This window comes from Dolichospermum lemmermannii CS-548, assembly GCF_028330815.1.
GTDB lineage: Bacteria > Cyanobacteriota > Cyanobacteriia > Cyanobacteriales > Nostocaceae > Dolichospermum > Dolichospermum lemmermannii.
On the sequence record NZ_JAQMTJ010000236.1, the window covers coordinates 1 to 46,269 of the forward strand.

Sequence of the window (46,269 nt, forward strand, 5' to 3'; positions counted from 1 at the left end):
GAGTCAGGAGTCAGGAGTCAGGAGTCAGGAGGAAGAATTAGAAGGAGAGAAGAATAGTCTCAAATTTCAGAAAGTGATAGGTTTTTAATGGTTTCAATCCTTATTCCTTGCACCTAATTCACTTTTTTAACCGGGAAACTATTAATCTATCTAGGTTTTCGGTTTATTCAGCAAGCCCTAGATATTTCCCAAAAGTACACAATGACAATGACAAAGTATAAAAATCGCCAATCTCAATTTTCCATCCCCCAACTGGATGATTTTCTGAAGTAAAGTATAAAGTTACTAAATAATTATAATCTCAGATTATTCCCCAAAATTATATAACTAGCGAGTTTTTGCTTAATTTTAAATTAAATATATAGATAAAACTTTTGAGGGAATCTTAGGTAATTAGTATTTAGTTATTATTGCAGGAATCCAGGAAACAACAATAGTTAACTTTATTACAGGAAAAATCCGATGCTTAATCATATTTCCAAATTAATGACTTCTAGCCAATTTAAATTTCCCATCGTTGGACTGATTGTTTCGGCTGGTGTTTTAGGTATTAGTTATTCTAGTCAACAACATTACAAACTCCTGTCATCAACAGCCTTAGCTACTAATTATGTAGTCCCTATTAATCAAAGTCAGATTAACTCCGATTCTTCTCTTTTATCACGACTCCAAGAAATAAAAGAGGAAAGCATTCAAAAATCACCAGTTAATATTTCTAATCAAATCTCTACTGATAAATTGACAGAAAATATCACAGCATTATCTACAAATACGAGAGAATTAGGAAAAAAAGGACAAGTCCAATTTCCAGAACAAGATGGAACTTATCTTTATGGACAATCATCTACACCAAATCAATTAGGACAAGGTTACATCCTCTTTCAAAAACAGCAAAGTAAAATTATTGGTGCTTTGTATGTTCCTCAATCTGAATTTAGTTGTTTTCAAGGAACTTTGGCTAAGTCAGGAGAATTAGCAATGACAGTGAAAAGTTCCCCTGGGGAAGTTGGTGCGATAGAAGTTTCTACAGCAAGTACAATCCCTAAAATTAGTGATGATGAATCAACAAGTTATGCTCACTCAATAAGTTTGCAAGACTATGATCAAATAAGCTCTTTGAGTGCTAATGATAGAGAAATATTGAATATGTGTAAACAGGAAGCTAACGGTATGTATAAGTAACCTATACCTCTTTTTTAATACTCAATTCCCGCTTGAGCTTTCACACCTTGATCCTTAAAAGGATGTTTAATTAATGTCATTTCGGTGACTAAATCAGCCCTTTCAATTAATGCCGGCGGTGCGCCTCTTCCCGTGAGAATTACGTGCTTGTCTGCTGGTTTTTGGGCTAAACCTGCTAATACTTCTTCAACCTGTAAATAACCCAGTTTCAGAGCAATATTAATTTCATCTAAGAGGACTAATTTAAAATCTGGGTTGTTGATAAATTCTAGTGATTTTTCCCAAGCCGCAGCAGCTTTATCCAAATCCCGATCCCGATCTTGGGTTTCCCATGTAAAGCCTTCACCCATTGCATGAAATTCCAATTGGTTTTCCCAATGACTAAAAGCGCGTTTTTCTGCTGGTTCCCATGCGCCTTTAATGAATTGAACTATGGCTACTTTATGTCCATGTCCGAGCGATCGCAAAACCATTCCCAAAGCCGCAGTAGTTTTACCCTTACCATGACCAGTATTGACGATAATTAAGCCTTTTTCCGGTATGGCTTTAGCTATGCGTTGATCTTGGACTTCTTTCCGTCGCTGCATTTTTTGACGGTATTTTTCATCAGTTTGGGATGTTGATATTACCTCATCAATTAACCGGGAAATCTCTTGATCTGCTGAATCTGGATGTAATTCTTCTGGAGTGTCGTTGTTCATAAATCCTGTTGATAAATAACTGTTAAGACTAAGAGCATGAAGTATAATTTTTCTGCTTTGATAAATTTATTAGTCATGATAGACCAGAAATCACATAAATTCTGTTAGCTACGATCTTAATAATTTAAAATTGTCAGAATTTATTTTTTCGGTAATTTTTAAACATAAGCACTAAGAAATACCAATTGATTAACCATGTCTTGGGCTGACTTGTCAGCAGCCAGTTTCAATAATCCTCGGAGTTGTTGACCAACTGAGTATTGCTGTTGTGAAGCCAAAATTATGCCAGTATGACTTTTATCCTCAGCCATAAAATCACGATGTAATCTGCAAAAGTCACCGATATTGAAACTATAAATTACTCGCTTTTGTTCTGTTGCCCATATTAGTTGTTCTTCATCGGCATAACCCAATCTCTTAACATCGGTAACTGTAACAACATCCAAATCAGCATTTCTTAATGCTTGTATAAGTGAGGTTTTTATAGTGTCTTCATCCAAATAGAAGCAAATACGATTCACGAGAGATGTCCTGTTTTATATTCTGCTTCGAGTCGCTGACATTCTTCTTGATACCGAGCAAATTCAATATCTAGTAATTCCTTATTAGCATAATAATAAGCCAACGCAGTGTAAATACCTGCAATTGTTAAATAAGGCTTATCTTCGATAATTTCTTCTGGGGTCATACCAGATTTAATCTCATTGACAATATACTGAACAGTAATGCGAGTGTCAGCAATGCGCGGACGACCACCACAAGTATCTGGTGTGCTAACAATCAAAGTGGAAATATCTGTGAGGGTTGGCATCGGTTTCTGAATTAATCCTCTAGGATAATCTTATTGTAAACCAAAAATAGCGATAGCTTTAATCATTCAAAATACTTAAAAATCAGCTTATCTAATCATCTGAATTTTATATCAGCGTGGTTATAGAGGCTTGAAGATGCTATACCAACGATAGAACTCAAATAGACTGACAAATCAGCTACAAAAGCATATAGTCCTGAAGTACCCTCAGCTGTAAATTTTTTAGTGACGTAGAAACCAGATTCAATTATGAGTACACCTGCAATACCACACTCGTTAACGCTTGAATCCAGGTTGTTAATAAGTGTATCAATATTTTTGGGTCCTTTGTAAGCAACTACATAAACTGGAATATCTGCATTTATTGCAGGTAAAAGCTCACTATTACCACAATCTTCAACTGTATAAGCATAACCCTGCTTAAAGCTGCGCTTAATATCTTTTAACTTATTTGCATTTGCTAGAACTTCACTCCATTTACTAGATAAATCTGATTTTACTTCAATAACGACTGCTACGGAGTTAGGTAGATAGAGTCGCTGTTGGTAGCCAATCAGTGGAAAACTCAGACTAAATGGTACTTCAATTACAATATCAAGCTGTCCACTTGTATTTCCTTCTCCATCTGTAATAGCACCTGAGCCAAATCTATACCATGTGGGTAAAAGCTTGGACAAATATTCACTAATAAAATATTCGCGTTCAGCACCTTTTACCTCGTTAGGAAATTCTCCTATATTTCCGCCTTGATGAAGGGCCATCAACCAGGATTGTATGGACTGCAAACGATTTTCAATAATTGGGTTCATTATACACAAACTTTTTTATAGTATTATACCAAAAATGGTTTGCAGGATTATTTCTAAAAGTGCTAAGAATATTGATATATAAAAGTTTTTGCATAGAGAAAAGTCTATTAATCATCCGTTTTTAGTATATCAAAATTTTCGTCAGCAAGCAGTTTCAACATACTTCCCGTTCTGCTTTCCGCGCCAGCAACCTATCACGCAACCCTTGGGGGTCAAATCTTGCCTCATTCATCCTGCGAATTTCCTGTGCTTGTTGCTGTCTTTGCTGTAGATACACTTCCACTTCTTGTTGATGATTGAGGTAGAAGGCAATGCTAGCATAGATATCAGCAAGTTTAAGGGATGGATAACGGTAAGCAATTTCCTCTGCTGTTGTTCCTTGTTTAAAAACAGCAATTACCGTATCGAGTGTTACACGAGTTTTGCCTATCCTAATCACACCATCAGTGGTAAATTCCAATGGTGCAGGTTCGGATGCGATTCCTTCAGAGAGACTCACTAACGCTTGTGCCATAATTAATAACAAGTTAGTTATGTTTAATAATAGCAAATATTGGTTGAGATATACCTTTGGATTTGCTCAAATAGAAATAGAAAATTGGATGACTTCCGAAGTATTATCTTCAGCATTGCCGCTAATTTATATAGCTGCATAACATTTTAGCAACTTCCGTACATTTGAATACGATAACATTGTATTCGGCATATTTACTATTCAGGATTTCCCAAAAATGTCACAAAAGCCAGGTAAGAAAATTGCACCTATTCCCATGTCTAACAATGTTAGCGTGGTTGACTTGATTGATACCTATTTTACCGCTTACAACTCAGCCCGGTTGCGGGAAGCCTGTCAACTGCTGACTAAGGAAGTGTTTCAAGAGGGTGTCACCGTAGGAGTAAGCCTTTCTGGGGCTATGACACCAGCCGGTTTTGGCGTTTCCGCCCTTGCGCCCCTCATTCGCAATGGTTTTATTGACTGGATGATTTGCACAGGTGCGAATCTTTACCATGATATGCACTATGGTTTGGGTTTTGAACTATTTGCGGGTAGTCCCTTTTTAGATGATGTCAAATTACGGGAAGAAGGAACAATCAGAATTTATGACATTATTTTTGGTTACGATGTACTGCTAGAAACGGACGCTTTTATTCGTAAAGTTCTCCAAGCTGAACCTTTCCAAAAACGCATGGGAACAGCGGAATTTCATCATTTACTGGGTAAGTGCGTGTGGGAAATCGAAAAGCAATTGGGTGTCAAAAATTCCTGTTTATTGGCGACAGCTTATGAATGTGGCGTACCTATTTATACTTCTTCTCCTGGAGATAGTTCCATTGGGATGAATGTGGCAGCTTTGGCTTTAGAAGGTTCAAAGCTGGTCATAGATCCGTCCATTGATGTCAATGAAACAGCAGCAATTGTCTATGGGGCGCGAGAAAACGACGGTACAAGTGCAGCGGTAATTATTGGTGGTGGTAGTCCTAAGAACTTTTTATTACAAACACAACCGCAACTTCACGAGGTTTTAGGATTGGAAGAACGGGGACATGATTTCTTTATTCAGTTTACTGATGCCCGTCCTGATACTGGTGGTTTGTCTGGGGCGACTCCTGCTGAAGCTGTGAGTTGGGGTAAAATTGACCCCGATGAGTTACCTAGCGCTATTGTTTGTTATACTGATAGTACAATTGCTTTGCCTTTGGTAACAGCATACACTCTCAATCAATGTCCACCACGCCCCCTGAAGCGGCTGTATGATGGACGTGAGGCTTTATTAGATACTTTGCAAAAAGATTATCTAGCAGCTAAAGATCAGCCTGTGAGTGAGAGTGGTAAGGAAAAAACGGCTACTTATCCCTGTGGTACACCTGTGAAAGGTTAGGGTTTTACTGTAATACTGTGGGCGATAGCTAATCAAGCTGAATCGCCCCTAGATTTATTCATCAAATGTCTATTTACTACTTTGCTGTTTGATTGCAAGTTTTCACTACTTCGATATCTAACTCAAATATCCGAGCAATTTGTTCTAGTTCAGAACAATATTTATTTTTCCTCTTGATTCACTAAATAATCAGGATCAAGAATTTGAGAAATACTATAGGGATTTTCACCAGGAAAAGTTGTATCAGGTAAATTAGTTTCCTGAATGGCTAAATCTATACCATCTTGATAAGCAGAAATCATTGCTTCTGATAGATAGGATTTTAGACTGGGGTTTTCTTCAAGAAGTTCTTTAATACGACGACGTTGTTCTCTAATTGTAGCTTTCCAACTATTACTACGTTTATTACTTTGATACTCCCACTTTAATAAATGTCCAATTAAAATCCCTAGTCGGTTTCTTAATTCTTGCTTTTCTCGCTTACCCAAAGATTCAATTTCCTCTATTAAATTTAAAATATCAAGTTGATTTAGTTGTCCTTGCTTTAATAGTTTTGCCTGTTCTAAAGTCCAAGCATAAAAATCTGTTTCATACAGTTGTGAGGTCATAATTTATATATCTCCTTCTATAAATTTGAGCTAATTTATATAGCTTCTCATCACTCCTACATCTAGTATAACAGTTAATTTATTTCATTGGTTTTAGCTTCATTAGCATAATAAGGAATAATTGCATCATTCTTAGGAAAGTTCTTATATACAAAATAAATCAGGAAGGGAGCAGATATAGATATCAGAAAAACTAGTTGACCTAATAATGGTTGAACCGAATTTTGATACTCTTGTAGTGAAATAAATGCAATTCTTTCGATTTCTGATTTACTAAAATAATTTATAGTTGTGAATATCATCCAGAAGGTATTATAAAAAAAGTGGCAAAATATTGGAGCTAGTAAGTTTCTTGTTTTCAAATACAAAATTGACAGAATAATACCCATCAAAGATAAGTTAATAATATCAAATCGAAAATGAATAACTGCAAATAGAAAAGAAGAAGTTAAAATTCCTGCTTTTACCCCCCATTTAATGGCCCATTTTTGTAATATTATTCCCCGGAACAGAAATTCTTCAGTTACAGGTGCTAAAAGCATAACTGAAAAGCCTGTGAATATAAGTTCCCAAATATTCGTAATATTATTATTAATATAATATTCTACATAATGTGGTAAAATGAAGGATAATACATATAAACTTAAAAAAACAAATCCTGTGGAAAAAGCGCACATAAGAACAGTAATTGAAATTATTTTCCAATTATATTTATTTTTGTAACCAATAATTTTATTAAAAATAAACTCCGTTGTTGGGAATTGTGTCAATAAAATAAATAACCAACCAACATAAATAATTATACCTATTACTGAACCAATACCAGTATTTTTAAGCAAAGTAGAAAGGCTTAAATTATTCAATAAGCTAAAAATCCCTACTATCAAAATACATAAAACTGGTAGTGAAACTGGTAGTGAAATAAACAAAGTTAATAACAACTCTGGAATATTAATTTTTTTAAATGGGTCATATGGCAAACTTTCATCCTCTAAAGAGGCGACATTTTTATTGGCAGGAATAAGTAATAAAATTGATAAGCCAAATATACCTAATAAACCTAACCATCCCCAATTAGACACATACCCTTTACTTTTAATATAAAGCCCACAACCTTTAACAAAAAATCCATATCCTACTAAAAAAAATCCTAAAATTAACAAAAATATTAATGGATTCAAAATCGGACTTAAACTCTTTAAATATTCCTCAAATATTGCCAAAAATATTGAAAGTATAATCAATGGAGCAAATTGTATAGTAAATCCTAGCAAAATTACATTGATAGCTTTTTCTTTGTTAATTGTCATAAATTATTCTCTCTAATTGCTCAAATTTTATTGATGTTATCTTTACCTTTGTAAAATTTTTACCATCAGAATCAGGACTTACTGGATTACAAGATTAATGCCGAAAAATGCTGTATTTAATCCTGTAAATCCTCAAATCCTGAGCATCCTGATTCAGACAATTTTCAGACTATTACTTCCCAAACACAGTAGTTAGAGAACGAGCAATATTTTTCGGCTGCATTGCGTCCATTGCTGCTGTCGGTTCATAACCACAATGTACCATACAATCAGCACATTTAGGATTACCACTAGCACCGCCATATTGACTCCAATCAGTCTTATCCAACAACTCCTGAAAGGTTGCATAGTAACCTTCATTCAACAAATAACAAGGTTTTTGCCAACCGAGAACACTGTAACTAGGACTACCCCAAGGAGTGCATTCATAGTCTTTCTCACCAATGAGAAAATCTAAGAATAGAGGGTTGTGATTGAAGTTCCAATTCTTCTTTCCAGATGTGTAAGGTGAGAGAATTTCTCTAAATAAAGCGCGGGTTTGTTCTTTTTGCAGAAAATGATCTTGATCTGGCGCCCATTCGTAACTGTAACCAGGAGAAATCATCATCCCGTCAGTACCCAATGTTTCCAGAAAATCGAAGAATCCCTGCATTTCTTGGATATCGCAACCCGCAAAAATGGTTGTGTTGGTAGCGACACGAAAACCCTTAGCTTTAGCCGCGCGAATCGCTTGGATAGCAGTATCAAAAACGCCTTTTCTGTCTACACATTTATCATGCCATTCCCGCATTCCATCTAAATGGACACTAAAAGTTAGATAAGGAGAAGGCTTAAACTTATCAAGACTCTTTTCTAGTAATAAACCATTAGTACACAGGTAAATATATTTCTTGCGTTTAATTAAACCCTCAACAATTTCACCTATTTGGGGATGTAGTAAAGGTTCTCCACCGGGAATAGAAACCACTGGTGCGCCACATTCTTCCGCTGCCGTAAAACACTGTTCTGGGGTAAGATTTTGCTTGAGTATTTCTACAGGATGCTGGATTTTACCGCAACCAGTACAAGCTAAATTACACCGAAACAGCGGTTCTAACATCAAGACCAGGGGAAAGCGTTTCCGTCCTAATAACCGTTGTGTAACTAAATACTTGCCAATATCTATTGCTTGTTGTAAATTAATTGCCATTTAATCGTTCTCCTCTTTTAATTACACCACAGGTTGAATTCAAAAATCATTATTTGGGTTTAGCAATGCTAAACCCCTACAAAATCAGAGGTAAAATAATGAACTTTCACTTTCACCTAATTTACATAACCTTGAGCTATAAACCAATCCACAGCATCCTTGAGGGCTACATTCAGAGGGGACTGAGGTAAACCTAATTCGCGGATAGCCTTAGAAGCATCATAATACATTGGTTGCTGTGCCATGCGGACTCCATCAATGGGAACTGTGGGAGTTTTCCCTAGAGGGGCAAGGATTTTTTCGTCTATCCAAGCTACAGTTAGGGGTATCCAAGCTGGTATAGATGTTTGCGGTGCGGGTAAATTGGTGATTTGGGAAAGTTGCTCTAGGAGTTGTTTGAGGGGAAGATTTTGATGACCAAGAATATAGCGATCGCCTGATTTTCCCTTTTCTAAAGCTAATAAATGCCCCTTAGCTACATCGCGCACATCTATAAAATTTAACCCTGTATCTACATAAGCAGGCATTTTTCGCCGTAAAAACCGCAGAATAATATCACCTGTAGGAGTGGGTTTAATATCTAATGGACCAATAGGGCTACTAGGATTAACGATCACAATATCTTGACCCTGATTAGCAGCGGATATTGCCACTTGTTCAGCCAGAAACTTTGATTTTTTGTAATCTCCTACTAATTTCTCTACCGGACTTTGATAGGTTTCATCCACAATTTCACCAAATTTACCGACACCAATGGCTGCAACGGAACTAGTATAAACAGTGCGTTCAATCCCGGCTTTTTCGGCTGCGGCCAAGATGTTGCTTGTACCTTCAACATTATGAATATAAAGCAATTCTCGGTCTTTTTGCCACAGGGAATAATGGGCTGCGACATGAAAAAGATATTGACAACCCTGCATCTGTTTCCAGATATTTGGGTTATTTAAATCACCTTTGACAATATCTACAGCCAAACCCTGTAAATTACCCAGGTTACTACTAGGACGAACTAAAGCGGTAACTTGGTATTTTGACTCTAACAGCGATCGCACTATATGAGAACCAATAAAGCCTGTCCCCCCGGTTACAAATGCTCGCATTCAATCACCCTCTACTCCTCAAGGTTTCTAACCGCATTTCAATATCCGTGATTGAGAACTCTGATCAAGATATTACAGTGTCAACTGGCTCTTTAAGGTCATTGCATTGGCTTTTCATTGTTGCTAAACCCAAATAACGGATACCTTCTGGAGATATATCAAAGCGACAAGGAAGAACTTCTAAACCTAGTTGAATTGCTTCCCGTAGCAACCGACCATATACAGGATCTTTACTATCCCCAGGTGCAAACTCTAAACAATCACCTCGGTTAATAAAATACAGCATTACTGATCGACTTTGGGGTAAAACTTCCATTAATTCCCGTAAATGCTTTTGTCCTCTGGTGGTTTCGGTGTCAGGAAATAACGCTAAACTCCCCTGTGACCAAGTTGTATTTTTTACCTCTAAATAAATTGGGCGCTGTTGAGAACTTCCCGTTAAATAAAAATCCACCCGACTTTTCCGATCTTTTCCATAAACTACTTCACCCTTAACCTGGTCATATTCACTTAATTCTGGGAATAAATGCTGCTGTAGAGCCAATTTAATCACCCGATTAGGTAAAGCAGTGTTTACACCTACCCAAGTTGTTGCATGATCATTGACCTGGATTAACTCTAAGGTATAAGCTAATTTGCGTTGAAGATTATCACTTTTGGAAACTTGTACAGCACTACCAATGGTAGAAACTCCCGTCATTGGACCTGTATTCGGACAATGTGCTGTGATCACCTCTCCAGTATGTAATTGAATATCAGCAAAAAACCGCTTGTAGCGTTTGAGTAAAATACCAGGATATAGTTTTGGGTATTTATATAACCAATCAATCATTTTGATAAATAGCTGTGATGAAGTGTTGGCAATTTATCCTCTCAGAACAAGTTGCACACCACCTTAATGTACCTTGATTTTCATGAAAATTTAAACAAGTAGGTGAACAGAAAAAAACCGTAGACGCGGAGCGGCTTCTCAGTAATATGTAACGAAAAGTAAAGTCGCCCAAAACCTCTTCTGGAGTTTCCTTTTTTTTTGTAATTTTTGTAGTCAAATTTACGATATTTTTATGCGACTTGAATATAATAGATATTACAAACCTACCACTTAGATAAGTATGGTAGTATTTACCAATGCAAGGAGAAACATCCTATGCAAAAAGTCTCACTCTATACGGAATTAGAATATGCTTTTCTGTTCACTCTCAGAAAAGTAAACTCCATTAATACAGCAGGTTTTAAGCCATTTTTTGAGGATTTACCAATTGACCCTTATGTTAAAGGTGAATATCGCTCACGCAGATTATCCAGATTTAAAGTTTCTGGAGATAAATTGGTGAAACTCCCTCACGGATATCTACTACAAAGCAAAGAATATAATCCTTTATTGGGAGGAATCAAAAGGGAATTTGCAGAATTAGATGATAGACTCATACAACTGGAGATTTTTAAGAACCTAATTTTCGCATTTTGTGATGCTTGTAAACTGCATCCAGAAGCAGAAATTGATATTCATCAAATTAGAACTACCTGTTCACCAACTAATTTAGGAAATCCTGCTCCTGAAGGTATTCACCGAGATGGTAGCGATTTTATTGGCATTTTTTCCGCAGGAAGAGATAATATTCAAGGTGGAGAAACCCATTTATACACTGCTAAAAAGGAAAAGCCAGTTTTTAACAAAGTTTTGCAACCTGGAGAAATAATTTTAGTAAATGAACATCAATTTTTTCATTTTACCACTCCCATAAAACCCCAAAATCCAGAATTGGGAAGCAGGGATGTATTTGTGATCAATTATCCTAGTTTAATTTCTGACTTTTAAGAAATATTTTGAAATAGGAATATGCAGATCCCTGAGTTCTTGAAGAAGTCAGGGATATTGTGCGTTTTCTCTGATTTGTTCTATGGTTGATAGTTGACAATTTTCACCTATTCCCTATGCTCAGGCTAGAATCTGTTAATTTTTATAAACGTTTACAACATCAACACCAATACCCGATTTTACAGGATATTACCTTGGATGTATCACCAGGCGATCGCTTGGTAATTATTGGTGAATCTGGTGCTGGTAAAACTTCCTTATTACGCCTCATTAACCGCCTAAACGAACCCAGCGGCGGGAAAATTTATCTCAAAAATCAGGAATATCGCCAAATTCCCGTTATCCAACTGCGTCAACAGGTAATGCTTGTCCAACAAGAATCTAAGCTGCTGGGGATGACAGTTGGGGAAGCCTTAGCTTATCCTTTAATTCTGCGCGGTGTACCTAAGCAAACTATTCAGGAAAAAGTCAGTTATTGGCAAGAAAAACTGCAAATTCCTGAACAATGGTTAGGACGAACCGAGGTGCAACTTGCTGCTGGACAAAGACAGTTAATTGCGATCGCTCGCGCCCTAGTTACCGAACCCCAGATTTTACTCCTAGATGAGCCTACATCAGCCTTAGACACTCCCACATCCACTCATTTAATAAGTGTACTCACTCACCTAAATCAACCCCATTCCTCGGCAATTTTAATGGTAAATCGCCAAATTGATTTAGCTCAAGCATTTTGTACCCACCTGTTACATCTTCAGCAAGGTCAAATAGTTCTCAATCAACCTGCCGCTGATACAGACTGGGACAACTTAGCAGCCAGCCTCAAGCAAGCCGAAACTCAAGCACTAGCAGAATGGACTTAACTCATTATCTGTTCCCTGTTCCCCATTTTAAGAGCTTTGAGTAGTTAGTACAGGAAGTTGATTAGTAAATCTCTCTTTTGGTAATTTTGTGTGTGTTTGCGGAATGTTGACATTCAAAATTTCCATGTTAAACCGGTATCCAACATTGCGGATAGTTTGAATTAAACTGGGTTGACGGGGATCAAGTTCCACCTTCTTCCGCAACGATAAAACATGAGTATCAATAGTGCGGGGATTGTCAATAGCATCAGGCCAAGCACGACGTAATAATTCCGATCTACTTAAAGGGACTCCTCCAGCTTGTGCTAAAACGTACAATAAACTGAATTCCTGGGGCGTTAAATCAATAAACTCCCCTTGAAAACGCACCCGACGCTGGACTAAATCAATTTGCAAACTGCCATAATCTAAATAAGCTGGTGCAGTAGGTGTCCGGTTACGGCGGATCATTGCCTCAACCCTAGCCAAAAATTCTTGCATTCCAAAAGGTTTGCTCAAATAATCATCCGCCCCCGCTTTTAATCCTGCTACAATATCGGCTTCATTAGTACGAGCAGATAACATGAGAATTAAAGGCTGTTGTTGACGATGTAACCAGCGGCAAAACTCCACCCCATCACCATCTGACAAATCCGCATCTAGAATGACTAGAGTGGGTTGATGGCTGATAAACACTTCTTTTGCTTGATAAATACTGGCAGCTTGATGAACTCGGTATTCTAGTTGTTGCAAGTGCCAACCCAACAACGACCTCAGATGGGGATTCCCCTCAACAATTTCTATACAAACCGAACCCACAGTGGTAAGACCCCTTAGCGTTGATGAATCTCAAATTAACAATCTCATGGTCAAGGTTTTGTAGTTTTTGTTACTTCAATAGACATATTCTTCATATTTCCCTCAAAAAACCTTGCAGAAAATTTATTTTTTACTTTATTTGCAGCCAAGCTAGTAGCTTTATTAAATTTTTATTACGTTTACATTATATCCATTGGACAACGGAAATAGGTAAATAAAATTACTTTTCTATCACTTGTAGCGTTATGAACTAGAATCAACTACAAAATTTACTTCCAACAGCCATACAACCCTATTACCTTCATTCTTCATTATTCATTCTTCTTTCTCCCGTCTTTCCGTCTTTCCTTTCTTCTTCTCTTCTTTTTTTATTCCTCCTGACTCGGTGACTCCTGACTCCTGACTCCTAATTCTTGACTCCTAACTCCTAACCCCTATCATTAAAGTTTATTTTTGGCAATCTGTCCTACTCCTGAAGAGATATGGTAAACTCAATAGAACAATCATTTACCAAAGGGAGTAGCACAAAAATCACACCTGATTACAACCAAAGGTAGAGACAGGTTGTTACTTATCCCGGAAACAGCTAACAAATTCTCAAACTTGATTTTACAAATTTATGCACTAATAGCTAGATTTGTATTCCCGGTGAGAAACGTCTAAAAAGTTGGATAAAAATCAATTACCCTTTGTGGTTACAAATAGATAGCTAAGTCCAAGCTATCAGATCAAATTTTTGACAAAAAATCGTAAAAATACCTGACAAAATCACCATATTTCCAATTTTTTGGCGTTAGGATCTAATTAAGTTTTTAGCTGCTGGGGGGTCTCACCCAAGGTGAAAATATTAACTGATGAGTTAATACAGAAGAGGGAAGTGATACTTCATTAAGCGTGAATCATCATCTACAATTCTCATTGCAAAGAGATTAATAAAGCAGTTATGCTCCAAGACACACAAGCCATCCGCTACTACCAAAGACTTACCGACGCCTTCGTCGAATTATGGAATCGCGGTTATCGTATGGATGATATGCGGATGTATTTGGATGGATACCTTGCCGCACTTCGACATAGTAACATCATGGAACCATATTGGATTCATCGCTTAGAAGAGGAAGCCAGCCGTTATTTGCATGATGTATCTAACTTCGCAATGGTTCAGCCTGAACCTGAAAAGCAACATGGCTACTACTAAAGGTGCTATCTGATTTTGCTGATTAGCCTATTACCGCTGACGATTATAGCACGATTTTTGCATTCGTCAATGGGGTATAGGGGACGAAATTTGGGAAATACTGCAATTGATATGAAATCAAACCCCTTAGTTTTACATCAACAAGGGGAATTTTTTTGTTTATTCGTCAACCTTTTATGTTTAAAGACAGGTTAATAAAACATTATTATTTACATAAATTTTGAATTTACATTTAACCTTTCAGTTCTGATTAATAATTTCTTGAGATAATTGACACAATTCCTCTAGAGATATCTTTTCTGAATTGTACAATTCTTCAATCTTCTGTGTAGCAACTTCTAAAATTTCCTGACCACTTCTGATTTGAATATTTAATTTATCTTGATTTCCATCATAAATCACAAACAGAGAGATATTTTTATCCATAGTTTGTGTAATCCCTTTGACTTTAAAATCAGTCACAAATTTTCCTTCTGTGGGGACATGAAGAGGTAAATTGCAAGATTGAATAATTTCCTGAATATCTGCAAGTTGTAAACTAGAAATTGCGGTAATTTTCGCTTCTATATTCACAAATTCGGCTAAATCTGGCTGCTTAATTACAACATCTTCCAATGATTCATATTGAAATGTAATTTTCCCTGCTAAATTATCAGTAATCGCATAAATTGACACAGAGTATGGAGGTTTAGGGACAGAACCCTGTGCATAAAATAAACTCCCCTCTGCTGTGACAGTAATTTGAGGTGTATCTGCTAGGGTTTGTAAAGATTGCAAATTAGCAATGGTACTTTTAACAAATACAGAATCCAGCCCTAAGATAGATGCTAAATCATTAGCTGTAGGAGGAGGATTAAACTCCATAGCAGCACGAATAATAAACTCTTCTAAGACATTAAATTTGCGGGGTTCTTTAATGGTTAATTCTAAATAATTTTGAATTACAGTATAGCCAAATTGACGCGCTGCTAAAACTGTTAAACCAGAACTTTCAGTTTCAATTTTATCAACTATATATTTCAGATTTTCATCAATTGGTTTAACTACAGAAACAGGAAACATCAATAAAACCTCCATGAGAATTAACAGTTTTGGCAACTTCAGAATACATATTACCTACTGTACCGGGTTTAGTTGTAAATAAATCATGACAACCAACAATTACTAATAATTCTTGTGCGCGGGAAAAAGCCACATTCACCCGTTCTGGTTTATTGGCAAATCCCACATCTCCTTGCTGATTATTCCTTACCATACTGACAATTACCACCGGTCTTTCCATACCTTGAAATCTATCCACTGTACCTGTTCTAATTTGCAAAGAAGGGAAAAGTTCAGATTGTAAGCGTTCATCAATTTTTCTTAATTGAGCGCCATAAAATGTAATTACAGCTATTTCTTTTTTTGGTTCTCCATTTGCTACTTTATGCACCCAAACCTGCTCAAATTGGTGACAGATACTTTCAATCACATCAACTTCTTTAATATTCAAAAATGAAGTTCCATTACGTTCTTCTTGAAATTCATCTTCTCTGGGCATTTTTACCCAGCAGAGATGATGGTAAGATTGAATGATTTCTCCTGCTAAATTATGAGCGCGTTTTGTGTCAGGTTCTAAAATCCCACATTCCAATTTACCATGATAAAATTGATTAATTGCGCCCATAATCATCGGGTGCATTCGATATTGAGTATTCAGCATTTTTTTAATGCTTTTATCAGCGGTTTCAAACTGACTTTTAAATAATGATTCTTCTAAAAATTGTAATTCTTCCCTCGTATTCCCCATTGTTTTCGCAACTTCTTCCACAGTGCTAGTATCAAGCATAGGTGGTAATTGTCGATGATCTCCTACCATGACTAATTTTTTACCTTTTAAAGCCGGAATTAGTAACTCTGGAGGAGTGCATTTACTAACTTCATCAATAATCACAACATCAAAAGATTGGAATTCTTCTGAGAAATTATAATTTGCAGCTTGAACACAAGTAATACCAACAACGTTAGCATTATCTAAATAAATCCCTCTGAGGTCTTTACTATCTTGTTCTGAGGGTTGACGAAGTTTTGCAACCCAATCTTGCACAAAATTTTGATATTTGTGTAAATAATTTTCTTCACTTTTTAGCTGTCGTTTCCATGATTTAAATTTATTTTGAATATTGCATAAAGATCCTAAATCTAATAAATCATTATTAGATAATTCTGGTTTTAATTTATCTGGGATTGTTTGCCAAATTGACTGCCACCAATTCCGTTCGCTAATTAAACTAGCTGATAACTGTAATTGTAATTTCTGTTCTAAGTCAGATATTTTTATTTGTAATTCTGCAAGTTCTTGTTGATAAATATCAGCTTCTGCTTGGAAATTTGTGAACTCTTGATTTAAAGAGTCTTTAATTGTTTCTAAAACAGTAAAAGGTGCTAATGATAAAATCAGAGTCTCCATTTCATTAATACGATTTTCCCAAAACTTGACTTGTTGGGAAAATTCCTGGGGTTTTTCCCAAATATTTGGTTGTCTAGTCAGATATTTTTCTGCTAAAATCCGTAGTGGTAGGGGGATATTTTGCTGTTTATGAAGTGCTTGTAAGTTATTGATAACTTCTGCAAGTTTTAAATTAGCAGCTTCTTTAGTTTTCTTTACCTGAGATTTAGCTTCAGATATTTGTGCTGATGAAATTTCATCTTCCGGAAGTTCCTGAAATTGCTGTTGTAAAATTTCTAATTGTTGTTCAGCTTCAGTTTTAACTCTTAAAACACATTGACGCGCATGAACTAAGATAATATCTAGTAATTCTTGGGTAATGCGGGTAAGAGTAGCTTCAATGTTATTCCATTCAAAGGACTTACCATAGGTTTTTTCCAATCTAATTAAAAAGACTTGAGTGTTTTCAACTAGCAATTTTCGCTGTTTAGGATTGAGGAGTTGATAATTTTGGAATTTTTGATAGGTTGTTTGCCATTGAATTTGATCAATTTTTGATAAAACTATAGGAATTTGACTAAAACTTTCTTGTAAAAAATAACTAAAATCATGTTTTTTACCTTTTTTATCGGTAAAGTTACCCGCTATTTCATAAGATATGGCCTTTGTTAATACTCCCCAATCTGGTAAACTGATTTGATAATTTTTAGGAACAATAGTTAATTTTAATGTTTTGGCAAACATCAATAAACCTAATGGTAAACCTACCATACTTTCTGTTAATTCAAAATCAGATTCTTGACATTCTTTCAATGCTTGATATAAGTTATTGTAAGCTGTAGATTTCCATTCAACAATGGCTTCAACAATATAATCAATTTCCCGTTTGCGATTTTCCCAAATTTGAATTGTTGTCCGTAAATCGTTTTGGTTATGACAATTTTGATGATCTGTTTCTAATTTCTCCAAAGATACAGAATGCTGCTGGAAAATATAAACTAATTTTGCTACTTCCGAAATAGCTAAACCGACATCATTAGCATCTTTTAATCCCGGTTTAAATGCAGAAATATGAGTTGTGATATTTTTCTGCAACCAAACTGCTAACCCAAATGCACCAAATCCCGGACGAGTAAAACCAAGTTCTTCAATACATTTAATAGCTTGACGCACATTTTCTCGAAAATTCTGTACTTCTTGATTATTTTCTGTATAAGGTTTAATTTGTGGTAAAAAACTGTTGATTTCTGAAGATTCCCAATCTATATTTGTGGCATTTTTGAGAATATTTTCTAACCCAGTAATTAATAATTCAATTTCTTTTTTAGTTACTAAAGTTTGATTATATTCAATTTCTTGATTTTGATAACTTGCTTCTAAATTATCTTTTTCATTTTTGAGTTCATTCTGTTGCTGATTTACTTCTTGTTCTGCCAGAAAATAGTCTGTAAATCGTGGTAATAATGGTAATAATTGATTGATAATTCTAATATTTTCGTGACGTTGACTGAGATTATTTTCACAGTCAGTAGCGGTATTTTGTAGCCATGTACCAATTACTTGATCTTCTAAAAATGGCTGTCCTTCTTCCCCAACTTTTTCGGCTCGTCCCTTTCTAATAGCACGAATAACGGGATTGTGAACTAAGCGACTGAGGGCGTTATCAACGGCTAAATTAGCTTGTGAGGTAATTAATGTGCGTCCCCCGCGCAAAGCTACTTGATAGCAAATTTCCGCAATTACGGTAGTTTTTCCTGTACCTGGTGGTCCTTGAATCAGCACTAAATCTTCTGCGGACAGGACTTTTTCAACTGCGGCTTTTTGTCCAGCATTTGCAGAAGATAATAATAAGTCTTTTGAGTTAAGTTTAATCCTTTTGATAATCGGTCTGGCTTGGGAAGCGTCAAAGAGAAAGTTACCTAAATAGGGGTTTTGAGTGCGTCCTTGTTTTAATTGTTCTAAGGCTTTTTCTTTCCGTTCAATTTGTTTGATGTCTCCAGCAGCATCAAAAAATAAGTAACCATTCTTGGGAAGTTGATAATTACCTTTGGCTATATATTCGATGATTTCTCGTTCTAATCGAACATGAATAAAATTATGTTTTTGATCAACTTTTTCAATAGTTCCTAATTGACGACTGTGGCGACGATTTCTGTCTGTGGGTACGGAATCTAAAAAGTTAACTTCTTGATTTTTAGCTTTTCTTACCCGTTCCCAAAAGTTTTCTCCACCTAAAATATTCTCTTCAGAACCGTTAAGGGTAGCTGAATTAACTTTAACTTCTAAAGCGATTTGTCGAGAATTTGAGCCATGATGAGAAAATTGGAAAGATACACAAAATTGCCGGGATTTAGCAATGCGTTCTTCAACTTTTAAAAATGCTTTCCAGGCTTTAAGTTGATCTTCTGTGGGGACATGATTTCCGCAAATTGGCATATTTTTAATTTTTGCCAATAATGGTTTGGGAATATCCAAAGGATGTTGATGATTGGGACTTAGTCGCAACCAATAGGGTAAAGCATAGCCGTCAATATTTCCCCGCAATTCATGTAATAAATAAGCTGATAAAATTTTAAATCCGCCATGTCCATCTTGACGAATAGCAGCTTTAAATGCTAAAGTTTTTCCTAGCTTTTTCAGTTTTTTTGGTAGTTGAAAGTTTTCTTGATCTGTGGCTATAGTTAGTTCCCAAATCTCTTCTCCTGGTTCTTTTGCAGTTCCTTGACGACGAATATAAAACAAGCCAGGTTGTTTACCAACTAAATCAAATAATAATTCATTAGCACGTTCTCGTCGTTCTCTAAATTCAGGATATAATTGTAGGGATGATTGACCTTCAAGATGGCGAACTAAATTATCAACGGCTGAACCTATAAACGTATAACCACAATCTTCTATCTTTGTTTTATTATTCATAGTTTTGGTAAAAAATATTAGTAATCAATAATGTAATATTAGAGGTTGTTTGAAAAGTATTATATCAAACCGGTAATCTCCAAAAACCTAACCCCCCTACCCCCCTTCCCTGCAAGGGAATGGAGGTTTTAAAGCCTCTCCCCTGCAAGGGGAGAGGTTTGGAGAGGGGGTCAGTCTATACATTCAAAACTTTTCAAACACCCTCTTAATAAGGATCAGATCCCCGACTTCTTTAAGAAGTCGGGGATCTTGTAGTTGATATTAAGAAGCTAGTGTTACTTCTACCAATTCTTGTAATTCACCTTTGTTGTACATTTCAATCAAAATATCAGAACCGCCAACGAATTGACCATTAATGTATACTTGGGGAATTGTTGGCCAGTTGGAATACTCTTTGATGCCTTGACGAATTTCTGGATCTGCAAGTATGTCAAGGGTTTCAAAGGGAACTCCTAAGGTATTGAGAATTTGGACAACGTTATTAGAGAAACCACATTGGGGCATTAATTTATTGCCCTTCATGAAAACCATAATTTTGTTTTCTTCTACCAAAGTATCAATTCTTTCTTTAAGTTCTGGGGTCATGATTAGTTATTTCCTGCGTTGTTAAAAGTCAAAAGTCAAGACAATTTCAGATTTTGTTTTCTCAAGGCAATCATCTTAAATTAGTTTGTTGCTTGCCAAGCTTCGGGAGTGTAGGTTTTAAGTGCTAAAGCATGAATAGCTTCGCTGGATATAGCTTGTTGCAATGCGCCATAAACTAGTTGGTGTTGTTGCACCATTCCCTTATCTGCAAACTGCGATGAAACTACTGTTACCTGATAGTGATCACCACCACCTGTCAAGTCTTGTACTTGCACTTGGGCATCTGGCATTTGTGCCTTGATCATTCCCTCTACCTGTTGCGGACTTATCATCGCAATTCCTGAAAAAACTTACTTCTCTATTATTAACAGATATGTCGCGGTTGGCTGTTGCCTGTTAGCATTTGCCGATTATTTTTTACCTTGACGCGGAAAGGGGGCATCTACAAAACCTAATTCAAATAATTGTTGGTATGCTTTTGTGCCTAATTCTCTGGTGGGGTTTTGACTTTTAATGATTTGCACTAGCAAAGGGATGGCTAATTCTGGCTGATTTTGCGCTCTATGTACTAAGGCTAACTGATAGGTGGCTTCATCTCGCTTTTGGGCAGTTGCTAAAGCATTCTTGCGGTGGGAATCGGCAGCACGAATGTCAATACCTGCAAAACTAGAATTTAGGTCTTGATAAAAGCTTGATAATTGATTATAAACTTGGCGGGCTTCTTGGAGTTTTTTGGCAGCCAGAGGGTAATCTTGACTAGCAACTGCTTGGGCTGATTCTTTGATCAAGCGATCGCCTCCCTCTATACTTAAAAGATTATTACTTATTCCTGTGGGGCTGAGGGTATTAGGCTGATCTGTATTAATAGGTTTTGGTTGTTCCGTAGGTTTGATTTGATTAGCGGGTTTGGCTTGATTAACAGGATTTGATAACTTTTTCCCCTGAGCATAGGCAGGTACCAGCAGACCCAAAACTGCTATGAGTGATAAAAATGTGAAGCGAATTAAGGGAGCAGCATTCATGAGTTTAATTAGTGCAATAATTCTATAGAAAAAGTTGGGAAACCTTGTGTATCTTAACTCTCTTTGTCCTAGAGATAAAGTCAGTCACGCGATAACCATTCAAAAAGCAGAAGAAAAAATCCCCCAACTAACGCTAGAGGATATATTCTCCACACTTTGTGTTAGTCGGCAGTTACCTATTTTAAAGTTCCCAAAACAGGAGTTAACTCAGTCGCTGGAATCTGCGGATTTAATAATCCACTAGCATAAACACGAGGATTGGTTTGGGAAATAATCGTATAAGATTGGCGAACATGAGCATTGACAGCTACAGTTTTCGCATCATACATTTGCATGGCTACTTTGGGGTAGAAACCAATGCCAATAATCAGCACCAGAAAACAGGCAGCAATAAACACTTCACGGGGTCTGGCATCAGTATATACCGTTTCCGTTGGTAAAAGGCAATCTGTACCAAAACAAGCCGTTCCTTCGTCTTCTTGATTTTCCAACCCAGCATTGTTAATATCGCAGATCAGTGCCGCACCAGAACCGTAAAATACTTGACGCAGCATAGAAAGGAGATAAATAGGTGTGAGAATAACTCCCACAGCCGCTAGGAAAACGGTAACGGTGCAGAATGTGGAAGTGTAAACATCGCTAGTAGTTATCCCGACAAACACCGAAAGTTCACCGACAAAGCCACTCATTCCCGGTAAAGCCAAAGATGCCATTGCCCCCATTGTAAATAGAGCAAATACTTTGGGCATAGCTTGACCAATCCCACCCATTTCTGACATGACCATTGTGCGGGAACGGTCATAAGTTACACCAGCCAAAAAGAATAACACGGAAGCAATTAAACCATGGGAGATCATTTGCAACATTGCCCCGTTGATACCCAAATCGGTGAAAGAGGCAATCCCTATTAATACAAAACCCATGTGGGAAATGGACGAATAAGCCAAACGCCGTTTCATATTCGTTTGGGCAAAGGAATTTAACGCACCATAGATAATATTGACAACACCGAGAATGACGAGAACGGGGGCAAAGTAAAAATGAGCATCGGCAAGTAGGTCAAGATTCAGGCGAATTAGTCCATATCCACCCATTTTCAACAGCACACCCGCCAAAATCATGGATACGGGAGAAGATGCTTCACCGTGGGCATCAGGTAGCCAAGTATGCAAGGGGAAAATCGCCAATTTTACGCCAAAGGCAATTAACAACCCAGCATATAGTAGCAGTTGCAGAGTGAGGGGATATTCTTTTTGTGCGAGTTCTGCAATATCAAAAGTGACATTTCCGCCGCCATATAGCCCCATTGCTAGGGCTGCCACCAAGATAAATATAGAAGCTGCTGCGGTATAAAGTAAGAATTTTGTAGCTGCGTAGCGTCGTCGTTGTCCACCCCAAATACAAACTAGTAAATATACGGGGATTAACTCGACTTCCCACATAATGAAAAATAACAGCAAGTCTTGGGCAACAAATACCCCAACCTGTGCAGAATACAACACAAGCATGAGAAAATAGAACAGCTTTGGTCTGCGGTCAACTTGCCAAGCTGAAAACATCGCCAGTGTGGTAACGAATCCCGCCAAAAGTACCAAGGGGGCAGAAATACCATCCACAGAAACTGCCCAGTTTAGTCCTATCTGAGACATCCAGACATAATTTTCTACCAGTTGAAAACCCGCATTACTAGCATCGTAATGTTTCCAAAAGGCATAACACATCAAAATAAAGTCAGCAATACCTACGCCCAGTGCATACCATCTGACAAGTTTGCCGTCTTTATCAGGCAATACAGGAATGACAAAGGATGCTAAAAGTGGAAATAGGACAATTGCGGTAAGCCAGGGAAATTGAGCCGCTATCATGTCAATAGGAAAAAATACTTATTGGTTAATTTTGCTATTGTACTAGACTTTTTAACAATTTCTTTATAAGTTTTTACCCCAGGTTAGCATAAAGGAATATATACATAAATATATCTTATGCTAAGGATTGAGTAGATGAGAAAACGTCTTTATCTGTCTAATGATATAAATTCGCTCTGCTTTTAAGTGGAAAATTTTAGGCTTTTGCTGAGGAGAAATGTGATAAAATTGGTTAATAGTTGACAAATGACAACCGACTAATAACAACTAACAAATGAACGATTTTTGGAATACGATTTTAGAGTTTGCAGAAACCACTACTATCAGAGTGGGAAAACAATTAATGCAGGATTTTGGTAAAGTCCAAGCTTCACAAAAAGCTGATGGTAGCTTGGTAACAAAATCAGATAAATGGGCAGATCAAGAAATTCGAGATGCTATTGTTTCTACTTTCTCCGGTTACGGCATTTTGAGCGAAGAAAGTAATCAAACTTTTCCGAATGCAGAATGGTGTTGGGTAATTGATCCTTTGGATGGTACAACCAACTTTACCAGAGGAATTCCGATTTGGTCTATTTCTCTGGGGTTACTTTATCGAGGAACGCCCATTTTTGGTTATGTTTACGCGCCACCATTAAATCAAGCCTTTCACGGATTTTGGGCGGGTTCATCAGGCTTAACAACGCCAACGGGAGCATTTTTAAATAATCATCCCATTCATACCAGTAAAGATGCTCCCAGCAAAAACCACTTTTTTAACCTTTGTTCTCGCAGTACCGACATTATTCAACCGGGTTTCCCCTGTAAAATTCGGATGTTAGGAGTTGCTAGTTATAACTTTCTTTCCGTCGCAACTGGTGCGGTTTTGGGGGGAATTGAAGCCACACCCAAGGTATGGGATATTGCTGGCGCTTGGGTAATTGTCCAAGCTGCGGGTGGGACGTGGGTATCGCTCAATTCTGAGTCTTTTCCATTATCGCCGGGAATGGATTATAGCGATCGCTCTTTTCCCACAATGGTTGTGAGTAATTCCGATATAGTTCCGATATTTACACCATTTCTAGCAAGTGCAAAACTTTAACAACTAACAACTAACAACTGACAACTAACAACTGACAACTGACAACTGACAACTGACAACTGAAAAAATTATGAAAGGACTTTGGTTAGAAAATAATCAATTACAATTACGTACCAATATTCCTATTCCTGAACCACTACCAGGAGAGGCTTTGGTGCGGGTTTTGCGGGCGGGAATTTGTAATACTGACCTAGAATTAATTAAAGGTTATTATCCTTATACTGGCATTATCGGCCATGAATTTGTTGGTGTTGTTGAACAAGGTCCCAAACAGTTAATTAATCAAAGAGTGGTTGGTGAAATTAACGCTGCTTGTGGTGATTGTCGTTTTTGTCGGCGGGGACAACCAACACATTGCGAAAATCGGACAGTTTTAGGAATTGTTAACCGTCATGGTGCATTTGCAGAATATCTATCTTTACCTATTGAGAATTTGCATCTTGTTCCTGAAAATGTATCTACAGCAGCCGCAACTTTTACTGAACCCATAGCCGCAGCTTTGGAAATTCAACAACAAATACAAATATGTAAAGATGACCGAGTATTAGTAGTTGGAGATGGTAAACTGGGACAATTAATAGCCCAAACTTTAGCCTTAACAGGTTGTGAATTATTAGTAGTTGGAAGACATAAAGATAAATTAGTAAATTTAGCAGCGAAAGGAATTAAAACTGGTTTCGCTGATAGCGTCACTGATAGATACTTTGATATCTCTGTTGATTGTACAGGAAATCCTGAAGGTTTTAATATTGCTCGTCGGGCTTTACGTCCTCGTGGTATATTAATTTTAAAAAGCACCTATGCGGGAAATCTCAGTTTAGATGCTTCTGCTTTAGTGGTAGATGAAATCACCCTCATTGGTTCTCGTTGTGGTCCCTTTGTTCCAGCATTGGAATTGTTAGCGACGGGAAAGATAGATGTTCAATCTTTAATTGATAGTCATTATCCACTTTCTCAAGGTTTAGCAGCTTTTGAGAAAGCCAAAACTAAAGGAGTTTTAAAAGTGTTGTTAGAAATGAGTTTGTAATCAGAATTGATAGGATTAAGATATCAACAGATTTTAACGCCATACCTGGATCTGCATAATATCAAAATGATAGTCGTAGTGTATTTGGTGGTAATGATTGTGAATATATTTGTTCTGCGAGAATTTGATCATGATTTACCGATGTATCCAAAAATCCACTTCCTTTATTTACAGAAGTAAAGTTTATTGGTTTTTTTGGTGGTAAATAACCACGTTGACCCAGAAATTCCATGATGGCATTTTCAATAATATCATTAGCAGGTAACACATTTTCCTGATCGTTAATATAACTATTCAGTGCATTTGCTAATGTATCTGGTAATGTGATATTTAGGGCTTGCATAGGCTGTTATTGCAAATTATGTCTATATTATATTATTGTCTGCATCAGGATTTACAGGACTATTTATTGATAATTCATTCATTTTGACTACATATATTTTAATTTTGAATATTCTGAGTTGTCAGATACATAACTTTTTTCTACATTTTCTCATTTATCAATATCAATTATATCAAAAGTCGGTTATCTTTTATCTTTAGATGCAAATTAACATCCTGTAAATCCTTTAATCCTGTAAATCCTGATATGGCTACGCCACGCTACGCTATCAGACATTAATCAGGTAGAGACATTAAACATCTCTACCAAAATTTATCAACCTCTAAACTTTCAACGCCTTTTCAGCTTGGAAATGCAGCAATAACCCATATTCCAAACCTTCAACCACAGCTTGATAAGAAGCCTCCAAAATATTGCTAGAAACTCCTACAGTAGTCCAGCGTTGTTGACCATTACCTGATTCTACTAAAGCGCGAGTTTTAGCAGATGTTCCCGTATTTCCATTGAGAATTCTCACCTTATAATCAGTCAATTCAAAATCAGCAATTTGGGGATAAAAATTCACTAAAGCCTTCCGCAAAGCGGCATCCAAAGCGGCTACTGGTCCATTACCTTCTGCGGCTTCGAGAATATTTTTACCATTAACAGCAACTTTCACAGTTGCTAAAGAATTAGTAGATTCCTTCATTTCCACCAAATCACAATGGACTTGAAAACCTTGAACTTCAAAAAACTGCTGACGACAGGATAAAGCCTCATACATCAAAAGAATAAAACTAGCTTCTGCGGCTTCAAATTGATAGCCTTGACTTTCCAATTCCTTCATGCGGTGGAGAATTTGTCTAGCTTGGGGATGATCCTTATCTAATTCAATCCCACAACTGCGAGCTTTAGCCAAGACATTACTTAAACCAGACTGTTCAGAAATGACAATCCGGCGGTGATTTCCGACCAATTGCGGTTGAATATGTTCATAGGTTAAAGGATTCCGTGCCACCGCAGAGACATGAATTCCACCTTTATGAGCAAAAGCCGAAAGTCCCACAAAAGGTGCGTGTTCGTCAGGTGCGAGATTAACAACTTCACTGACAAACCGACTAGCTTCTGTAAGCTGATTTAGCTGGTGTTCACCGATACAACTATAACCCAGCTTTAGCTGTAAATTGGGAATCACAGAACACAGATTTGCATTACCGCAACGTTCCCCATAACCGTTAATTGTTCCTTGTACCATTCTAGCTCCAGCCATAACTGCCACTAAGGCATTCGCCACCGCCATTTCTGAATCATTATGAGTATGTATTCCTATTTGGGGAATTTTTTCTTGACAACTAACCCCTTCGGGGTTCGTCAGTCGCTCATGGGGGAAACCCCCAAGACCGCGCTGACTCACAACTGACAACTGACCACTGACAACTGACACAATTTGCGAAACTTCATGAGGTAAAGTCCCACCATTGGTATCACATAAAACTAACCATTCTGCACCTGCTGTGACTGCTGCTGTCAACGTCTGTAAAGCATAATCAGGATTTTGCTTATAACCATCAAACCAATGTTCAGCATCGTAAATTACTCGCCGTCCTTGAGAACGCAAATACTCGATTGTGTCGCCAATCATGGCTAGATTTTCCGCCAGACTGGTCTTGAGTCCGGCTGTAACGTGCAAATCCCAAGATTTACCGAAAATTGTCACCCAGCGCGTATCTGCCGCCAAAATCGCTTGGAGCATGGGTTCATCTACCGCTTTGGTGTGAGGACGACGGGTGGAACAAAAAGGGACAACTTCTGCTTGTTTGAGGGGATTTGCTTGAAGTTGCTCGAAGAATTGGACATCTTTGGGATTTGCTCCCGGCCAACCACCTTCAATAAAGGGTATACCCAATTCATCAAGTTTGTGAGCAATGCGTAACTTATCTTCTATGGACACTGACAGTCCTTCTCGTTGAGTTCCGTCGCGGAGAGTAGTGTCATAGATCCAAAGTTGATTTGAGGGAGTTGTGGTCATAAAAATTGGGTGAACCGTTGGTTCAACACTGACACCTGAGAGACAAATTTGCGGCGATGTGCCAAGATACAACAAAACGCTATTTCGGTAATTTCAATATCCCTCAGTTGGTAAGGCCAAGTAAATTAATTGAGTGTAAAGAAGAGGCTGGGGATAAGGTACAGAGAGATGATCAACTGTGGAGGCATTGGCACTTATGGTACTTATGCGGTTACAGTAGAAAGTGAGGTGTCCGCAGTGAATTGGACTGAGCAAACACAGCGATAGCGAAGCACAATCTAGGAATCGCTTCCTCCCCATTCTCCTACAAACGGCCTGGGTTTAACTTGCCAAATTCAGGTTTTAGGTGATGTCAAAGTAACTAAATTTTATGGGTTTTGGGGTCAAGGTTCTCAATTAGTTTAGATACCAGAAGGTTAACAAGGAGAGAAACAAGATGGGTAGATGGACACCCTTGATTTTAATGGCTGGCGGCGTAGCAATTTTGCTAGGTACGTTACTGGGAATTAATTTTCCTATGGGCGGACAACAAACTGCTAATGTTCCCCAAGGACGCAAAGAATCTAGCGTTCTTCCCGCTAATATTAATGTTAATAGTGCTGCAAATGGGAATGATTCGGAAAATACTAGTAGTAATGAGTCAGAAACTTCCAGCGGAAACAATTCTAATTCTGCCAGTGAAAACCCTCGGAATACCCGTGTAGCTCAAAGTAATGCTTCTACAGAGACTACCAACAATTCTGCTAATACTACACAAGAAACAAGTGATAGTAATAAAAGTTCCAGTTCTGCCAATGAAACTTCTACTACAGAACGTAACTCAAATTCTGGTAGTAATACCAATCAAAACAAAGAACCAATTCGGGCTTTGTGGTAACTAGGGAAAAATTTAGTTAAAGGTCAAAGGTCAAAATTAAAAAACTCATGACCAATGACCAATTTCCACCCCCTCTGAGTCATTTATGAGTTATTAGTTATTTACTAATAACTAATTGACTAATGACTAATGACTAATGATGTTTTAATTATTGGTGGTGGTATTATCGGGTTGGCTTGCGGTGTTGAACTCAAATTACGGGGTGCAAATGTAACTGTAATTTGCCGTGATTTTACTGCCGCAGCCAGCCATGCCGCAGCGGGAATGTTAGCGCCTGATGCGGAAAATATTACTAATGAGGCGATGTTGTCTTTATGTCGGCGATCGCGTAATTTATATTTAGACTGGACGGAAAAATTAACAAAATTAACCGCTACAAAAGATTTAAACAATACAGGTTATTGTCCTTGCGGTATCCTCGCACCAGTGTATCAACAACCTGAAAACCAGGAACACAAAAACGCTAACTGGTTAGATAAAAATACGATTAACCAATATCAAACAGGTTTGGGTGCAGATGTGGTTGGTGGCTGGTGGTATCCTGAAGATGGGCAAGTTGATAACAGGGCTTTAATGAAAGTTCTGCGAACTGCGGCTACCTCTTTGGGTGTTGTTTTCCAAGATGGAATTACCGTAGAAGCGATTTCTCAACAACAGGGAAAAGTTATTGGTGTACAAACTAATACTGGGTTACTTCGCGCTGATCATTATCTTTTAACTGCTGGTGCTTGGACGAATCAATTATTACCTTTACCAGTGCGTCCCCGCAAAGGACAAATGTTGAGTGTGCGAGTCCCGGACTTTGTGACTGAATTACCTTTAACCAGGGTGTTGTTTGGTGAAAATATTTATATTGTTCCCCGCCGCGATCGCTCTATCATTATTGGTGCAACTAGCGAAGATGTAGGATTTACTGCCCATAATACCCCTGGGGGCATTCAAAGTTTATTACAATCAGCTATACGACTATATCCCCAACTAGAGAATTATCCTCTACAAGAACTTTGGTGGGGATTTCGTCCCGCTACTCCCGATGAATTCCCTATTTTGGGTCATAGTTATTGTAGTAACTTAACCTTGGCTACTGGTCATCACCGCAATGGCATTTTACTTGCACCAATTACAGCCACATTAATTGCTGATTTGATTTGTGAACAAAAAGCAGATCCTCTTTTAGCTAATTTTCATTATTCTCGCTTTTCTACTGTGTCATCTACTACTACACCAATGTTAATTCACGCGACTCCTGCCACTAACGGACACCGTAACCCAGAAATATCAGATTTAATTGTTCCCGATTCACCATTAATTATTGCTGGCAAAAGCTTCAAATCTCGGTTAATGACGGGAACCGGTAAATATCGCAATATCCAAGAAATGCAGCAAAGTGTCGCTGCTAGTGGTTGTCAAATTGTCACGGTAGCTGTGCGACGGGTACAAACCAACGCCCCAGGACATGAAGGTTTAGCAGAGGCACTAGATTGGAGTAAAATCTGGATGTTACCCAATACCGCTGGCTGTCAAACCGCAGAAGAAGCGGTGCGAGTGGCACGGTTAGGACGGGAAATGGCGAAGTTATTGGGACAGGAAGATAATAATTTTGTTAAGTTAGAAGTAATACCTGATGCTAAATATTTACTACCTGATCCCATTGGCACTTTACAAGCTGCGGAACAGTTGGTAAAAGAGGGTTTTGCTGTATTGCCTTATATTAATGCTGATCCCATGTTAGCCAAGCGACTAGAAGAGGTGGGTTGTGCCACGGTTATGCCTTTGGCTGCCCCTATTGGTTCGGGACAAGGACTGCAAACAACTGCCAATATTCAGATTATTATTGAAAATGCCCATATTCCGGTGGTGGTAGATGCCGGCATTGGTGCGCCCTCTGAGGCTGCTGAGGCGATGGAATTGGGGGCGGATGCGTTATTAATTAATAGTGCGATCGCCCTGGCTGAGAATGCCCCAGCAATGGCTTATGCGATGAATTTAGCAACGGTAGCCGGTCGCATGGCTTATTTGGCAGGACGAATGCCCATGAAGGATTACGCTAGTGCTAGTTCACCTTTAACCGGGACTATTACGGGCTAATTTGTACTTACTTAGATCCCTGACTTCTTGAAGAAGTCGGGGATCTGATTTTCTTCTAAAACCTGACTTTTATATTTGATCAGATCACCAGAATCTTTACCATTTTGTTGTTGAAGACGTTTCTTGAGCTTAATTTCTATAGAACTATTAATATCAGGTGTGGGATTTCTATTTAAGACAATACGTGCATAAATTTTGAATTCTTTTATTTCAGTCATCAGTTGATTTATAGATGAATTTATTTGTGCAATTGCTTTTTTTAAATCATGTCCTTTTAATTCTACAAAAAACGCTGATTTATCTTCACAGGATAAAATTAGGTAATCACATCTTTCACCTTCTTTAATTAAGCAACCATCAACCTTAATCTTACAAATCTCTTTACCGTTTTTATTGGTGATTCTATACTCTTGTTTATTTCCTGAATCTCTGACAACTATGGTTTTTCTTGTATCACAAAATTCCTTACATTCACTTTCTCTAAATAAATCGTTACACATAGTTATTCATCCAGGTTGAACAAATCATTAAATTTGTTATTAATTATACTGGATGCGCTATCTATTTTTTCCGCTTGAATTAATTTTAGTTCTTCATCAATAATTGATTCATAGCCATTTTCAGAAATAAAGTAAGCTGAAATGCGATTTGGATCAATCCAACTTTTACTATTAACAATACTTTCTACTGCTTCTCTTTCATCACCTATTTTATTTTTACCTACTTGATAAGCATATAGAAGATTATTGAAAGCAGATAAAATATAAGGACTATGAGTAGTTATAATTATTTGATTATTATAAACATTTGCTAATAAACCAATCAGTTCGACAACATCACTTTGGGTTTCTGGATAAAGGTGTGCTTCTGGTTCTTCAAACACCATAAATACACTTGTTTCATCTAAAATATATCGAAATATCAGCAATAAAATCCAGACGGATTCTTGTTGTCCTGAAGAAGCATATTGTAGTTTAACATATTGGTTATTTTTAAGATAAATTCTTTCTTTATCAATATCAGCATTAAATCTATATTCACCTTTGAGGATTTTTTTTAATAGTCTTGATAAATCATCAGCTAGATTTAAAGCGACATCTTTATTTTGAATGAGAGTATTTAAGTCATTAGTAAAGTAAGTTTTTAATAAATTAATTCTCTCTACAAAAGATTTGGTAAAATAGTCTAATGTATCTGGATTTTTGATTTCTTGAAGTTGATCTGTTAATGTAGACATCAAACTTCTACCAGCAGGAATAAATACGGATGAGTGTGTTTCTTCAAATATTTTATCAATACGTGATTTAAAATAATTAAACTGTAATCTTCTATTTGACTCTAGTTCTCGTAATTCTTCTAATGATTTAAATGGATTATGTTGTTCTTGAGAAATTATTTTGTAATTTGAAATTTCTATAATTAGCGAATCTAATTCTTTCTCAAGATTTTCACTAATTTCGATATTTCTCTTATATATAGATCCAGAAATTTTTATATATTTTTCCTTTGAGTATTGATATTTTACACTAGATACTTCACGATCTAGTTTAATACCGAAATATGGAAGTAAGATTGACGTTATATTATTCAATAATAAGGATAAATTCTCTATAGAATTAGCATAAATATAATTAAGTATTTGATCTTTTAAAGATTTAAATATAAAAATTGTTTTACTAATTGTGCTTTTACCACTTGCTTGGGGTCCAATTAACAGCATAACATCTGTAATATCAGCCTCAAATTTTTTAACAGGACCAAAATTTTCTATAGAGATTCTTTGCATAATTATGATGTTTTGATTGAGATTCAAAAATATAAATCACTATGAACAGTGTAACAAAAATTTGATGGCAAATAGTCATGTAACTGAACTTCGCGCTTAATTAGGAATGAATTCTCTTCCTGAATTGACAGTCAGGTGAAATAGAATAGCACAAAATTAAACATAAATTGTCTATTTTGTCAAGACAGCAGCCAAAATCCCAGAAACTTTGATTAATGTAACTATTTTTATGAGAGTGCTGTAAAATTTATTTAACATTAAGTAAAGAAAGATAATAAGGAATCACTTCATGCCTTACACAAACGAAGAGGGTGGTCTTCTCAATAACTTTGCTAAAGAACCCAAGCTTTATCAAGCTGAACCACCAACAAACTCCCAAAAGCGTACTTATATTATCTTAGGAATTGCAGCGATGCTTTTAATTGGAGGGGTAATTTTTGTCGCTTTCACTGTCTCTAATGTTAGCTAATTGGAAAACTGCCCTTTAATAGCCTTTCCTGATTTCAGGTTCTTATTTTGATCAAGAGCCTGATTTTTTGCTAGAATGGCAAAATACAAGTATAATCATAGTCTTTTTTTTGATATTCTAGCCCATAAAACTTGATTCATCCTGAAAAAGAGAGCATCTCCGTGAAAATCCAAATTATGAGATGTGACATTAATATTTAATTTATTCAGTCAGGATGTATACAGAAAATAGGGCTAAAACTCAACTAAATACAAGCGTGAATGAAACTGTACATACAGAAAACATTAGTTTGAATCGGCAAGTATATCAACGCCTAAAACTTGCTCTGAGTCTGGGTTTACGTAGACAAATCCTATTTGCTATATGTGATAATTTACATTTAAGAAATCGGATAGCAGCGCGGTTACACTCCACTCTAGCTTATCCAGTGGGTAAGGTCATATATCAGCGAGCTAATGTGGGAGATTTTAGCACGCCAGCTTATCCGCGATTAGTCACTCTGCGTTTAAATTTAAGTGATCCTAATCCTATAGCGCAAATCAATGAATGGTTAGCTAATTATCCACCCCCGATGGTGGGAGGATCAACAGATAATCCTGGCCGTCCCTTACCAATGCCGGGATTTCAGATTGTCGGGGTAGAAATGCTGACTAAAGAACCAGTAGCAGTACAACGTTTATTTTTAAATTATCTCCGTTTAGGTGAACAGCATTTATCAAGTCAGGAATTTAGTCACTTTGTAGAATCTAGTCTTTTATTTTGGGTTTCTCGTCCTTGGTTGTCTGCGATTCAGCAATCAGCAGCAAAATTTTGGCATTGTCGAACCGGCGTATTTGTATTTGCAGGAGAACCGACACCAACTATAGATAATAGAGGTTATCCAGAAAAATTTGCAGATTCCTATAATTTAGGTCAAGAAAATTTAGAGCATTTAGTTGTTAATGAAGAGGAAGTTTCTCAAGACATCAAACAAACAAATGAGTTTGATTTGCCTTTAACTTCAACCACAGACTTAACACAAATACCAGATGAATTTCCGGTTCAATCTCCTCAAATAACAACTAATCAGCATTTTCCTTCCTTATCTCATATTAACCAGGAGTTGCAAGGATTAATTAAGGCAACAATAAATACTGATGATAGTGATCAAATTCAACAAATACTCTGGGAAATTGAACAGTTACATATTCAAACAGCTAAGGGAGAAGAGTTAGGGATAGCTTATCAGAATCTTGGTAATTTCTATCGGTTGCAGATTGAGCAAGGACAAGCAACTGTGGAAAATTTGATGATAGCAATTCTAGCTTATCAGGAAGCAGTTAATTATGATGAAAATTCTCCACAACTTCCAGATATTTTGAATGATTTGGGGACACTTTACTGGATGTTGCACCGCATCCCTGATAATTCTGAAGAAGCAAAAATTTATATTCAACAAGGGGTAGACTTTTATAAATTAGCACTCAAGATAATTACAGGTGATACTCAGCCAGAAACTTATGCGCGGATTCAAAATAACCTGGGTACTGCCTATGGTGACTTAGCAAAATTTGCTGAACCTGTAGAAAATTGGCAGTCCGCAGTTATTGCTTATGATGAAGCCATTCGTTACCGACAAGAACAAATAGAACCTTTAAAATATGCTGCTTGTCAGAACAATTTAGGTACAGCTTATTGGCATCTAGGGCAGTACGAGCAACCTGTAGAAAATCTCACCAAAGCGATTTCTGCTTATAAGTTAGCAGTCGTTCACTATCAACAGACAAATGATCCCCTAAAATATGCGATGATTCAAAATAATATGGGTACGGCTTATTGGAATCTTTCCCAATATGAACAACCAATAGAAAATCTCCAGTTAGCAATTCAGGTTTATAATGAAGCCCTAAAATATCGAACATCTGTGGATGTTCCTCAATCCTATGCTGCTACTCAAAATAATCTGGGTATCGCTTACTGGCATCTAGCAAATCAGCCACAAACAACAAAAGAAGATCAACAAAAATTCGTAAAATTATGTATTAATGCTTATGAAGAAGCTGTGAATACGGCTCACTCACTTAGTAGTCTACCTTTAAGTTTTGATTTATGGATGACACACAATAATTTAGGATTAGCTCATTATTATTTAGTGATAAATTTGTCTTTTAATGGTGATAAAAAAATGCTTTCTCAACAGTTAGAAGCCGCTTTAGAAAATCATTTACAAGCGTTAAGTGGATTTGATAGACAAACAGAAAATTATCAAACAACAATCAGCTATATTATTAGCACAATTCGGGCTTTTCACAATGAGTTAGGAATTCAAGGACAAAATTTAGCTTTATCTAAGCTTCCAGGACATTTATTGCCAAATGTCTTACCTAAGTTGTAATTTGGTAATTGGTAATTGGTAATTGGTAATTGGTAATTGGTAATATGAAAGAAACAGTTTTAGGGGTTCGCAATCTACAAGTTGAATTTGTCAGTGACAGCAGTAAAGTAAAAGCTATTGATGATATTAGTTTTCAGCTACATCAGGGTGAGACTTTGGGAATAGTGGGAGAGTCGGGAAGTGGAAAGTCGGTTACGGCTTTAGCAATCATGGGTTTGTTGCAATATCCAGGAAAAGTTAGTGGAGGGGAAATTTTCTTTTCTCGGACAAGTGGACAACCGCTGGATTTATTAGCATTATCACCTCAAGAAATGCAGCTTTATCGAGGTGGTGATATTGCGATGATTTTTCAAGAACCAATGAGTTCTTTAAATCCGGTTTATACTATCGGGTTTCAGTTGCAAGAAGCTATTATGCGACATCAGAATGTAAATGCAATTGAAGCGAAAAGAATTGCGATCGCGGGTTTACAAGAAGTTAAACTTTTAGCTAGTGATGAACAAATTGAGGAACAGTATCTTGATCATAATTTATCTGCATCAGGTAGCTTTAAATTAGCACAGTTGGTGAAAGAACACAAAGAAGCTATGTTGGAAAGATATCCCCATGAGCTATCTGGAGGACAATTGCAACGAGTTATGATTGCCATGGCTATTTCTTGCAATCCATCTGTGTTAATTGCTGATGAACCGACTACAGCTTTAGATGTGACTGTGCAAGCGACAATTCTAGCATTGTTATATGAACTGCAACAGAGTCGCAATATGGCAATGATTTTTATTAGCCATGATTTGGGGTTAATTGCGGAAATTACTGACCAAGTAGCAGTGATGTATAAAGGTAAAATTGTCGAATATGGTGCTGCTGCACAAATTTTCAATAACCCCCAACATCCTTATACCAAAGGACTTGTAGCTTGTCGTCCTAGTTTGAATCGTCGTCCCCACAAACTGCTGACTGTTTCTGACTACATGAGTGTGACAGAAGATGAATTTGGAAAAGTGACAATTCAGAGTAAAGAACCTGCACAACCAGCAGAAACTACTAGGGACGAGACTAACGCAAGATTAGCAAATATTAGTTCACAAACACCTCTGTTGACAGTTAGTAACTTAGAAGTCGGTTTTCCAGTCCGGGGGGTATTTGGCAGCACAAAACGTTACCATAAGGCTGTAAATGGGGTTTCCTTTGATGTTTTTCCGGGAGAAACCTTGGGATTGGTGGGAGAATCTGGTTGCGGTAAAACTACTTTAGGTAGAACATTGCTGCGATTAATCGAACCGATGAGCGGTAAAATATTATTTAATGGACAGGATATTACTCACTTGACTGGGAAAACTTTGCAGCACTTACGACGGGAAATGCAAATTATTTTCCAAAATCCTTTTAGTTCCCTCAACCCCCGGATTAAGATTGGGGAAGCGATTGTAGAACCGCTGTTAATTCATGGTGTCGGTAAGTCGAAACAACAGCGACAAGCTAGGGTAGTGGAACTGTTGGAACGGGTGGGTTTAAGTGCGGATGATATGAAAAAATATCCTCATCAGTTTTCCGGTGGTCAGCGTCAACGGGTTTGTATTGCTCGCGCTTTGGCTTTAAATCCTAAGTTTATTATTTGTGATGAGTCAGTTTCAGCTTTAGACGTATCTGTACAAGCGCAAGTTTTAAATTTATTGAAAGAATTACAAGCGGATTTTCAACTAACTTACATTTTTATTTCCCATGATTTAAGTGTAGTCAAATTTTTGAGCGATCGCATTTTAGTGATGAATCAAGGGAAAATAGTGGAATCAGGGACATCTGACAGTATTTATTTAGAACCAAAAGAAGAATATACACAAAAACTAATCGCTGCAATTCCTACAGGTAGTCCAGAAAGGATCAGAAATAGAATCGGATAATGTCAGATTTAGATCCCCGACTTCTCCAATAAGTCGGGGATCTTATTGATGATGATCATTTAAATCAATGGGTAAAGTCCGATTTCCTAACATCGCATTTAGTAAAGTTGACTTACCATGATTAAATAGTCCAAATACAGCAATCTGAAAATTAGGATTAACTAAATAATCACAAATATAATTTACATCTTGATGTAGTTGAGAATTTCCATCTAAATTCAATACTTTACAGGTAGATTTTAAAATATCTATTAATTCCCTATAACCTTGATATTTTTGCTGCATGATTATTATTTGTCAATTATATTTTAGTAATACTCTTGTTTCTCCAGTTCCTTCTGCTTTTGTGCCTCTGCGTCTGGAGCGTGAGAAAAAATCTGTGTTGGGTTTCCTTGCGTCAACCCAACCTACTTATAATTAGCTGTAATAAGCTAAACAAATAGTAATTTCTGAACGAACTTGAGAAACCCGTTCTAAATCATTTATAAATTGCTCAGTTCCCACTTGATAATTCATGATGATTATACTTTATTTAGAGTTTTTAATTTGCGATTCTAAGAAAAGTTTGTAAAAAAGAAAAGCCAAAGCCCCAAAAATAATAATTCCGGCTAAAACTGAGGCTACTCGAACTGCAACTATAGTTGCAACAGCCAAACCAAAAAATTTTCCACCAAGAATGATTTTTCTTAGCCAAGGTTTTTGAGATTGTTCTGGTTGATGTTTCTGAGTTTTATAAACAGGTTGATCAATAGCATTGATTTGATCATCCATTTCTCGGAGTCGCTTTTCTAGCTGACGTTGAATGTCTTGATTGTGTTCATGGGGGGATTTCATTAATGTCCACCTTGTTTATGAAATCATTTAGTATATTGTATGATAACTTACGCACAGAAACAACCAAAGCAATATTAACATTGCTAGATTGAGTTTAAATTCAATCTTTTGTACTTGCTTTTCAGAAATTTTCGGGAAGAAGATCCCATTAGAATTGAGATTATAGCAACTTTAATGTATTTCTTCCTTAGCGTCTTTGCTCCTTAGCGTCTTTGCGCGAAACAAAATTACATAAAAATGTCAAAATTTGATTGGGAAAAACTCAGGTAAATGCAAAATGGATATCAAAAATGGATTTGTTGGTACAATTGGTAACACCCCATTAATTCGTTTAAACAGTTTTAGCGAAGAAACAGGTTGTGAGATCTTAGCCAAAGCCGAATATCTGAACCCTGGTGGTTCTGTCAAAGATCGGGCTGCGCTGTATATTATCGAAGATGCAGAAAAAAAAGGACTTCTCAAACCCGGTGGTACAGTAGTCGAAGGAACAGCGGGAAATACGGGAATTGGACTGGCACATATTTGCAACGTCAAAGGTTATAAATGCTTGATTATTATTCCCAATACCCAATCCCAAGAAAAAATAGATGCTTTAACTACCTTGGGTGCGGAAGTTCGTCCTATTCCTGCGGCCCCTTACAAAGATCCGAATAATTACGTTAAACTATCCGGTAGAATTGCGGCAGAAATGGAAAACGCCATTTGGGCTAATCAGTTTGATAATTTAGCCAATCGTACTGCCCATTATGAGACCACAGGTAGAGAGATTTGGCAACAGACAGATGGTAAAGTCGACGGCTGGGTGGCATCAACTGGTACTGGTGGTACTTATGCTGGTGTGGCAATGTACCTAAAAGAACAAAATCCGGGCGTTAAATGTGTTGTTGCTGACCCTTTAGGTAGTGGACTATATAGCTATATCAAAACTGGTGAAATCAAAATAGCAGGTAATTCAATTACTGAAGGTATTGGTAATAGTCGCATTACCGCCAATATGGAAGACGCACCTATTGATGATGCTATCCAAATTGATGATTCTGAAGCCTTGCGTGTTGTTTATCAACTATTAAGAAAAGATGGTTTATTAATGGGTGGTTCAACGGGAATTAATGTCGGTGCGGCTGTTGCTTTAGCTAAACAGTTGGGTCCAGGACATACTATTGTAACTATTTTGTGTGACAGTGGTTCTCGCTATCAATCACGAATATTTAATAGTGAATGGTTAGCCAGTAAAGGATTAGTGATCAATTAGGATTTCTTAGCGATCGCCACATATACCAAATATAGTATCATAGTGGCGATTTAGATGAAGCCCAGTGCTTGGGTGTTACTTCTGATTCTATTATTAAATTATGGCTGGATGAACGTCTTGATAAAAAAGTTACTAGGAAGTAAAAACAGTAAATATTTGGATATTTTTAGTGAATTAACTGTAAACAAATGTCAAACGTCCCAACTCAGGAACAACCCCTGCCTATTTCTGTAAAAGTGTGTCAACATCGTACTTGTAGAAAACAAGGTGCAGAAGAAGTATTAGCAGCTTTACAAGCTTTACCTGCTCCTAATGTGACAATTGCAGCTAGTGGCTGTTTAGGTCAATGTGGTAATGGTCCAATGGTGCTAGTTTTACCCGAAATGGTTTGGTATTGTCGGGTTTTACCTCAAGAAATACCCAGATTAGTGGAACAACATTTATTAGCTGGTAAAATAGTTAAAGAAATGCTTTATTATCGGTTTCATCCCCAGGGATAAAGATCACTGAAAATATATAAATGCTGTAATTTAGTACAGTAAGAAGTGAGGGAATGAATGGATATTCAGCATCTACGTCAAGCATTAAAAATGAAGTGGCTAATTTATTATGAACAAAATCGTTCTTGGCTAGTTAAAATGCGAATCTGGAAAGATTATGCTGGCATCCGCAGACCTTCTTCTGGTTACATTTTAGCAACTTTATCCACTTTAGAACCAGAGTTAAAAAAAATCCTCCCTTTCATTTTGGATTTAAATAATGATCCTGATAGGATAATTGCAGCTTTGTGTTTGCACTTCAATCCTGAACAGGAATTAAACTTATTAAAATCCCAGCATTCTACCGCAAAAAATGAGATTGTGAGTACCTCTCCTGCTCATATAGCCTTGACAGATTCACCTGTACCCAAAGAACGCAAACAGGTGTTATTGGAAATGACTACAGGCATTTCTGTGATTGCAGTGGCTACACCGATTCATCATCATTCTTCAGTTAAGCTACCTGTCGGATTGGCCAGGGAACAAATAGATAAACGATTGATAACTACGGGAATTCCCAGCCCAAATATTACCCGGATTTCATCTACTCATGGCAATATTTTTCCGTCTTGGCTAGATGAATTGTGTCCAGGTAGAGGAAATGGGTAATGGACAATTAGGCATTACTTCATGGATATTCGTGGGAAACAAAGGGAATAGCAATTATTTCTCCTTCTGTTTCTCCAACTTGTACTTTTAAGCCAACTCCACCAGCTTTACTCCTGATGTAACCTAGTCCAAAATGACCATCAGGAGTGGTTGTATAGCTGGTGAGTTTACCTACTTTTTCTTCCCCAATGGTGATGACTGTTCCTGGTTCAGCCGCAGCACTAAGACGAATTCCCCAAAGGTATTGCTTTACACCTTTGTATGTATTAAGTCTGGCAATGGTTTCCTGACCGATATAACAACCTTTGCTAAAGGAAACTGTCTGCCATAAACCCACTTCCAAGGGGTTATAATCATCCGTGAGTTCTGAATCGGTCGCGGGACGACCTTGTAATATTCGTAACATTTCCCAAGCGCGATCGCTCAATTCCACAGCCCCCAATCCTAGTATTTTCTCCCACCATATTTGTTTTTCGGCAATCGGTAAAATCAATGTATATCCAGGTGCAGCCAAGCCACTACCCACTGCAACTATCACCCGATCAACTAAAATATGATTACCATCTGGTTGACCAATTAAATTACCAGCTCCTAATTTTTCGACGATAGCATGGCTTTGAGGTCCAATCAGGCTTAATGTCGCTGTTTCCTCAGTCACATCAGTTAATTTAACCTTATCTGCAAAGAAGATATAGCGATCTAACCATGCCATAAGTTCCTGACGACGGTGAGGGGAAACTAACAATAAAACAGCATCATCTAATACATAAGCAGTCACTAAATCTATCGTCCGAGCGGTAGATGTCACCATGACAGTATCGCAGCCCTGACCAGGTTTGCGAGATTGAAAATCATTAGTGCTTTGATTATGTAAAAAGCGGAGACGATCATCATCAGAAATCCGAATACGCCCCCAATCAGAGCGATCTCTGACCACGACCCCTTCCCTTACCGCTTGAATAGTATTTATATCGTTAGTATCAATTGCAGATGTTAACATAGTGGTACAGAGTTGATAAAATTATCACCATAAGCGGATAGAGGATGTAGGTTAACATCAAGCTCTTTCAAAACTATAGTTTCCAACTTGGATCTAGTTTATACTCAGATACCGGACTTCTTTAAGAAATCCGGTATGTAGCTTCTGTAAAAATGGAGAGGGGGGGATTCGAACCCCCGAAGGGATATAATCCCTTAACAGATTAGCAATCTGCCGCTTTCGACCACTCAGCCACCTCTCCAGGTCATGAGTAATAATCGTAGCAGAAGTTTTTGAGCTTGTCAATAGTTATTTTGTAAATAGATTCATTGACCATTGACCATTGACCAATGACCAATGACCAATGACCAATGACCAATGACCAAGTTATAAAACTTGAGATCGCATCCAAGCTGCTGGCAAAGTACGTAACTTTTTCCATTGGGGAACATAAGCTCGCTGACTGAACACATCATAATTATTGCGCTCAATCACCTCTAAAATCTGCTCATAGAGCATGGATGCAGCCCAAACAGGCCACCGAGCATCAGCAGAAAGATAACTAATACCTTTATCTGCTTGAATATAGAATTGACGGGCGCGATCAATTTGAAACCGCATGAGTGAACGCCAACGGTCATCCACTACGCCGCGAATACATTCTTCCTCGGTGTAATTAAATTTGGCCAAATCTTCTAGGGGAATATAGATTCTGCCTCGACGGGCATCTTCACCAACATCACGGAGAATATTCGTGAGTTGATTGGCAATTCCCAAAGCGATCGCTTCTTCTATAGGAAGATAAGGCTGTTGGCCTTGATGCCAAGGGGCGGTATAGATATTATTATCTATACCCATAATCGTTGTTGACATCAAACCTACAGTCCCCGCTACTCGGTAGCAGTAGAGGTATAAATCCTCAAAGGTTGTATAGCGACTGCGATACAAATCCATCCGCTGACCGGCGATCATATCCCGAAAGGGTTGAATGTCTAGCGGAAAGCGTTGGAGAGTATCTACTAACGCTACATCATAATTATCCAATGGGCATCCCGCAAAAATGGATTCCAGTTGCTTTTCCCATAGTTCTAGGGTTTCTGGCGTGGTAATAGCAGATGCAGGACCATCCACTAATTCATCTGTGCGGCGACACCAGGCATAAATTGCCCAAACAGATTGACGCTTGGCCGGACTCATCAACATTGTCCCCAAGTAAAAAGTCTTGGCGTACTTAGCTGTGAGTTCCCGACAAAGGTTGTATGACTCATCTATAGAGACCAGCGTTTTCATGCGCGGGGGGGAATCAGGCAGTTGCAGCATTCTTGGCGGGCGGTCGTGTTGGCGTTTGCAGGTTAGAGGGATTTGCTACCGTCTGTGCTTGGAATATCGCCTGCGCTGTCAGTTTACCAGAAAGTACAGCCCCTTCCATGCTGGCTAGATAGCGCTGCATGGTGTAATCCCCAGTCAGATAGAAATTAGTAATGGGGGTTTCCTGGGAAGGACGGTACTGTTGACGACCTGGGGTAGCCTTGTAAACTGAACGTGGTGTTTTTACCACATGATATTTCAGCATTTTGGTAGGATTATCCCCCCCAAAGTGTTGGGGAAAGAGTTTTTCTAACTCAGTAATAGTTGCAGCAACAATGTCCTCATCGGATTTAGATATCCAATCTTTTGCCGGTGCTAGAACTAATTCCAGCATGGAACGGTGAGGATTGGCGTATTCACGGCAAGTATTACTCATATCAGCATAAACGCTGAGGAGAGGAGAACGCGAAAATAGCAGATGATCAATATCTGTTAATTTGCGGTCGAACCAGATATGGACATTAATCACTGGTACCCCTTCTAAACCCTCTAATTTTTGGAAAAATGGCATTTCTTTCCAAGAAATGGGCAAAATCGGCTTTAAGGGGTCAACTGGAAGGGCAGAGACATAAGTATCCGCCGTAAATATTTCATCTTCTGCCCCATTTAAACCGCGGAGGAGGAAGCCTTTCACAGTTCCATCCTCATTGAGTAAAATCTCTTTCAAGGGCGCATTCAGACGGACTTCACCACCCCGTTCAGTAATGTGGTCAATAATGGGCTGACACAATCTTTCTGTGGGTGAACCATCAAGGAAGGCCATTTTTGAGCCGTTTTTCTCTTGGAGAAAGCGATTCAAAGCCGTTAAGAGGACAGTAGCAGAAATTTCATCGGGGTCAATGAAGTTCAAGGCTTTGGACATCGCAATGAATACTTCTTTTTCTACCCTGGGGGGGACGTTTTGTTTTTGCAGCCACTCCCGGAAAGAATATTTGTCCATTTCTTCGACATACTTTTGCCCTTGGAGAATGGCAGGTAGTAATCCGATGCCAAAACTGATTTTCTCCGGCCAGGTCAGCATATCGTTGTTTCTGAGAATTGCTACCATCCCATTGATAGGTGCTGGTAAATCGGGGAAATCAAAGCGGCTGTAAGTCCCCGGCGCTTCGGGCTGATTGAAGATCATTGTGTGTTCTTTCCACTGCAACCGATCTTCAATATCCAATTCCTTGAATAACTGCAACATATTGGGATAAGCCCCAAAGAAAATATGCAGTCCTGTTTCGTACCAGTCCCCATCAGCATCCTTCCACGCTGCCACTTTCCCCCCCACTACGTCTCGGCGTTCCAAAACGATGGGTGTGTGACCTAGATCCGTGAGATATTTTGCACAGGAAAGTCCTGCTAGACCCGCTCCCGCGATTGCTACGCGCATTTAAACCTACTATTATTTAATATTTCTTAACTGTTTTGTCGTTCTAATTATACGTTGCAATCCGTTACATTTGGCGATTCTAGTTTGATTGCTTCCCAAAAAATTCCCAAAATCTTCCGCCAACTATCTAATTTACCCTAATCATCAGTCCAGGGATTAACACAAATTTTTTTGAAGTCAAAAATATTTAGTGTAGTTTATGACTCATCATCAATCCTTGTATATTTTAGGGTAACTGCTTGTCACAAATACAAAACCTGATTTTTTTATTAAGTATTAATATGCAAGATGCCTATGTGACTTAGTAAAGTAAGTGGCAGGATAAATCGCTATTCATAAGCAAAAGTAATGGAAATATTAGTAATACCTGAAAACTAGATTTAAAACTTTTATTTATTTCAATCTCTATTACGGTATATGATGATCCCAGAGGGTTTAATCATAATTAAGTCTGAAATAACATAGAAATTATGTAATTAAAAAAACTCTCTTTTTATTCAACCTGGGAATTATTTCTCTAGGAATTGTGCATCTATCTGGAGAATAAATAAACTATGATATCAACGGGAATAATATGGGCGACATCCTTCACAGGTGGTACTTTGGTGTTGACAGCAAATTTACCGCTGGGTTTAATAGCTGCATTTTCTCCAATACAACTTCCAGCCAACTTAGTCAAGCCCCAGGCTCAATTTCTGATCATTTCTCAAGAATATAAAACTGCTTGGCAGAAAACCTTAATATCAAAAACCTCTTTGACATTTGATTGGATAAATAGACGATTATCATCATATAGAGATAGGTCTATGACTCTACCTTCAACAACCTTGAAGGCAAAAGAAACAAAATTTTGTGCCTCTGTGCCAGAAAATATACCCGCACAACCTCACTGGCAAAATTCTACTAACTTTCGACAGATAATATTTACTCAAGTTAGTGTTCCTAAACTAGATTTGTCACCAGCTACTGTTGTGCGATCGCTCGAAAGCTTCTTTAATATCATCAACAATCCAATTGAGCCAAATGGAAGTTATGATTACTCACCAGTATTGATTGTCAAGCGGAATTCATCCAGTTATGAAGTCTGGGTTAATAACAGCTTTGTTGCCCGACTACCTGATCAAATTACAGCTAATGCTTTACAAAACCGCTTACAGCAATTAGTAATATCACCTACTGAACAACCTACGCAATTACAACCAGGTTTAGTTGATAAGACTCCTTCGCTGATGATAGGTAATAGGTTACTATTTGCAATAGATCGAAAAATCTCTGATGAACTTGGTCGCAGCGGTGATATTTTAGCAATGGAATGGACGAATAATTTGCGAATAGCCCTCCATACTAAACCGCTGACACTGATACAAGGGCAAATGGAAATGTATGGATTACAGTCCTCAAATACAAAACTTTCTGGTATAGCTTCTTGGTATGGTGGCTATTTTCATGGTCGCTTAACCGCAAATGGTGAGATATATAATCAAGATGATTTCACTGTTGCTCATCGTAGCCTACCTTTTAATACCTTCTTAAAAGTAACAAATTTACAAAACAATAAATCCGTGATTGTGCGTGTAAATGATCGCGGTCCGTATATTGCACCAAGAAGCCTAGATTTGTCTCGAACAGCGGCTCGTTGTCTCGATAGTGAACATACTGGAGTCGTAGCTTATCAGGCTGTGGTTTTAAAACAAAATGCGCCACAAATGACTTTGAAACCATCTCCACCAAAAACTGAAGATATGGCTAATGCTAAAAGTGAGTTATTAGTTTTTAACTTTTAGTAACATGGAAGGATAAAGTAGAGAAAATGCGTTGCATAATGGCAGTATGAATTCTGTTTCACGCAAAGAGGCAAAGGAGCAAAGACGCAAAGGTAAGAGTTTTAATTGTGTAGCGTAAGCTATAAGTTCAATCAAGAGAATTTCATACCTGAATTTAGCAACACCAGAAAATACTTTATAAGAGACTAGGCTGAAAACCCTTGAAGTTGAGTTTTGGAGCGTGGCGGAAAAACTCAACTGTCCTTTAGGCAAGGGATGAAAGCCAGATAGAGGCTTCAGCCTCCACAGAAAGTTTTTCCTGTTGACAAGATTATGATTCGTGAGTTAGCATAGCTTCGTGGTGTTTAGGTCGAAACCATGATAATTTACGAGTTCAAAGTCAAAGGAAAAGATAAGCAATATCGCGCAATAGATGAGGCTATTCGTGCATCTCAGTTCATCCAAAATAAATGTTTAAGATATTGGATGGATAACAAAGGTGCGACGAAATATGA

42 protein-coding genes, 1 tRNA gene and 2 pseudogenes are annotated in these 46,269 nt (G+C 37.6%); 18 read left to right on the forward strand and 27 right to left on the reverse strand.

Translation table 11 applies throughout. The annotated features are described in order from the left end of the window. Positions 1-462: 462 nt before the first annotated feature. Positions 463-1,182, forward strand: a complete 720-nt coding sequence (locus tag PN450_RS15935) for a hypothetical protein (protein ID WP_148763826.1) — start codon at positions 463-465, stop codon at positions 1,180-1,182. A 14-nt stretch (positions 1,183-1,196) separates the two neighbouring features. Here the strand turns inward: PN450_RS15935 and cobO are convergent, their stop codons facing one another. From cobO to PN450_RS15960, 5 genes are all read right to left on the reverse strand, one after another. Beyond that, positions 1,197-1,883, reverse strand: coding sequence for a cob(I)yrinic acid a,c-diamide adenosyltransferase (gene cobO, locus PN450_RS15940; RefSeq protein WP_271836901.1), 687 nt, complete (start codon positions 1,881-1,883; stop codon positions 1,197-1,199). Between the two features lie 158 nt (positions 1,884-2,041). Continuing rightward, positions 2,042-2,404: a DUF5615 family PIN-like protein gene (locus tag PN450_RS15945; RefSeq protein ID WP_148763822.1), complete on the reverse strand. Its 363-nt coding sequence runs from the start codon at positions 2,402-2,404 to the stop codon at positions 2,042-2,044. Next, the gene (locus PN450_RS15950; RefSeq protein WP_148763820.1) at positions 2,401-2,694 is read right to left on the reverse strand and encodes a DUF433 domain-containing protein; all 294 of its coding nucleotides are present in this window, start codon (positions 2,692-2,694) and stop codon (positions 2,401-2,403) included. Before PN450_RS15950 ends, PN450_RS15945 begins: the two co-directional genes overlap by 4 nt. Positions 2,695-2,789: 95 nt before the next feature. Next, the gene (locus tag PN450_RS15955; RefSeq protein ID WP_271836902.1) at positions 2,790-3,503 is read right to left on the reverse strand and encodes a DUF6602 domain-containing protein; all 714 of its coding nucleotides are present in this window, start codon (positions 3,501-3,503) and stop codon (positions 2,790-2,792) included. A gap of 154 nt (positions 3,504-3,657) precedes the next feature. Further along, positions 3,658-4,017 (reverse strand): DUF433 domain-containing protein, encoded by a 360-nt coding sequence (locus PN450_RS15960; RefSeq protein WP_271836903.1) that lies wholly within the window; start codon positions 4,015-4,017, stop codon positions 3,658-3,660. A 19-nt stretch (positions 4,018-4,036) separates the two neighbouring features. Between PN450_RS15960 and PN450_RS15965 the strand changes: the two genes are divergently transcribed. Together PN450_RS15965 and PN450_RS15970 are read left to right on the forward strand one after the other, a co-directional pair. After that, the gene (locus tag PN450_RS15965) at positions 4,037-4,159 is read left to right on the forward strand and encodes a hypothetical protein (protein ID WP_257720878.1); all 123 of its coding nucleotides are present in this window, start codon (positions 4,037-4,039) and stop codon (positions 4,157-4,159) included. 75 nt (positions 4,160-4,234) lie between these two features. Further along, entirely contained in the window at positions 4,235-5,383 is a 1,149-nt protein-coding gene (locus PN450_RS15970) for a homospermidine biosynthesis protein (protein ID WP_271836904.1), read from the forward strand. A gap of 161 nt (positions 5,384-5,544) precedes the next feature. On the opposite strand, the gene PN450_RS15975 is transcribed toward PN450_RS15970, so the two are convergent. The 5 genes from PN450_RS15975 to sfsA all read right to left on the reverse strand — a co-directional run bounded on the left by PN450_RS15975 (position 5,545) and on the right by sfsA (position 10,422). Further along, a complete protein-coding gene (locus PN450_RS15975; protein WP_271836905.1) occupies positions 5,545-5,991 on the reverse strand; it encodes a DUF29 domain-containing protein in 447 nt (148 codons plus the stop codon). A gap of 74 nt (positions 5,992-6,065) precedes the next feature. Further along, positions 6,066-7,301, reverse strand: coding sequence for a CPBP family intramembrane glutamic endopeptidase (locus PN450_RS15980; RefSeq protein ID WP_148763812.1), 1,236 nt, complete (start codon positions 7,299-7,301; stop codon positions 6,066-6,068). Between the two features lie 172 nt (positions 7,302-7,473). Continuing rightward, positions 7,474-8,490: an adenosyl-hopene transferase HpnH gene (gene hpnH / locus PN450_RS15985; RefSeq protein ID WP_271836906.1), complete on the reverse strand. Its 1,017-nt coding sequence runs from the start codon at positions 8,488-8,490 to the stop codon at positions 7,474-7,476. 116 nt (positions 8,491-8,606) lie between these two features. Then, positions 8,607-9,590, reverse strand: a complete 984-nt coding sequence (gene hpnA, locus PN450_RS15990) for a hopanoid-associated sugar epimerase (RefSeq protein ID WP_271836907.1) — start codon at positions 9,588-9,590, stop codon at positions 8,607-8,609. Between the two features lie 64 nt (positions 9,591-9,654). After that, positions 9,655-10,422 carry a DNA/RNA nuclease SfsA gene (gene sfsA / locus PN450_RS15995; RefSeq protein ID WP_213713832.1) on the reverse strand — a complete coding sequence of 256 codons (768 nt, stop codon included), beginning with the start codon at positions 10,420-10,422 and terminating at the stop codon, positions 9,655-9,657. A gap of 315 nt (positions 10,423-10,737) precedes the next feature. On the opposite strand from sfsA, the gene PN450_RS16000 reads away from it, so the two are divergent. Together PN450_RS16000 and PN450_RS16005 are read left to right on the forward strand one after the other, a co-directional pair. Then, entirely contained in the window at positions 10,738-11,409 is a 672-nt protein-coding gene (locus tag PN450_RS16000; protein ID WP_213797918.1) for a 2OG-Fe dioxygenase family protein, read from the forward strand. A gap of 116 nt (positions 11,410-11,525) precedes the next feature. Next, a complete protein-coding gene (locus tag PN450_RS16005; RefSeq protein WP_213719886.1) occupies positions 11,526-12,269 on the forward strand; it encodes an ABC transporter ATP-binding protein in 744 nt (247 codons plus the stop codon). Between the two features lie 27 nt (positions 12,270-12,296). Here the strand turns inward: PN450_RS16005 and PN450_RS16010 are convergent, their stop codons facing one another. Beyond that, positions 12,297-13,067, reverse strand: a complete 771-nt coding sequence (locus PN450_RS16010; RefSeq protein WP_271822866.1) for a response regulator transcription factor — start codon at positions 13,065-13,067, stop codon at positions 12,297-12,299. A gap of 943 nt (positions 13,068-14,010) precedes the next feature. On the opposite strand from PN450_RS16010, the gene PN450_RS16015 reads away from it, so the two are divergent. Then, positions 14,011-14,265: a DUF6761 family protein gene (locus PN450_RS16015; RefSeq protein WP_015083328.1), complete on the forward strand. Its 255-nt coding sequence runs from the start codon at positions 14,011-14,013 to the stop codon at positions 14,263-14,265. A 240-nt stretch (positions 14,266-14,505) separates the two neighbouring features. Here the strand turns inward: PN450_RS16015 and PN450_RS16020 are convergent, their stop codons facing one another. From PN450_RS16020 to PN450_RS16045, 6 genes are all read right to left on the reverse strand, one after another. Further along, the gene (locus PN450_RS16020) at positions 14,506-15,342 is read right to left on the reverse strand and encodes a hypothetical protein (protein WP_271836908.1); all 837 of its coding nucleotides are present in this window, start codon (positions 15,340-15,342) and stop codon (positions 14,506-14,508) included. Further along, positions 15,305-19,609 carry an AAA domain-containing protein gene (locus PN450_RS16025; RefSeq protein WP_271836909.1) on the reverse strand — a complete coding sequence of 1,435 codons (4,305 nt, stop codon included), beginning with the start codon at positions 19,607-19,609 and terminating at the stop codon, positions 15,305-15,307. The genes PN450_RS16020 and PN450_RS16025 overlap by 38 nt, the downstream gene beginning before the upstream one ends. A 261-nt stretch (positions 19,610-19,870) precedes the next feature. Then, positions 19,871-20,194: a Grx4 family monothiol glutaredoxin gene (gene grxD / locus PN450_RS16030; protein WP_168631891.1), complete on the reverse strand. Its 324-nt coding sequence runs from the start codon at positions 20,192-20,194 to the stop codon at positions 19,871-19,873. 80 nt (positions 20,195-20,274) lie between these two features. Beyond that, positions 20,275-20,526, reverse strand: a complete 252-nt coding sequence (locus tag PN450_RS16035; protein ID WP_213719890.1) for a BolA family protein — start codon at positions 20,524-20,526, stop codon at positions 20,275-20,277. A gap of 78 nt (positions 20,527-20,604) precedes the next feature. Next, positions 20,605-21,225, reverse strand: coding sequence for a hypothetical protein (locus PN450_RS16040; protein ID WP_417033753.1), 621 nt, complete (start codon positions 21,223-21,225; stop codon positions 20,605-20,607). A 167-nt stretch (positions 21,226-21,392) separates the two neighbouring features. Beyond that, positions 21,393-23,081 (reverse strand): NAD(P)H-quinone oxidoreductase subunit 4, encoded by a 1,689-nt coding sequence (locus PN450_RS16045; protein ID WP_271836911.1) that lies wholly within the window; start codon positions 23,079-23,081, stop codon positions 21,393-21,395. Between the two features lie 274 nt (positions 23,082-23,355). Between PN450_RS16045 and PN450_RS16050 the strand changes: the two genes are divergently transcribed. Together PN450_RS16050 and PN450_RS16055 are read left to right on the forward strand one after the other, a co-directional pair. Next, complete coding sequence (locus PN450_RS16050; protein ID WP_271836912.1) at positions 23,356-24,162, forward strand: inositol monophosphatase family protein; 807 nt, start codon at positions 23,356-23,358, stop codon at positions 24,160-24,162. Positions 24,163-24,232: 70 nt separating this feature from the next. Next, positions 24,233-25,189 (forward strand): MDR/zinc-dependent alcohol dehydrogenase-like family protein, encoded by a 957-nt coding sequence (locus tag PN450_RS16055; RefSeq protein ID WP_168631889.1) that lies wholly within the window; start codon positions 24,233-24,235, stop codon positions 25,187-25,189. A 61-nt stretch (positions 25,190-25,250) separates the two neighbouring features. Here the strand turns inward: PN450_RS16055 and PN450_RS16060 are convergent, their stop codons facing one another. Together PN450_RS16060 and cimA are read right to left on the reverse strand one after the other, a co-directional pair. After that, positions 25,251-25,532 carry a hypothetical protein gene (locus PN450_RS16060; protein WP_148763788.1) on the reverse strand — a complete coding sequence of 94 codons (282 nt, stop codon included), beginning with the start codon at positions 25,530-25,532 and terminating at the stop codon, positions 25,251-25,253. Positions 25,533-25,854: 322 nt separating this feature from the next. After that, positions 25,855-27,540, reverse strand: a complete 1,686-nt coding sequence (gene cimA / locus PN450_RS16065) for a citramalate synthase (RefSeq protein ID WP_271836913.1) — start codon at positions 27,538-27,540, stop codon at positions 25,855-25,857. Between the two features lie 436 nt (positions 27,541-27,976). On the opposite strand from cimA, the gene PN450_RS16075 reads away from it, so the two are divergent. Next, complete coding sequence (locus PN450_RS16075) at positions 27,977-28,417, forward strand: hypothetical protein (RefSeq protein WP_271836914.1); 441 nt, start codon at positions 27,977-27,979, stop codon at positions 28,415-28,417. Between the two features lie 129 nt (positions 28,418-28,546). Continuing rightward, positions 28,547-30,505: a glycine oxidase ThiO gene (gene thiO, locus PN450_RS16080; protein ID WP_271836915.1), complete on the forward strand. Its 1,959-nt coding sequence runs from the start codon at positions 28,547-28,549 to the stop codon at positions 30,503-30,505. Positions 30,506-30,516: 11 nt separating this feature from the next. On the opposite strand, the gene PN450_RS16085 is transcribed toward thiO, so the two are convergent. Next, complete coding sequence (locus PN450_RS16085) at positions 30,517-31,005, reverse strand: hypothetical protein (protein ID WP_271836916.1); 489 nt, start codon at positions 31,003-31,005, stop codon at positions 30,517-30,519. Positions 31,006-31,007: 2 nt separating this feature from the next. Then, entirely contained in the window at positions 31,008-32,291 is a 1,284-nt protein-coding gene (locus PN450_RS16090) for an AAA family ATPase (RefSeq protein WP_271836917.1), read from the reverse strand. Positions 32,292-32,580: 289 nt separating this feature from the next. Between PN450_RS16090 and psb34 the strand changes: the two genes are divergently transcribed. The 3 genes from psb34 (at position 32,581) to PN450_RS16105 (ending at position 37,035) form a co-directional block, all read left to right on the forward strand. Next, entirely contained in the window at positions 32,581-32,760 is a 180-nt protein-coding gene (gene psb34, locus PN450_RS16095) for a photosystem II assembly protein Psb34 (protein ID WP_168631883.1), read from the forward strand. A gap of 214 nt (positions 32,761-32,974) precedes the next feature. Continuing rightward, positions 32,975-35,134, forward strand: a complete 2,160-nt coding sequence (locus PN450_RS16100) for a tetratricopeptide repeat protein (protein ID WP_271836918.1) — start codon at positions 32,975-32,977, stop codon at positions 35,132-35,134. A 44-nt stretch (positions 35,135-35,178) separates the two neighbouring features. Continuing rightward, positions 35,179-37,035, forward strand: coding sequence for an ABC transporter ATP-binding protein (locus PN450_RS16105; RefSeq protein WP_271836919.1), 1,857 nt, complete (start codon positions 35,179-35,181; stop codon positions 37,033-37,035). 60 nt (positions 37,036-37,095) lie between these two features. Here the strand turns inward: PN450_RS16105 and PN450_RS16110 are convergent. Then, positions 37,096-37,320, reverse strand: a pseudogene (locus tag PN450_RS16110) (dynamin family protein); the annotation flags it as partial. A gap of 243 nt (positions 37,321-37,563) precedes the next feature. Next, positions 37,564-37,869 carry a hypothetical protein gene (locus PN450_RS16115; RefSeq protein ID WP_148763772.1) on the reverse strand — a complete coding sequence of 102 codons (306 nt, stop codon included), beginning with the start codon at positions 37,867-37,869 and terminating at the stop codon, positions 37,564-37,566. Between the two features lie 277 nt (positions 37,870-38,146). On the opposite strand from PN450_RS16115, the gene PN450_RS16120 reads away from it, so the two are divergent. From PN450_RS16120 to PN450_RS16130, 3 genes are all read left to right on the forward strand, one after another. Then, positions 38,147-39,121 (forward strand): cysteine synthase A, encoded by a 975-nt coding sequence (locus PN450_RS16120; protein WP_271836920.1) that lies wholly within the window; start codon positions 38,147-38,149, stop codon positions 39,119-39,121. A 188-nt stretch (positions 39,122-39,309) separates the two neighbouring features. Further along, complete coding sequence (locus PN450_RS16125; RefSeq protein ID WP_148763768.1) at positions 39,310-39,621, forward strand: (2Fe-2S) ferredoxin domain-containing protein; 312 nt, start codon at positions 39,310-39,312, stop codon at positions 39,619-39,621. Between the two features lie 57 nt (positions 39,622-39,678). Next, positions 39,679-40,269: a DUF5331 domain-containing protein gene (locus tag PN450_RS16130; RefSeq protein WP_271836921.1), complete on the forward strand. Its 591-nt coding sequence runs from the start codon at positions 39,679-39,681 to the stop codon at positions 40,267-40,269. 19 nt (positions 40,270-40,288) lie between these two features. On the opposite strand, the gene ygfZ is transcribed toward PN450_RS16130, so the two are convergent. The 4 genes from ygfZ to pds all read right to left on the reverse strand — a co-directional run bounded on the left by ygfZ (position 40,289) and on the right by pds (position 43,991). Then, a complete protein-coding gene (gene ygfZ, locus PN450_RS16135) occupies positions 40,289-41,269 on the reverse strand; it encodes a CAF17-like 4Fe-4S cluster assembly/insertion protein YgfZ (protein ID WP_271836922.1) in 981 nt (326 codons plus the stop codon). Positions 41,270-41,422: 153 nt separating this feature from the next. After that, positions 41,423-41,510 (reverse strand) — tRNA-Ser (locus PN450_RS16140). A gap of 125 nt (positions 41,511-41,635) precedes the next feature. Further along, positions 41,636-42,568 carry a 15-cis-phytoene synthase CrtB gene (crtB, locus tag PN450_RS16145; protein WP_271836923.1) on the reverse strand — a complete coding sequence of 311 codons (933 nt, stop codon included), beginning with the start codon at positions 42,566-42,568 and terminating at the stop codon, positions 41,636-41,638. Continuing rightward, complete coding sequence (gene pds / locus PN450_RS16150; protein ID WP_015083306.1) at positions 42,552-43,991, reverse strand: 15-cis-phytoene desaturase; 1,440 nt, start codon at positions 43,989-43,991, stop codon at positions 42,552-42,554. Before pds ends, crtB begins: the two co-directional genes overlap by 17 nt. Positions 43,992-44,545: 554 nt before the next feature. Here pds and PN450_RS16155 point away from each other — a divergent pair. Beyond that, positions 44,546-45,775: a septal ring lytic transglycosylase RlpA family protein gene (locus tag PN450_RS16155; protein ID WP_271836924.1), complete on the forward strand. Its 1,230-nt coding sequence runs from the start codon at positions 44,546-44,548 to the stop codon at positions 45,773-45,775. Positions 45,776-46,132: 357 nt separating this feature from the next. Next, positions 46,133-46,269: pseudogene (locus tag PN450_RS16160) on the forward strand (RNA-guided endonuclease TnpB family protein); the annotation flags it as partial.

Coding starts and splice junctions, on each gene's coding strand:
- PN450_RS15935 (WP_148763826.1), top strand. CDS start 463: ATGCTTAATCATATTTCCAAATTAATGACTTCTAGCCAATTTAAATTT.
- cobO (WP_271836901.1), bottom strand. CDS start 1,883: ATGAACAACGACACTCCAGAAGAATTACATCCAGATTCAGCAGATCAA.
- PN450_RS15950 (WP_148763820.1), bottom strand. CDS start 2,694: ATGCCAACCCTCACAGATATTTCCACTTTGATTGTTAGCACACCAGAT.
- PN450_RS15955 (WP_271836902.1), bottom strand. CDS start 3,503: ATGAACCCAATTATTGAAAATCGTTTGCAGTCCATACAATCCTGGTTG.
- PN450_RS15960 (WP_271836903.1), bottom strand. CDS start 4,017: ATGGCACAAGCGTTAGTGAGTCTCTCTGAAGGAATCGCATCCGAACCT.
- PN450_RS15965 (WP_257720878.1), top strand. CDS start 4,037: ATGTTTAATAATAGCAAATATTGGTTGAGATATACCTTTGGATTTGCT.
- PN450_RS15970 (WP_271836904.1), top strand. CDS start 4,235: ATGTCACAAAAGCCAGGTAAGAAAATTGCACCTATTCCCATGTCTAAC.
- PN450_RS15975 (WP_271836905.1), bottom strand. CDS start 5,991: ATGACCTCACAACTGTATGAAACAGATTTTTATGCTTGGACTTTAGAA.
- PN450_RS15980 (WP_148763812.1), bottom strand. CDS start 7,301: ATGACAATTAACAAAGAAAAAGCTATCAATGTAATTTTGCTAGGATTT.
- hpnH (WP_271836906.1), bottom strand. CDS start 8,490: ATGGCAATTAATTTACAACAAGCAATAGATATTGGCAAGTATTTAGTT.
- hpnA (WP_271836907.1), bottom strand. CDS start 9,590: ATGCGAGCATTTGTAACCGGGGGGACAGGCTTTATTGGTTCTCATATA.
- sfsA (WP_213713832.1), bottom strand. CDS start 10,422: ATGATTGATTGGTTATATAAATACCCAAAACTATATCCTGGTATTTTA.
- PN450_RS16000 (WP_213797918.1), top strand. CDS start 10,738: ATGCAAAAAGTCTCACTCTATACGGAATTAGAATATGCTTTTCTGTTC.
- PN450_RS16005 (WP_213719886.1), top strand. CDS start 11,526: ATGCTCAGGCTAGAATCTGTTAATTTTTATAAACGTTTACAACATCAA.
- PN450_RS16015 (WP_015083328.1), top strand. CDS start 14,011: ATGCTCCAAGACACACAAGCCATCCGCTACTACCAAAGACTTACCGAC.
- PN450_RS16020 (WP_271836908.1), bottom strand. CDS start 15,342: ATGGAGGTTTTATTGATGTTTCCTGTTTCTGTAGTTAAACCAATTGAT.
- PN450_RS16025 (WP_271836909.1), bottom strand. CDS start 19,609: ATGAATAATAAAACAAAGATAGAAGATTGTGGTTATACGTTTATAGGT.
- grxD (WP_168631891.1), bottom strand. CDS start 20,194: ATGACCCCAGAACTTAAAGAAAGAATTGATACTTTGGTAGAAGAAAAC.
- PN450_RS16035 (WP_213719890.1), bottom strand. CDS start 20,526: ATGATAAGTCCGCAACAGGTAGAGGGAATGATCAAGGCACAAATGCCA.
- PN450_RS16045 (WP_271836911.1), bottom strand. CDS start 23,081: ATGATAGCGGCTCAATTTCCCTGGCTTACCGCAATTGTCCTATTTCCA.
- PN450_RS16050 (WP_271836912.1), top strand. CDS start 23,356: ATGAACGATTTTTGGAATACGATTTTAGAGTTTGCAGAAACCACTACT.
- PN450_RS16055 (WP_168631889.1), top strand. CDS start 24,233: ATGAAAGGACTTTGGTTAGAAAATAATCAATTACAATTACGTACCAAT.
- PN450_RS16060 (WP_148763788.1), bottom strand. CDS start 25,532: ATGCAAGCCCTAAATATCACATTACCAGATACATTAGCAAATGCACTG.
- cimA (WP_271836913.1), bottom strand. CDS start 27,540: ATGACCACAACTCCCTCAAATCAACTTTGGATCTATGACACTACTCTC.
- PN450_RS16075 (WP_271836914.1), top strand. CDS start 27,977: ATGGGTAGATGGACACCCTTGATTTTAATGGCTGGCGGCGTAGCAATT.
- thiO (WP_271836915.1), top strand. CDS start 28,547: ATGACTAATGATGTTTTAATTATTGGTGGTGGTATTATCGGGTTGGCT.
- PN450_RS16085 (WP_271836916.1), bottom strand. CDS start 31,005: ATGTGTAACGATTTATTTAGAGAAAGTGAATGTAAGGAATTTTGTGAT.
- PN450_RS16090 (WP_271836917.1), bottom strand. CDS start 32,291: ATGCAAAGAATCTCTATAGAAAATTTTGGTCCTGTTAAAAAATTTGAG.
- psb34 (WP_168631883.1), top strand. CDS start 32,581: ATGCCTTACACAAACGAAGAGGGTGGTCTTCTCAATAACTTTGCTAAA.
- PN450_RS16100 (WP_271836918.1), top strand. CDS start 32,975: ATGTATACAGAAAATAGGGCTAAAACTCAACTAAATACAAGCGTGAAT.
- PN450_RS16105 (WP_271836919.1), top strand. CDS start 35,179: ATGAAAGAAACAGTTTTAGGGGTTCGCAATCTACAAGTTGAATTTGTC.
- PN450_RS16115 (WP_148763772.1), bottom strand. CDS start 37,869: ATGAAATCCCCCCATGAACACAATCAAGACATTCAACGTCAGCTAGAA.
- PN450_RS16120 (WP_271836920.1), top strand. CDS start 38,147: ATGGATATCAAAAATGGATTTGTTGGTACAATTGGTAACACCCCATTA.
- PN450_RS16125 (WP_148763768.1), top strand. CDS start 39,310: ATGTCAAACGTCCCAACTCAGGAACAACCCCTGCCTATTTCTGTAAAA.
- PN450_RS16130 (WP_271836921.1), top strand. CDS start 39,679: ATGGATATTCAGCATCTACGTCAAGCATTAAAAATGAAGTGGCTAATT.
- ygfZ (WP_271836922.1), bottom strand. CDS start 41,269: ATGTTAACATCTGCAATTGATACTAACGATATAAATACTATTCAAGCG.
- crtB (WP_271836923.1), bottom strand. CDS start 42,568: ATGCTGCAACTGCCTGATTCCCCCCCGCGCATGAAAACGCTGGTCTCT.
- pds (WP_015083306.1), bottom strand. CDS start 43,991: ATGCGCGTAGCAATCGCGGGAGCGGGTCTAGCAGGACTTTCCTGTGCA.
- PN450_RS16155 (WP_271836924.1), top strand. CDS start 44,546: ATGATATCAACGGGAATAATATGGGCGACATCCTTCACAGGTGGTACT.